We start from the raw sequence: 57,097 nt of genomic DNA on the forward strand, positions 1-57,097 counted from the left end.
CCCAGGGTGGCCAGCACGGCGTCGATCTTGTTGCCCCGCTCGGCCTGCTGGGCCAGGACCTTCTCCACGAACGCCGCGGTGATCGGCTCGACGTAGGTGTGGTCGGCGTACTCCGGATCCGTCATGATCGTCGCCGGATTCGAGTTGATCAGGCTGACCTGCAGGCCCTCGGCGCGCAGCACGCGGCAGGCCTGAGTGCCCGAATAGTCGAACTCACAGGCCTGGCCGATGACGATCGGGCCGGACCCGATCACCAGCACGTGCTTGAGATCTGAGCGACGTGGCATTTACTTCTCTCCTGCCATCAGGTCGACGAACTGGTCGAACAGGTATTCCGCGTCGTGTGGTCCGGCCGCGGCTTCCGGGTGGTACTGGACCGAGAACGCTCGCCCGTCGGCCAGTCGGATGCCTTCCACCACACCGTCGTTGGCGCAGGTATGGCTGACCTCGGCGGTGCCGAAGGGCGTGTCGAACTGCTCCCCCGCTTCACCTTCCAGGGCGAAACCGTGGTTCTGGGCGGTGATCGCGACCCGCCCGGTGATGTGGTCGATCACCGGGATGTTGATGCCACGGTGGCCGAACACCATCTTGTAGGTGGACCGACCCAGGGCGCGGCCCAGGATCTGGTTACCGAAGCAGATGCCGAACAACGGGATTCCGGCGCCAAGGACCTCACGGGTCACCGCCACGATCTGGTCGGCGGTCGCCGGATCACCGGGGCCGTTGGACAGGAACACCCCGTCCGGCTTGAGGTCGGCGATCTGATCGAAGGTCGCCGATGACGGCAGCACGTGGCTGCGGATCCCGCGCCGGGCGAAGTTGCGCGGCGTGTTCGTCTTGATGCCCAGGTCGATCGCTGCGACGGTGAACCGGTGGCCGCCTTCGGGTTCCACAACGTACGGGCTCCCCGTGCTGACCTGCCCGGCCAGGTCGGCGCCCAGCATCGAAGGCTGGTCGAGAACTCGGGCCACCAGCTCGTCTGTCGCGGCTAACGCGTCGCCGGAGAACACCCCGGCCTTCATCGACCCGCGGGTACGCAGGTGGCGCACCACCGCCCGGGTGTCGATTCCCGCGATGCCCACGATGCCCTGGCGGATCAACTCGTCGTCGAGCGTCCCACTGGCACGCCAGTTCGATGCCCGCGGCGAGGGGTCACGCACGGCGTACCCGGCCACCCAGATCTTGTCGTCGCGGCTTTCGCCGTCCTCGGTGTTCCAGCCGGTGTTGCCGATCTGCGGTGCCGTGGCGACCACGATCTGGCCGTGGTAGCTGGGGTCGGTGAGCGTTTCCTGGTAGCCCGACATGCCGGTGGAGAACACCGCTTCACCGAGGGTCTGCCCGACCGCTCCGAAGGTGGTGCCGGTGAAGACGCGTCCGTCCTCAAGTACCAGGACCGCCTTCTCATTGCTCTTGTTGCTCGTCATTCGTCTTCCTCCAGCCAGCGGTCGTACTCTGCGCGATTGTCGGCGCGGAACCCGGTGTCGATCTCGGTGCCCGAAGGCAGCCGCCACCTGATGGCCAGAATTCCGTCGTAAGTCAGTGCCTTGCCTGCGATTCCGCGCTCGGTCCTGATCGCGGTGACCGACTCGGCGGGAATCCAGACCGGGCCGGCCCCGCTGCGCTGCAACATGATTCCCTCGGGGTAGCGGGTCAGCACGGCCTTGGCCCGGAAGCCCAGGCTGCCCGCGGCCACCTTGTCGTTCCAGTGCGGCACCACCGTGCTGCCGACGTACATGCCCTTCATCGGCGGGATGATCGACGCGCTGACGGTGTCGGGCAGGGCCGGTAGGTTGCCGATCAGTTCGGCCTGGCGCTGGGCCCGATGCAACCAGCCGCGCATCATCTGGCGGATCAGGAACGCGATCAGCACGGCCAGCAGGCCGGCCAGTATCAGCGATGCGATCAGGGTGGGGGTGTTCACAGCGCTGACCCCCGGGTCGCTGTGCTCCTGCCCGCCGAAGCGGATCCCGACTTCCCGTGCAGCGCGGTGATCTTGCCGCGCAGCAGCGTGGCGGTGACCGTCGCCGGCAGAGTCATCGACTCGAAGGGCGTGTTGTCCGACCGGCTTGCCAGCCCGTCACCTTCGACCGTCCAGCTCGCGTCGGGATCGATCACCGTGAGGTTGGCGGGCTCGCCCACCTCCAGCGGCCGGCCCTGATCGGGCAGGCCGACGATGGCGGCCGGTGCCTCGCTCATCACCTTGGCCACGCCGCGCCAGGTCAGCAGACCGGGACGCACCATGGTCTCGGCTACCACCGACAGCGCGGTCTGCAGGCCGAGCATGCCCGGGCGGGCGACCGAGAATTCGCAGCACTTCTCGTGCTCGGCATGCGGTGCGTGATCGGTGGCGACACAGTCGATCACCCCGTCGGCCAAGGCCTGACGCAGGGCCTCGGCGTCGCTGGATTCCCGCAGCGGCGGGTTGACCCGGTTACGTCCGTCGTAGCTGGCCAACCGGCCGTCATCGAGCAGCAGGTGGTGCGGGGTCACCTCGGCGGTGATCGAAATACCCTGCGCTTTGGCCCATTTCAGCAATTCCACGGTGCCGGCGGTTGACGCGTGGCAGATGTGCACCCGAGCACCGGCATCGCGGGCCAGGATCGCGTCGCGCGCGACGATCGACTCCTCGGCCGCGCGAGGCCAACCTGCCAAGCCCAGCCGGGCGGCGGTGGGCCCTTCATGGGCAACCGCGCCGACGGTCAGCCGCGGCTCTTCGGCGTGCTGGGCGATGAGCACGCCGAGTCCGGTGGCGTATTCCAGCGCCCGCCGCATCACCAGCGGGTCATCGACGCACAGACCGTCGTCGGAGAACATCCGCACCTGGCCGACACCATCGGCCATCAAGCCCATCTCGGTGAGCTGCTTACCTTCCAGGCCCACCGTGACCGCACCGACCGGATGCACGTCGACCAGGCCCACCTGCTGGCCACGGTTCCAGACGTGGTCGGTGACCACGGCGGAATCGGCGACAGGATCGGTGTTGGCCATCGCGAACACGGCGGTGTAGCCACCGAGGGCCGCTGCCGCCGAACCGGTTTCGATGTCCTCGGCGTACTCGCGGCCCGGCTCGCGCAGATGGGTGTGCAGGTCGACGAAGCCCGGCAGCAGCACGTGGCCGGCGGCGTCGATCACCTCGGCATCATCGGGAAGACCAAGGGCGGAACCGATCTCGGCAATCTGCCCGTCGGCGATCAACACGTCGAGCGCGTCGCCCTCACCGTAGAGGCGCACACCGCGAATGAGCACCGGCGGATTCGAGTCTGCGATGTGTTTCGTCATACGCTGATCGCCTCCCGGTCCGCGCCAACCAGCAGATGGAACAGCACCGCCATCCGCACGTGGACACCATTTGAAACCTGTTGCAGAACAGCTGATTGCGAAGAATCAGCAACCGGAAACGCGATCTCCATGCCGCGCAGCATCGGGCCCGGGTGCAGCACCACGGCGTTGCCGGGCAGCATGGCCTGACGCTTCTCGGACAATCCGTACCGCACCGAGTACTCGCGGGCCGACGGGAAGAAGGCACCGTTCATCCGCTCGGCCTGCACGCGCAGCATCAACACCGCATCGGCCGCGGGCAACTCCGCATCCAGGTCATGCGACACCGTGACCGGCCATCCGGACACCCCTACCGGCAGCAGCGTCGGCGGCGCCACCAGGACCACCTCGGCACCGAGGGTGGTCAGCAGCGACACATTCGACCGGGCCACGCGGCTGTGCAGCACGTCGCCGACGATCACCACGCGCCTGCCCTCGATGGAGCCCAGCCGTTGACGGATGGTCAACGCGTCGAGCAGGGCCTGGGTCGGATGCTCATGAGTGCCGTCACCTGCGTTGATCACGCTGGGCCCCCCGCCCCCGTCCTCGGCGGTCCACTCGGCGAGCTGTTGCGCGGCGCCCGACGCGGGGTGGCGGATGATCAGGGCGTCGGCGCCGGCGGCGCGCAGGGTCAGCGCGGTATCGCGCAGCGATTCCCCTTTGACCACCGAGGATCCCGACGCGCTGACGTTGATCACGTCGGCGCTCATCCACTTGCCCGCGACCTCGAACGACACCCTGGTCCGGGTGGAGTTCTCATAGAACATGGTGATGACGGTGCGGCCGCGCAGCGTGGGCAGCTTCTTGACCTCACGGCCCAGCAGCGCCTCGCGGAAACGATCGGCGTCGTCGAGGATCGCCGTCGCGTCGTCACGGCTGAGGTCCGCCGCCGCCAGGAGATGACGCGTCGTCATTTCGAGATCACCACCCCATCACGGTCGTCGTCCTCGGCCAGCAGCACATGGACACTCTCGCTACGCGAGGTCGGCACGTTCTTGCCGACGTAATCGGCGCGGACCGGCAGTTCCCGGTGACCGCGGTCGACCAGCACCGCGAGCTGCACCACCCGTGGACGGCCGATGTCGCGGAGCGCATCCAGCGCCGAGCGCACCGAGCGCCCGGAATACAGGACGTCGTCGACGAGGATCACCACTGCGTCATCGATGCCGCCGGGCGGGATCGAGGTGGACGCCAGTGGTCGCGGTGGCTTGAAGTTGAGGTCGTCGCGGTAGAGCGTGATATCCAGGGCGCCGACCGGCAAGGCCACATCGGCGAACTCGTTGATCTTTTCCGCCAGGCGGGTGGCTAACGTCACACCGCGCGTGGGGATACCCAGGAGAACGACCCGCTGACGTTCGGCGGGATCATCGAGAGCGGTCTTCTCGATGATCTGGTGAGCGATCCGGGAAATGGTGCGGCCGACGTCCGACGCAGACAACAATTCCCGGTCGGTACCTGAAGAGCCCATGAGGTGACCCTGACCTCCTTCTCCGCCTCTCGGGACGGATCGTTAAAGGACGTCGAACTGCAGGGCAGCTTAGCAGGCCGCACACCTGCGGCCCGCCTCGGTCACCTCGCAGAGTCGCTCATGACGGCGTCCAATTCGGTTCCCTTTGTCTCGGGCAAAAGCACGGTCGAGAGGATGCTGACGACGACGAAAGCCGCCATCATCGCCCCAACAGCCCAGCTACCCAGCGTGGCCACCAGAACTCCGGCGACCAGCGGCGGAATCGCCCCGCCCACGATGCCGGCCAGATTGAACGAGAGGCCGGCGCCGGTATAGCGGTAACGGGTGGCGAAGATCTCAGGCAGGAACGAGGCGATCGGCAGTCGCCCGCTAACGTGACGCGGGTGAACCTCGACGGCAATCAATCGTCCATCCGTGAGGCCATCGACGCCGGCCTGCTGGCCGGAGCGGTGACCCTCGTGTGGCAGGCGGGCCGGATCCTCCAGGTCAATGCCCTGGGCCACCGCGACGTCGACGCAGGGCTGCCGATGCAGCCCGACACCATCTTCCGGATCGCCTCCATGACGAAGCCCGTCACGGTGGCCGCGGCGATGATGCTGGCCGAGGAGGGCAAGTTCGCACTGAACGAACCGGTGACGAAATGGCTGCCGGAACTGGCCGACATGCGGGTGTTGCGCGAGGCCCGCGGCCCATTGGACCGCACCGAGCCCGCACGGCGGCCAATCACATTCGATGACCTGATGACCCATCGCAGCGGCCTGGCCTATGTGTTCTCGGTCCTGGGCCCGCTGGCATCGGCCTACGGCAAGCTGTCGCTGCGCCAGGATCAGGACCGCTGGCTCGGCGAGGTGGCCACACTACCGTTGGCCCATCAGCCGGGTGAACGCCTCACCTACAGCCACTCCACCGATGTACTGGGGATCGCACTGTCCCGGATCGAGGGCAAGCCGCTGGCACAGGTGCTGTCCGAACGGATCTTCGAGCCGCTGGGCATGGTCGACACGGGGTTCTCGGTCGATGCGGCCGGCCGGCGACGGGCGGCGACGATGTACAAACTCACCGCCGACAACACCTTGACCCACGATGTGATGGGGCCGGCGCCGATCACCGATCCCCCGTTCTGCACAGGCGGGGCAGGGTTGTTCTCCACCGCCGACGACTATTTGAGGTTCGCCAGGATGTTGTTGGCCGGCGGCACGGTCGACGGGGTACGCGTGCTGTCCGAGGAGTCGGTACGGGTGATGCGTACCGACCGACTCACCGCCGAACAGAAGCAGCACCCGTTCCTCGGGGCACCGTTCTGGGTCGGCCGGGGCTTCGGCCTGAACCTGTCGGTGGTGACCGACCCGGCGAAGTCACGCCAGTTGTTCGGCCCCGGCGGATTGGGCGCATTCAGTTGGCCCGGCGCCTACGGCACCTGGTGGCAGGCCGACCCGTCGGCGGATCTGATCCTCATCTATCTGGTCCAGAACCATCCGAATCTCTCGGTGGACGCGGCCGCTGTCAGCGGCAACACCTCGACCGCGAAACTTCAGATGGCACAACCCCGATTCGTCCGGCGCACGTATCAGGCGCTGGATCTGTAGTCCTGCCGGCCGAGACAGTGCCGGCGACTCAGGATTTCGCGGTTGAACCCAGTGCCGCGGCCAATTTGGCTTCGGCGATCCGGTAGATGCCATCGAGCGCGGATTCCTCGACACCGAGGTACTCGCACACCCACTCGCGCGTCACGCCGGCGTCACGCAACCGCAGTGCCAGGGAGTACGGCAACGGCAGCTGCCGCAGCGCCCGTTCGTGACAGTCGCCCTCGTCGGCCATCGATCCAGGATGAGACGGTTCGGCCGAACCAGAGCGAGTATCCCACTACCCGAATCAGCGGCGGCGCCGTCGAGGTAGCAGCGCGATCAGTTCGGCCCTGGTAGACACGCCGGTTTTCGCCATGGCGCGGTAGATGTGTCCTTCGACGGTGCGAACCGAGAGGCGCAACCGGTCGGCGATGGCCCGGCTGGACAACCCGGCGCCGATCAGCATCGCGATCTCGCGTTCCCGGTCGGTCAACGGCAGACGTTCGGCGGCGGCGAGCAACGCCGGCGTGACCGCGCCACCGCAGGCTTCGGCCAGTGCGGTGGCCCGCGTAGCCGCCGCCAGGGCCGACCCGCGCATGTCCTTGCGTCGATACGCCACCGCCGCCCGGGCGGCGGCGTCGGCCGCCGCCACCATATCGCCGAATACCTCGAATTGTGTTGATGCCGTTGCCAACCCGTCGCCGTCTTCGCGGCCCAGGGCTCGGCACAGCAGGGCAGCGGCCCGGACCCGCGGCCCCTCCACGAGACCGGTCAGCTCGTCGAGCCGTTGGGTACCGGAATGGTTGCCGAACTGTGCCGCGGTCTGCAGGCACAGCACTTCGGCCGCCAATTGTCCGTTGGCGCGGGCGGTGTGGGCGGCATCCAATGCGACGTCGATGGCCTCCGACACCGCCCCTTGGCTCGCCGCGACCCAGGCCCGCACCAAGGCGTGCTCGTAGCCGAGGTAATGCCAACTGGGATGCCGGCATTCGTCGAGTTCGACCATCGTCGTGTCGTCGGCCAGACCGCTGATCGCCAGTGCTGCGGCCCTGGGCAACTGGAAGCGATAGGCGAATCCGTTCGTCTCCCCCGCCGCGCGCATCATCTCGACCGCCGGATCCAGCAGGTCGGCCGCGTCGCCGAGTTGTCCGGCCCCCGCCGCGACACGACCCGTCAGCGCCATGCCGAACAGCTGTGCCGCACCGGGTAGCTCGGCGGCCTGCCGGCGGAGCTGCTCGGCTTCCTCACGCGCCTCACGGATCCGCCCGGCCAGCAGCAGCGCCCCGATATGTGCGTCGGCGATGACGAACCGCGTGTGCGCCGCGTCGAAGGAACCGTCGGTGATGCGGTAACCGACCCGGGCGGCCATTACGGCCTCCTCGGCGCGGCCCCCATCACCGCACGATGCCCCCACGGCCCACGCGGTCACCGCACCCACGATGGCAGGCAGTGCCTCGAGGTCCAGGTGGCTGGATGCTGTCGCGGCGCGCTCCGGATCGCCCATCGCAGCCCAGTACACCGTGTAGAAGGCGTCGATGCAGCCCCGGGCGGCCGCCGGGATGGTTGTCGCCGCATCGTCGACATGCCGCTTGGCGCCGGCTGGGTCGCCGAGCGACCACAACATGTTGGAGGCGCGCAGGAAGGCCAGCCGGGCCCGCCCGTCGTCGGTGAGGTCGGCGGTCTCGATGGCGGCGAGCACCGCATCCGAATCCTCACCCCGGCTCAGCCACGACAGGGCATGGGCCCGAATGAAATTCGCCTCGACATCGCCACCGGCCTCGATCGCCCCCCGGGCCAACCGGTCGGCCAGCGTCAGATCGGACAACCACACCGCACCCTGCGCCGCCCGGGTCAACAACTCGGGATCGGGCGGCAGATCCGAATCGAGCATCAGCGTGGCCCGCCGTACCACCACCCGCATGGAATCACAGTCATCCCGGTCAGCGAGCGCGGTGGCCACCAGCCCGCGCAACCGGCGCAGCCGGGAACCCGGCACCCGGTTGCGTCGCACCTCGGCGTACAGCGGGTGGGCGACCCGGACCTCTCCGTCGGCGGGATCGATCGTGATCAGACCGCGGGTTTCGGCCGCAGCCACCGAATCGGCGTCGGTGATCGCGGCCAGCCGCTCCAGCTGGATGGGCTCGGCCACCGCGAGGACGTCGATGACCTCGCTCACCGACGGCGGCAAGGCACCGATGCGGCTCTCGATCAGTTCGACCAGGCCCGGCGGCATCACCGGGTCTCCGGTCCACCGCCAGCACCCGTCCTCGCAAGCGAGCCGGCCCTGGGTGACTTCCTGTTCGACGATGTTGCGCAGGTACAGCACATTGCCGCGGGCCAGCCGCCACAATCGTTGCGCTGCTTGCCCATCGATCGGTCCTCCGAGCGCGGCGGTCAGCAGTTGGGTCGACTCGTCCCGGGACAACGGCTGCAGGTCCAACCGCTCGAACCGGCCGCGGTCGCACGCGGTCAGAACCTCCGCAGGCACGGGTGCACCGGTGCGCACGGTCAGCAGCAGCTTGGCCGCGCCGCCTTGCACGATCTGCTGCAACACGAAGCCTGACAACCCGTCGAGCAGGTGGGCGTCATCGATGCACACCAAGACCGGCCGGCCGTCGGATGTCCCGGTGAGACCGTCGATCACCCGGCCGACCAGTGTCGCGCTGTCCACATCCGAGGTCCCCACCCACCGTGCGAACGTCCCCAATGGCAGCGCCCGGGCGGCTGATGTCCCTACCGCCCAACGGGTTTCATGACCATTGACGCTCACGGTCGAGAGCGCTTCACGGGCGATACGGCTCTTGCCAACCCCGGCAGCCCCATAGATCACTATCCCGGACAGTTCGGCGGAGGCCAGCGCGGCGTCGATCAGCTGGGTCTCCTCCAACCGCCCCGTCAGCGGCCAGGCGAGTCGCACGCATCGAGATTAAGCCGACACCCGGTCGTTAGGACCGGTAACGACAAATTTCGACGCTGCCAGAATTCCGGGCCAAACCGAAATTGAAGTAGTGCGGTACGCGCGTCAGCTCTGAGCCGGCCCTGGAACGGTGAGTATCTGTCGATCCAAGGGGGATCTGGCGCGAGTGGAGAGGTTCGTAGAGATGACTGACATCGAGATTCCGGCCAATCGCGGCCGCAACGATATCGACCTTGCGGACGGCGATCTCACCGAAGGCTTTGACGAGCTCGAAGCCCCGATACTTCCCATTCCTCCGTGGCTCATCCCAGCCGCAAGCGGGCTGTACACATGGCGACTCGTGGATGTCCTGAGAGGAACCGGTCGAGAGGTTGCGCTTCCTCCGATTCTGTTGCGGCGTGAGGAATTACGTCTTGATGTCGATCGACGGTACCCGCAGATGACCGCGAGTGGTACCTCGTTCGCCGTGACCGAGCGCTACCACTGGGTCGCGTCGCTGGCGAAGATCGGAGCCAACCATTGGGCTGGTCCGATCTGGTTCAAGGATGGCAATGCCGCAGCCTTCGGATACACCAATATCGATGTCACCGTTGTGAAGAGCCCGTTTGTCGATCAACGGTCGGCAAAGGTCACTTTCAGTGGCGGCGGACAGAGATCCCTCACTCGGATCTATCGCTGGACATCGTCAGCGTTTCATCCTGTCGAGTTCGAGTTCGACCACACGCCTGACGCCAACCCGGTGTATGCCATCGATACCCATGCGCACCCGAACCGGCCGGCGTCATTGCCGTCGGAGAACTTGTCGATCGAGGATGTGTTCGCCCGCGCGGGATTCAACGTGACCAAGTCGAGCGGCGACAGTGTCGTTCCCATCGGTGGCGCCGGCGCCAACGGAACGTGGAGCGATGCCGAGATGCACGATGCCATGCAGACCTACTGGTCGCGTTTCAAGAACGCGCCGCAATGGTCGATGTGGACCTTCTGGGCAGCGCTGCATGACCAGGGAACGTCGCTGGGCGGGATCATGTTCGACGATATCGGGCCCAACCACCGCCAGGGCACGGCAATGTTCACCGAAGCTTTCATCAAGAACCCGCCCGCAGGTGACGCGGCGCCCGATGCCTGGGTGGCACGTATGCGGTTCTGGACTGCAGTGCACGAGATGGGTCACGCTTTCAACTTGGCCCACTCCTGGCAGAAGGCGCTCGGTACACCGTGGATTCCGCTTTCCAATGAGCCTGAGGCACGTTCGTTCATGAATTACCCGTACAACGTCCAGGGCGGTCAGGGGGCGTTCTTTGCCGACTTCCCGTTCCGTTTCAGCGATCCCGAGTTGCTGTTCATGCGCCACGCCCCCTCTCGTTTCGTTCAGATGGGGAACGCCGACTGGTTCGACCACCACGGCCTTGAACAAGCCGAACTTGATGGCCAGTCGACGTATCGCGTCGAGGTCCGGGCCAATCGGGACAAGCCGGTATTCGAGTTTCTTGAGCCCGTCATACTCGAAGTCAAGCTTACGAATACCGGCAGCCAGCCCAACCTTCTACCCTCGACTGCGGTCGACCCACAGGACGTCCTGGTGATCCTCAAACAGAAGGGTAAGCCGGCCCGCCAATGGATGCCGTACTCACGGCAGTGCCGCGAGCTCAACATGACTGTCCTACAACCGGGCGAATCGATGTACCAAGCGCTACCGGTTTTCGCCGGGCTGAACGGTTGGGACGTTTCTGATCCCGGGGTCTATCAGATTCAGGTTGCGGTCGACGTCGGCGGTTCGGTGGTCACGAGCAGCCCGTTGCAGCTGAGAATCGCACCACCCCGAAGCTGGGACGAGGAAGACGTTGCCCAGGAGTTCTTCTCCGAGGAGGTGGGCCGCACGCTGTCGTTCACGGGTACGGCAGTCCTGGCCTCAGCCAACGAAGTGCTGCGGGACACTGTCGAGCGGTTACCGCACACCCGGGCAGCGATCCATGCCGCGGCGGCTCTCGCGGCACCGCTCGCAAAGGATTACAAGATGCTGATGATTCCGGAAGCGTCGCCGATGGCGGCGAATCGCGTGGCCGATTCGGGCGGCATCGTCGAACAGCGGCCCGCTCGCGTCGATGATGTGGTGAAGTTGATCGGAGACAGTGTGACGACACTTGAAGCAGCAGAAACCTTTGGCCACATCACCTTCCGCCGCAACGTGGAGGCGATCAACCAGGCTCTGGCCACGAGTGGCGCAGTCCAGCCCGCTGCGGCCATCCAGCAGTCGTTGGGCGACATCCTCGGACAACGCGGCGTTCTGCCTTCCGTGGTCGAGGCGGTCGATGACAAAGCCAAGGCGCTCGCCGCCGCCGCGTCGACGGGGTCTGGGAAGAACCGGCGAACCAACGGCGGCAACGGGGACCTGCGGGTGCAGAAGCGTCGGAACTCGTGAAGCTGCACATCGAACTGCAGGAGGGGTGGGGCGGCGATCTCGTCGAGGTCAGCGTCGGCGGCAAGCGAGCATACGACGGCCGCCCCACCACCCGAATGCAGACGGGCTATGCCGCCGGCGTTGAAGTTGATCTACCCGACCCGGAAGAATCGGCGATCGTCGAGGTCCGGCTTCCTGATCGCGGCATCATCGCCCGCCACGAGGTGAGCATCAGACACGAGACCTGGATCGGCCTCAATCTCGAGGGCGACGAGGTGCGGGTACGCGAACAGCCCGAACAGTTCGGATACGTCTGAGCTGTGGGTGCGGGCCCGTTCAGTCGGTCAGCGCCTGACGCGCGTAGGCGCGTACGTCGGCATCGGTGTCGTCCAACGCCACGGTGAGCGCCTCGCGGGCCGTCGACTCCGAGCCCGCCCACCGGCTCAGGCTCAGCACAGCCGCCTTGCGGACATCGAGGTGCTGGTCATCCAGCGCCCGCGACAGAATGGGCACCGCGACCGCGGACGCCGCCCCGGCCAAGGCCCGCGCCGCGCCCTGGCGGATCTGCCAGGCCGGTTCGGTGAATGCCTTCTCGACACTGACCAGGTCATCGTCAGCGCAACCGACGGCGCCGAGGGACGTCAGGGCTGCCGCCCGCACCAGCGGGTCGGGGTCGTCGAGTGCCTTGCGCACCGCGGCGGCGCCGGCCCGCAGGGTCGCGAGGCCGCCCACCGCGGCGATCCGCACTTCCCGGTTGCCGTCGGTGGTGGCGGCCGCCACGCCCGCGTGATCGTCGACCGACACCAGGGCCCGCACCGCTTCGATCCGTACCCGGTGGTCGGGATCGGACGACGCGGCTCGGTACGCCTGGGCGCTGCCGACGCGGCGGGAGCTCAGCAGGTACACCGTCACTGCACGGACCACCGGGTCCGCGGAGGCCAGTCGGTCGGCGAAGGCGCCCGGATTCGGCAGGACTTCGACGAGTTCCCGGACCGCGTCGGCGGTTTCCCGTCGCACCCCGGCGTCACTATCGGCCAGTGCAGCCACCAGTGCGGGCTGGTACCCGTCGGGCAGATGCTCGACGAGGGTGGCGACCGCGGTGCGACGCACGCCGGCATCCGGATCCGCCAGGAAGGTGCTCAGATCGTCCAGTGTGGGCTCCTCCAAGGCCAGGACCGCAGCGATCCGTGGTGACGGCGGCTGCGCGGATTCCGGGCGGACCCGGGAGTGCTCGGCCGCCGGAGCCCTGCCCCCGTGCAGATGGGGCTGCTCGACTCTCGCCACCGGATCCTGCGAAGTAAGGTGGTCCAGCTCGGGCACCGCGACGAAATACGGTGCCACCGGCCGTTTCACGAACTGCATGGCGCCGTCGACGTCCTTGTAGAGGTTGAGGTGGTAACGCCACTCCTGATCGTCCCGCTGAGGCAGATCGGCACGTTCGTGGTAGAGGCCCCAACGTGATTCGGTCCGGGTCAACGAGGACCGGGCCGCCATCTCCGCGCAATCACGGATGAAGGACACCTCGGCGGCGCGCATCAACTCGTGTGGGGTGCGGGCCCCGATGCCCTCGACCTCGGCTGCCATGCGCTCGAAGGTCTGCACCGCGATCGACAGCTTGGTGGCGGTCTTCGGCGGTGCCACATAGTCGTTGACGAACCGTCGCAGTTTGAACTCGACCTGTGGTTGTGGCGGACCGTCCGGATGCCGCAGTGGACGGTAGATGAGCTCGTGGGCCTGCGCCACCTGCTCGGCCGGAAGTTCGGCCGGCGCCGCCACCTCCGACAGCGTCGAGGCCGCGTGCTCACCGGCGAGGTCCCCGTACACGAAGGCGCCGATCATGTAGTTGTGCGGGACGCACGCCAGGTCCCCGGCCGCGTACAGGCCTGGCACCGTGGTGCGGGCATGCTCGTCCACCCACACACCCGAGGCGGAATGCCCTGAGCACAGACCGATCTCGGAGATGTGCATCTCGATGTCGTGGGTGCGGTAGTCATGCCCACGGTTGGCGTGGAACGTGCCCCGGGTGGGCCGTTCGGTGGTGTGCAGGATGTTCTCCAGCGTGGTCAGCGTCTCATCAGGCAGGTGGCTGACCTTGAGGTAGATCGGGCCTCGGGCCGATTCGATCTCCTCCTTGACCTCGGCCATCATCTGGCCCGACCAGTAGTCGGAGTCGACGAACCGCTCCCCCAGCGCATTGACCTGGTAACCGCCGAACGGGTTGGCCACGTACGCGCACGCCGGGCCGTTGTAGTCCTTGATCAGCGGATTGACCTGGAAGCACTCGATTCCGGAGAGTTCGGCACCGGCGTGGTAGGCCATGGCGTACCCGTCACCGGCGTTGGTGGGGTTCTCATAGGTTCCGTACAGATACCCGGACGCAGGAAGCCCGAGACGGCCGCACGCCCCGGTGGACAGGATCACGGCCTTGGCCGCGACCGTGACGAATTCGCCTGTACGGGTGTTGAATGCCGCGGCGCCGACCGCGCGGCCCTGATCGGTGAGCACGCGCACCGGCATGAGCCGGTTCTCGATCCGGATCTTCTCTCGCATCGATTTCTGGCGCAGCACCCGGTACAGCGCCTTCTTGACGTCCTTGCCTTCGGGCATCGGCAACACGTAGGCGCCGGAGCGGTGCACACGCCGCACGGCGTATTCACCGTGCTCGTCCTTCTCGAACTTCACCCCGTACCGCTCCAGCCGCTGCACCATGGCGAATCCACGGGTCGCGGTCTGATAGACGGTGCGCTGGTTGACGATTCCGTCGTTGGCCCGGGTGATCTCGGCGACGTAGTCCTCAGGTTCGGCCTTGCCCGGGATGACGGCATTGTTGACGCCGTCCATCCCCATGGCCAGCGCCCCGGAGTGCCGCACGTGCGCCTTCTCGAGCAGCAGTACCTGGGCACCGTTCTCGGCTGCGGTCAACGCGGCCATGGTGCCCGCGGTGCCGCCGCCGATCACCAGGACGTCGCAGTCGATCCGGACCGCCTGCGAAATATCCGGGGCGACGTGCGAATGTTCAGTCAGTTCTGTCATGGTTGCTCCAGGGCGGCGATGATCTCGGCACGCAGCGCGGATCGTTCGGGATGGTCGGTTCGGGGCCGGCCCACTTCGATGAGGGCGCGCAACGGCTCCCCGGCACGGCCCAGCACCGCAACACGGTCACCGAGGGTGAGGGCCTCGTCGACGTCGTGGGTGACGAACACGATCGTCGTCGGATGGGCCTTCCAAGTGTCGATCAGCAACCGCTGCATGGCCGCCCGGGTCTGGGTGTCCAGCGCGGCGAACGGTTCGTCCATCATGACCGCGCGGGGCGCACCGGCCAGGCCGCGGGCGAGCTGGACCCGCTGCCGCATACCGCCGGAGAGATTCTTCGGCAGGAAGTCGGCGAACCCGGACAGGCCCACCTCATCGATCCAGCGGTCGGCCCGTTCACGCCGGGTCGCTTTCGGTTCGCCCCGCAACTGCAGGGCCAGCTCGACATTCGATCGCACCGTCCGCCACGGCAGCAACGCGCTGTCCTGGAACACCATGCCGCGGTCGCGTGAGGTGGTGGTGACGGGTTCGCCATCGGCCAGTACCCGGCCGCCGTCGGGCCGCAGTAGTCCGGTCAGCGCGCGCAGCAGCGTGGACTTGCCGCAGCCCGACGGGCCGGTGAGCACCAGGATCTCGCCGGGCTGCACGGTAATGCTCAGATCATCGATCACCGGAGCACCGGTGTAGGACAACGTGATTCCGTCGATTTCCAGCCTCATTCCCCGGCTGGTCAATGTTGTCGTCATCGCACATTCTCCTCTGCGCGCGGGAGCCAGCGGGTGGCCCGGCGCCCGATCACCTCGACCGCCGCGGCGGTGAGGAAACCGAGCACACCGATCGTGATGATTCCGACGAACACGTCGGGATAGTTCAGCACCGTGTACGCCTGCCAGGTGCGGTAACCCACACCCAGTCGGCCCGAGATCATCTCGGCCGAGATCACGCAGATCCAGGCCACGCCCATGCCGACCGAGAGCCCGCCGAACAGTCCGGGCAGGACGCCGGGCAACACCACCTGGCGCAGCACGTCGAGACGACCACCGCCCAGGGTGCGCACCGAGTCCTCCCAGATGGTCGGAAGGGCACGCACCGCATGCCGGACGCTGACCATGATCGGGAAGTAGGCCGCCAGGAATGTGATGAACACGATTCCCGCCTCATCGCTCGGGAACAACAGGATCGCCACCGGCACGATGGCGATCGCCGGGATCGGCCGGGCCAATTCGGTGAGCGGGCCGAAGATATCGGCGAACCATGCGGTGCGTCCCAACAGCACTCCGGTGATCACGCCAACCACCGCGGCGAGACCGAATCCGGTGAGGATCCGAATCAGGGACTGACCCAGATCCAACCAGTACTCCGGTGTCCCCAGCCGGTTCACCAGGGCCGCAGTGATTTCGGTGACGGTGGGCAGGGTGTCGAACCGCAGACCGAACCGCACGTCGTTGGTGGTCAACACCTGCCACAGGACGATCGCGCTGACCACCGACGCCAGGCGCACCAGGCGGTGAGGCCAGGCCGAGGGCGTCCGGCGGATAGGGCCGGCCCCCGGCCCGGCCGGAACGTCGACCGCGGCCGGAGCGGTGTCGGTGGCGGTCACACCGCACCTGCCAGCGCTTGCCGGTAGCCGACGATCGCCGCGCCGGGATGCACCGTGGTGTAGCGCTCGGCACCGGCCTGGGTTCCGAACGGCAGGTAGCCCTCGGTGCCCGGAGCGGGCAAGCGCACCCACACCGCCTTGTCGGCGAACCACCGGGTTCCCAGTTCGGCATCGGAGATATAGGCGGCGCGGACTTTCTTGCCCTCGCCTTCAGCCTGCCGGATCGCCTTGAGCAGGCAGACCGGCGTCGCGGCCACCGTGGTGGTATCCGAACCGTCGAGCCAGAGTTCGCCCGCGGTGGCCGGATTGTCGACGGCGCCGCCGCAGACCGGGTCGGTGCCGCTCAACGCCGACGGGTTGGTGTTGGAACCCAGCGCCTTGTCGTAGTCCTGGCCGCGCGCGGAGAACGCCGCGCGCAGCGGCCCGTCCTGCACGAAACCGGGCACCTCGAGGTCGGCGAAGTTGTCGATCGACTTCAGGTATGGCACATCGCCTTTGAGGGCGTCGATCAGCGACGGTTTGAGCGTGGTGTCGAACGAGGTGCCGCCCGGCCCGTTGTACAGGTAGACCACCTCCTGCGGCAGCCCGCTACCGTCGGCGACCAGACGGGCTGCCTCCAACGGCTTGGTGTTGAGAAAGTCGGTGGCATCCAGTTGGGCCTGCAGGAAGGCGTCGAGGACCTCCGGATGGTCCGCCGCGTACGCCCGGCGCACCACCACACCGTGCAGCGTCGGATAGTTCAGCTCGGCCCCGTCGTAGAGCAGCTTGGCCTTGCCCTGCTGGACCAACAGCCCGGGCCACGCGACGAACTGTGAAAGCGCCTGAATCTGGCCGGATTCCAGCGCTGATGCGCCCACCTGCGGCTGCTGGTTGAGCACTTCGACACCTGTCTTGGCATCGATACCGGCCTTTCCGAGCGCTTGCACCAGCATGCCGTGGCCCGCCGAACCGACGCTGGCCGAGATCTTCTCGCCGGCCAGATCGGTCAACGACTTGGCCGGCGAATCCGGTGCCACCACAACCATGTTCAGCGCACCCTTGGGGTTGTACCCGGTGACCGAGACGATCTCGGTCCTGGCGCGTTCGTTGGCCTGCGTCTTGGACCCGTTGATGAGCATCGGGTAGTCACCCATCGAACCGATATCGATCTTCTCGGCGACCATCTGCGCGGTGATCGGTGCGCCGGTGTCGTAGTCCTGCCACGTCACGTTGTACTTCGTGCCGGTGCGGGTGGTGATGTCGGCCAGTCGGCGTTCCAAATACCCCTGGGCGCGCAACAGCGTTCCGGCGGTGACGGTGTTGATGGTCTTGGACTGGTAGCCGATGACGACATCGACGGTGCCGGCCGCTTTCGTCGCCGAGTCCAGGGAGCAACCGGCGGTCACGAACGTGAGACCGGCGGTGAGGGCGATCAGGGCTGTTTTCACTTCAGGTCCTCTAGCGGATGAGGTAGGGCATGTTGACGGTGACGGCTCCGGTGGGACAGCGAGCCGCGCAGGGCCCGCAGTACCAGCACTCGTCGACGTGCATGAAGGCCTTACCGTTCTCGGGATTGATGGCCAGCGAATCCAACGGGCAAATATCGACACACAATGTGCAACCCTTGATGCACAGGGACTCGTCGATCGTCACCGGGACATCGGCGCGTTGGTTGACCAGCGTCATGCGTCTCTCCTAATAAGGTTGCCGCGCATGGTGATTCGGTCACCACGCATCCTGATGTATTCCAGGTCGACGGGCGTGCCGTCATCCAGGCTGGTCAGCCGTTCGGCCATCAGCAGCGCCGATCCGGCCGGCACCTGCAACGTCGCCGCCGAATGCGGGTCGGCCGAAACCGCTTCCAGGGCAAGGCTCGCTCCGCCTAGACGCCGCCCACTGACCCGTTCGATGAGCGCGAATATGTCATTGCTCTCCAGCGGGTGGCCGATCACCTGTTCCCCGATTGCGGGCGCCAGGTAGGTCAGATCCAGCGACAGTGGAAGGTCGGCGAGATAGCGCAGGCGCTCGATGAACACCACCTGTGTACCCGGCTCGAGTGCCAGCTTGCGCGCCACCGCGGGCGGGGCCGAGAGCCGCTGCACGGCACGGACTTCGTTACGCACGTCGCCGTAATCCTTGAAGGTCTCCCTCAGGCCCACCAGCGCGTCGAGTCCGTGATCGTATTTGCGGGCCGCCACGTGCGTACCCACCTTGGTGCCGCGGTCGATCAAGCCCTCGGCCTTGAGTACGGCGAGGGCTTCGCGGATGGTGTTGCGGGAGACGAAGAATTCGGCGGCCAGCTCCGCCTCGGCCGGCAGGGCGCCGTCGTAGGCGCCGTCATAGATCTGGTGCCGCAATACGTCGGCCACCTGGCGGGCCTGATCTGCGCGCGCACGGCGGTTCGGCAGGAATGCGGGATGGGCTTCGGGCTGCGACGACACGCCATCAACGTAAGGGGCGATTCGGGGGCCTCGCAGCGCGACGATTTCCCCGTCGGCGCAGGTTAACGGATTGCGCCGCCGACCGACGTAGAAGTACCTGGCGAAACCGTCCGTCGGGCTCGCATTGCGCCACCTCGGCGGTGACAAGAATTTACAAATCCCGATGATCGAAACGTCGCCAAAAAACTTTGGCAACTTTGGCCACATCAGTCCCGATCAGCGGTTTCTTGTCGGACGATCGAACTAGTGTTCGAGACATGATGGTCGGGTTTGTTCAGAACCGGAACGCGGTGCACACCGCGCTGGCCGGCTACCGGGCTGCGACCGCGTCGCTGGTCGATGCGGATTTCACGGGATTCGACACCGCAGAGTTGTTGGCGATGCAGTCCGAGCGCGAACAGCACGCCCGCACCGAAGCCATGATCGAACACCGCATCCAGTCCGCGCTGATGGCCCGCACCACCCCAGCAGAGATCGGTGCCAAGTCATGGACCGACGTCCTTGCCACCCGGATGAGGATCAGCCGCAAGGAAGCCTCACGCAGAGTGGCCGCAGCTGAGAACCTGGGCCCGCGATACGGCCTCACCGGCGAGGTGCTGGAACCAGCGCTGCCCGCGTGCGCCCAGGCGCTGCTGTCCGGGTCGATCAACACCGAACACATCACGATCATCGGCGACACAGTGGCGAAAACCGAAAAGTACGTCAGCCCTGCTGAACTCGCCCAGATCGAAACGGACCTGGTGATCGCAGCTACCCGCGACACCCCCGAAACACTGAAGGCCGCCGCCGACAAACTGTTGTATCTGCTCAACCAAGATGGCGACTCACCCGATGTCGCCGCCCACCTACGTGGCCTGCGTATCGGTAAGCAAGATCCCGACGGACTGGTTCATGTCCAGGGCTGGCTGGACCCCGAGGCAGCGGCATATCTGTCCACCGTCACCGGAGTGTGGGGCGCGCCAGGCATCAACAACCCCGACGATCCTGAGCCGCTACACAACCCGACACCCAACCCGCCCGAACCCGACGCCTCCCCCGACCATCAAGCGCAGAAGGAAGCGGCGGCCCGCGACACCCGGACCCAGTCTCAGCGCAACCACGACGCACTCAAAGTGGCGCTGCGCGAACTACTGATGTCCAAACGACTCGGCCGCCACGGCGGCCTGCCGGTCACCGTGGTCGTCTCCACCACCCTGGCCGAACTCGAAGCCGGGGCCGGGATTGCGGTCACCGGCTCGGGGATACGGATGCCGATGAAAGACCTGATCCGGTTGGCGTCCCACAGCTTTCAGTACCTCATCGTGTACGAGCACCACACTGCAGAGCCGCTCTACATGGCCCGCACCACGCGGCTGGCCACCAAAGCCCAACGACTCCTGCTCTACAACCGCGACCGCGGCTGCACCCGCCCCGGCTGCACCGCACCAGCCGACCACTGCCAGGCCCACCACGCCAAGGCCGATTGGCAACACGGCGGCCACACCGACGCCCCCGACCTCGCACTGAGCTGCGGACCCGACAACCGCCTGGTCGGACTCGGCTGGACCACCAGCGTCGACCCCGACACCGGCCGCATCCACTGGCACCCACCACCCCTGATGGATACCGCGCAAGACACCCTCAACCACCACTTCCGCCCCGAGGAACTCCTGATCCCCCCGGAGCCAGCTGGTTGACGGATCGAAACACCGAGCTCCAGCCGCGCTTACGAGCCTGCCGCGCTGACCGTGACCGGGATGCCGTTGAGTGCACCGTTTCCGGACGGCTCGTCGATGAAGTCGGGCAGCGACAGGACGTTGGTGTTCACCCCGGGTGCCGCGTTGGCGACACCCAGCCGGGTGCCCGGCCGGCCGTGTCCCCAGCCGTGCGGCATGGACACCACGCCGGGTTTGATCGCGTCGGTCACCTCGACGGGCACCACGATCTTGCCGGCAGTCGACGCCACTTCCGCGTTGTCGCCGTGGGCGATACCGCGCTCGGCGGCGTCGCGGCTGTGCATGAGCAGTGTGCACCGGTCGCGGCCCTTCATCAGCGAGCCCACGTTGTGTAGCCAGGAGTTGTTGGACCGCAGATGCCGCCGGCTGACCAGCACCAGATCATCGGAGGCACGATCGAGTCGCTCGGCCAATCGGGGCAGGTCGTCGAGCAGATACTGCGGTGCCACCCGGATCTTCTGGTCGGAGGTCCCGAGCACCTCGGGTACCCGGGGCACCATCGGACCGTAGTTGATCCCGTCCGGATGAGCCTTGAGCTTCTCCAAGGTCAGGCCGTCCGGGTTGTCGCCATACCGGTCGCCGAACGGGGCGGTCCGCAGCGTGAGATCGAGCATGCGTTCCGGGCCGCCATGGTCGTAGCGCTTGCGGATCTCGGCGCCGTCGAGCCCCTGGGTGAAGCACAGGTAATCGAACCAGCCGTCGTCGAGCGCGGCGATGTCGACGTCCTCGGCCGGAGTGCCGGTGCACAGCCCGGTCAACCGGATCAGAATCTCCCACTCCTCTGGCGCATCGGGATCCTCGCGATGGAAGACCGGCGGCGAGTAACGGGCGAAGCTGTTGATCGCCGCACCCAGCAGCAGATCGGCGGAATGCGGCTGCTCGAGCGCCGAGGCGCCGGGCAGGATGACATCGGCGTGCCTGGTGGTCTCGTTGAGCCACAGATCCACCGCGATCATCGCGTCGAGTAGCGGCAGCGCCTCGTCGAGTTTGTCGCCACCCGGAGTCGACAACACCGGGTTCCCGGCCACCGTGATCAGCGCCTTCAGCTGCCCCTCTCCGGGAGTGACGATCTCTTCGAGCATGCACGACACCGGAACCTGGCCCATCACCTCTTTGGCCCCGCGGACCCGGGTGCGGTAGCGGCCGAAGTTGGGCGCCCCGTCCTCCAGTCCCGGGATCGGCTGGCTGGTGACGGTCCAGGCGGTCGGAGTAGCGAACATTGCGCCGCCGGGGGTGTCGAAATGGCCTGTGACGATGTTGACCACGTCGACCAGCCAGCTGGCCAGGCTGCCGAACTCCTGATTGCAGGTGCCGATCCGGCCGTAAACCACCGCCCGGGGTGTGCCGGCCAGCTCGCGGGCCAGGCCGCGAATCCGCTCCGCATCGATACCCGTTACGGCAGAGACTCTTTCGGGCGACCAGTCGGCCACCACCTGTTGCAGCGCCGACACCCCGTCGAGGTGGCGCTCCAACTCGCCGAGGTTGGCCAGCCCTTCATCGAACACGGTGTGAACGATCCCGAGCAGCAGCGCCGCATCGGTGCCGGGCGTGATCGGCAACCACTCGTCGGCCTTGGCGGCGGTGGTGGTGCGCACCGGGTCGATGACGATCACCCTGCCGCGCTTACGGATACCATCGATGATGCCCATCACGTCCGGCGCAGCCAGCAGCGAGCCCTGTGACGCCGCGGGGTTGGCGCCCATGATCACCAACAGGTCGGTGCGCTGGATGTCCGGGGTCGGGAACGCCCACCAGCTGCCGTACATCAGGTGCGACGACAAGTTCTTCGGCCACTGGTCGATGGTCCCGGGCGAGTAGGTGATCGGCATACCGGACAGGCCCAGCAGGACCGCCGCGTAGCGCGACAACGAAAACGAGTGCGCCAGTGGGTTTCCGGTGTACGCCGCGACGGCACCGATGCCGTACTTCTCGATGACCGGCGCAAGCAGTTCGGTGCAGCGGCGGAATGCGGTGTCCCAGTCGACCTCGGACCACTGACCGTCGATCTTGATCATCGGCCGGCGGATCCGGTCGGGGTCGTCGTGCAGCCCGGCCAGTGACGCGCCCTTCGGGCAGATGTGCCCCGCACTCCACTGGTCGGCCTTGTTCGGCCGAACGCTGGCAACCTTGCCGCCCGAGACCTGGACCTCCAAGCCGCACATGGCTTCACACAGCGGACAGGCGTGCAGATGGAGGCCGTCCTCGCCGACGTTGGCGATTCTTCTCGGCGCATTACCCATCAGCGACCTCCGGACGTTGTTACGGGTGACAACACACGTAACAACATCCTGGCACCGAACGGCGCCGAGGTTCCCGATGTCCGGGACGTGCCCTACTGCTCGGGGTTGTCCTGGACCGAGCCCTGAACGGCCGCGGCGGCGGCGCGGATCTGCGGGGTTACCAGCATCACCTGGCCCAGCACCCCGTTGACGAACCCGGGCGAGTCGTCGGTGGACAGCTCTTTGGCAAGCTCGACGGCCTCGTCCACGGCCACGGGCTCCGGGACGTCGTCGGCGTGCAGCAGTTCCCAGACCGCCACACGCAGGATGGCGCGGTCCACGGCGGGCAGCCGTTCCAGCGTCCACCCCTGCAGGTGGGCGGAGATGAGATCGTCGATGTGGGCGGCGTGCTCGGTCACACCACGTGCCACCGACACCGTGTAGGGATTGAGCGGACTGACGTCCTCCTGGTCCTCGGCAAGCGCGGCACGGCCATCGGCCACCGCCTCCGCCGTCAGACCGCGGGCCTCAGCCTCGAACAGCAGATCGACGGCCCGCTTGCGGGCCTGGTGACGGCCCCGGTCACCGCGGCGGTCAGGCATGGTCAGCCATTCACGCGGCCGAGGTAGTTGCCGTCACGGGTGTCTACCTTGAGCTTGTCACCGGTGTTGATGAACAGCGGAACCTGGATCTCGGCGCCGGACTCCATGGTGGCCGGCTTGGTGCCGGCGCTGGAGCGGTCGCCCTGCAGGCCCGGTTCGGTGTGGGCGACCAGGAGTTCGACGGACACCGGCAGTTCCAGGTACAGCGGCGCGGACTCGTGGAAGGCGATCTGCACAGGCAGGCCTTCCAGCAGGAAATCGGCCAAGCGGCCGACGAGCGCCTCGGACAACGGATGCTGGTTGAAGTCTTCGGAATCCATGAAGACGAAGTCGCTGCCGTCGCGGTACAGGTAGGTGGCGTCGCGGCGGTCCACGGTGGCGGTCTCCACCTTCACGCCGGCGTTGTAGGTCTTGTCGACGACCTTGCCGGACACCACGTTCTTCAGCTTCGTGCGGACGAAGGCCGGGCCTTTGCCGGGTTTGACGTGCTGAAACTCCACGATCTGCCACAGCTGGCCGTCGATCTGCAGGACAAGCCCGTTCTTGAAGTCGGCAGTCGATGCCATGAGGGTGCTGCTCCTAAGTTTCTGTCACAAGATGGCCAGTTCTTTGGGGAACCGGGTAAGCAGGTCGGGCGCCGCCTCGCCCACGACCAGGGTGTCCTCGATCCGGACACCGCCGCGATCGGGCAAGTAGACACCGGGCTCAACGGTGACCGCAGAGCCAGCAAGCAGTGTACCGGCGGCCGTGGCGTTGATTCCCGGCGCTTCGTGGATCTGCAGTCCGACGCCGTGGCCGAGTCCGTGGCCGAAGTGGTCGCCGTAACCGGCATCGGCGATGACCTGGCGCGATGCGGTGTCCACGGCGCTGAGCGAAACGCCGGGGGCCAGCGCGTCGCACCCGGCCTGCTGCGCGGTCGCGACCAGGCCATAGATATCACGCTGCCACTGCGCCGCCGGGCCCAGCACGAACGTGCGCGTCATGTCGGAGTGATAGCCCTCCACCAGGGCGCCGAAGTCGATCTTCACGAAATCCCCGGCGGCCAGCACGGCATCAGTGGGCCGATGGTGCGGGATGGCGGAGTTCGCGCCCGTCGCCACGATCGTCTCGAAGGACGGTCCGTCGGCGCCGTGGTCGAGCATCAGAGCTTCGAGTTCGTTGCGGACCTCCCGCTCGGTGCGGCCGGGCCGCAGACCGCTGCGTTCCAGGAGATCCATGAGCGCCGCGTCGGCGGCCTCACAGGCCAACCGCAGCATCGCGATCTCCCCGGCATCCTTGACCTCCCGCAGGGCCTCCACCGTGCCGGCCGCACGTACCCACTCGACCGAATCACCGGCCGCCTTTCTCAGGGCCGTGTAGGCGTCCACGGTCACCACATGGCTCTCGAAGCCCAACCGCAGGGCGCCGACTCGGGCGGCGCGCCCGGCCAGATGCGACCCGCAGGCCCGCTCGATGACCACTTCGGCGTCCGGTGACTGATGCGCGGCTTGCGTGCGGTAGCGCCCATCGGTGGCCAGCACCGGCACGACATCCTCGGCGAGAATCAGCAGGGCCGCGTTCGAACCGGTGAATCCGGACAGATAACGCACGTTGACCAGGTCAGTTACCAGCATCGCGTCCAGGCCGGATTCGGCCAGCCGACGGCGCAGCCGGTCTCTGCGCTGGGAAATAGTCACGGTCGGTGACGCTACTCGCTACAGTGTGCCCCCATGAGCAAGTGGTTACTGCGCGGAGTGGTGTTCGCAACAGCGATGGTCATAGTGCGCTTATTGCAAGGAGCACTGATCAACGCCTCGCCGGGTAACGCCACCTGGTTCAGCCTGGGCCTGGTCACGTTGTTCGGAATAGGCGTGTTGATCTGGGGTCTACTGGACGGCCAGACCGACGCACGCAACAATCCGGACCCGGATCGTCGCGCCGACATGGCGATGACCTGGCTGGTCGCCGGCCTGTTCGCCGGTGTCGTCAGCGGCCTGGTGGCGTGGTTCATCGGGCTCTTCTACAAGAGCCTCTACACCGATGCGCTCGTCAACGAGGTCACCACGTTCGCGGCTTTCACCGCGCTGCTGGTGTTCCTGCTGGGTGTGGCCGGTGTGACGGTGGGCCGCTGGCTGGTGGACCGTAAGGCCCCGCCGCAGCCCCGCCAACGCCACCATGGCCTGGCCGCCGACGATCGCGCCGACACCGACGTGTTCGCCGCTGTGAGCGCGAACGGCGCCACGGAAACCCCAGACACCACGCAACCCGTCGACTACCCCGACCAGCCCAAGCAGTAGCGATCCCCTGCCCGCGAGGGCAGAGCAGAATTCTCCGCGCAGGTGGCGCAGGCGATCAGGCCCGCGCCACTTCTGCGTATGCGGCCACCAACAGTGACGGGTCCGGCCCTTCCAGCCGGCCCGGCTTGGCCAGCCCGTCCAGCACCACGAACCGCAGTACGCCCGAGCGGTTCTTCTTGTCGCCTGCCATGTAGTCCATCAACTGGGGCAGAGCGTCGCCGTCGTAGCTGACCGGCAACCCGAGCGCGGTCAGCACCGAGCGGTGCCGGTCGGCGGTCTTGTCGTCGAGACGCCCCGCCAGGCGGCCCAACTCGGCCGCGAACACCAGGCCCACCGACACGGCGGCGCCGTGGCGCCACTTGTACCGCTCGCGGCGCTCGATGGCGTGCGCGAGGGTATGGCCGTAGTTGAGGATCTCGCGCAACTGCGATTCGCGTTCGTCGGCAGCAACCACCTCGGCCTTGACGGTGATCGCGCGCCGGATGAGTTCGGGCAGGACGGTCCCGGTGGGATCCAGGGCCGCCTCCGGATCGGCCTCGATCAGATCGAGGATCACCGGGTCGGCGATGAAGCCGGCCTTCACGATCTCGGCCATTCCGGCGATGATCTCGTTGCGCGGCAAGGTTTCCAGTGTCGCGAGATCTACCAGCACAGCGGCCGGCTGATGGAACGCGCCGACGAGGTTCTTGCCGGCTTCGGTGTTGATCCCGGTCTTGCCGCCCACCGCCGCGTCGACCATGCCCAGCAGGGTGGTCGGCACGTGCACGATGTCGACGCCCCGCAGCCAGGTGGCCGCAGCAAAGCCCGCGACATCGGTGGCCGCTCCCCCACCCAGGCTGACGACGGCGTCCTTACGACCAATGCCGATGCGCCCCAGCACTTCCCAGATGAATCCGACGACGGGCAGTTCCTTGCCCGCCTCGGCATCCGGAATTTCGATACGGTGGGCTTCAATTCCCTTGTCGGCCAAGTGTTGCCGGATGGCTTCAGCGGTCTGGGTGAGGACCGGCTGATTCAGGATCGCCACCTTGTGACGGCCCTCGAGCGTGTTTCCCAGCTCGCCGAGCAGGCCGGTTCCGATGATGACCGGGTAAGGCCGGTCCACCAGTACCTCGACGATTACCGGGTCAGTCATTGTTGTCGCTCCGCGTTGCGCGCGGCCAGGGCCGCTGGGGTGGGTATGGCTTTCGATTCAGGTTCGGATGCGGTCGTGCCGCCGGCGGACTCGGAACCGGACGGGGATCCGGAGGCCGCGCCACGCCGCCACGGCGGACGCCGCCGGCGCCGCCTCGTCGTTTTCGGCTGCTCGTCCTGCTTCTGGGGCTGCTTCTGGATCGGGTGGTTCTCCAGTCGCGTGACGATCGTGCGGACCACCGCACCGGGGTTGCGCCGGTTGGTGTTGATCCGCATGGTCGCGACCCGACGGTAGAGCGGCACCCGTTCGGACATCAGGGCACGGTACTTCTCGGCGCGGTCAGGCCCGGCCAGCAGCGGCCGGACCGTGGAACCACCGGTGCGGCGCACCCCCTCGGCCGCACTGATCTCCAGGTACACGACGGTGTGCCCGGCCAACGCCTCACGCACTCCAGGGGTGGTGACCGCGCCGCCCCCAAGGGACAGCACGCCGTCGTGGTCGGCCAGTGCCGAGCGGATGACCTCTTCCTCGATACGGCGGAACTCCGCCTCGCCGTCGGTGGCGAAGATGTCGGCGATCTTGCGGCCGGTGGTCTCCTCGATCGCGGCGTCGGTATCCAGCATGGTGAGGTTCAGCGCCTTGGCCAACCGGCGGCCGATGGTCGACTTGCCCGAGCCCGGCAGGCCGATCAGTACCGCCTTGGGGGCCATCAGCCCAGGGCCTGCGCCGCCGGCTCGCGCTCGGCGACGGCCCGCAGGTAGGCGTCGATGTTGGCGCGGGTCTCGGTCAAGGAGTCCCCACCGAACTTCTCCAACACGGCGCGGGCCACCACCAGCGCGACCATGGTCTCCACCACCACACCGGCGGCCGGTACCGCGCAGACGTCGGAACGCTGGTGAATGGCAACGGCTTCTTCACCGGTCGCCATGTCGACGGTGGCCAGTGCCCGCGGGACGGTCGAGATCGGCTTCATCGCGGCCCGGACCCGCAGCGCCTGGCCGTTGGTCATGCCGCCTTCCAGTCCGCCGGCCCGATTCGTCGAGCGCAGGATGCCGTCGGGGCCGGGGTACATCTCATCGTGCGCGACGCTGCCGCGGCGGCGTGCGGTCTCGAAACCGTCGCCGATCTCCACGCCCTTGATCGCCTGGATGCCCATCACCGCGGCGGCCAGCTGGCTGTCGAGGCGGTTGTCGCCGCTGGTGAACGAGCCCAATCCGATCGGCAGACCCGCGACCACAACCTCGACCACACCGCCGAGGGTGTCGCCGTCCTTCTTGGCATCTTCGATCTCGGCGATCATCGAGGACTCGGCGTCCTTGTCGAACGCCCGGACCGGGCTGTCGTCGATCGCCTCCAGATCGGAGAACTGCGGCGGCGGGCCGTCGTAGGGCTTGGACGCACCGATGGAGATGACGTGGGAGACGACCTCGACACCGAGGGCCGCCCGCAGGAACGCCCGGGCCACGGTGCCTGCCGCCACCCGCGCAGCGGTCTCGCGGGCACTGGCACGTTCCAGCACCGGGCGGGCATCGTCGAATCCGTACTTGAGCATGCCTGCGTAATCGGCATGCCCGGGGCGGGGACGGGTCAGCGGGGCGTTGCGCGCTGAATCTTTTTCGGCAAGCAGGCTCTGGTCGACCGGGTCCGGAGACATCACCGTCTCCCACTTGGGCCACTCGGTGTTGCCGATCTCGATGGCGATCGGCCCGCCCAGGGTGGCGCCGTGCCGCACCCCGGCCAGCATCGTGACCTGGTCCTGTTCGAACTTCATCCGGGCGCCCCGGCCGTAGCCGAGGCGACGACGCTTCAGCTGTGCCCCGATCTCCTCGGAGGTGATGGGCACACCTGCAACCATGCCTTCGACCATCGCCACCAGGGCACGGCCATGAGATTCACCTGCGGTAGTCCATCGCAACACGGCTGTCATTCTCCCACGTGGGGTTTGCCTCCCCGAAATCCGTGGTTGTCGGCGACGAAGCTAGGCCAGAACCAGGGCAACCGCTACCGCGCTGGCGGCACACATCGAGGGTCCGTGCGGCACGGTCCGGATACCGCGCGCGGCCGCACCGAGTGCCAGGACTGCGGTGAACATCGGGGCGGCCAACGCCGCCAGTAGCCACACATCGATTCCGAACGCACCCGTCATCGCACCCAACCCGACCGCGAGTTTGACGTCGCCGCCGCCCATGGCCCGTGGCGATACCAGGTGCACCAGCAGGTACAGCACCGACAATGTCGCCGCGCCGGCCAGTGCGGCGAGACCGCGTCCACCCAGTGTCGCCGCGCCGAGAACCAGCACCGCGCCGGGAAACGTCAACCAGTTCGGCAACCTGCGTTCGGCAATGTCATATCCGCTCAACGCCAGTAGCCAGGCACCTGCGATGGCGGCTGCCCCCACCCCCATCTACCGAGGCTAAGCCCCAATCAGCGCGTCTCTCATCGCCTGTTTGGGAGCCGCCCGGCCGGTGAACTGCTCCACCTGGGCGAACGCCTGATTCAGCAGCATCTGCAGCCCGTTGATCGCCTCACCGCCTGCGGCCTCGACCGCCTCGGCCAGCGGGGTGGGCCATGGGTCGTAGATGGCGTCGAGCAGTCGCGGCACCGCTGCCAGGGTGCCCGCGTAGGCGGCCGCTGCGTCGGCCGGGATGGTGCTGACGGCGGTGTCCGCGGTGGCCACCGCGTCGCTCAGCGCTGAGCTGCCGATGTCGCACCAGCTGCTGTGCGCCCCACAGCGACCGGCCAACTCCACCAACCGTGCAGCTTTGCCCTCGTCGCGCGCCACGATGGTGATCCGCTGCACGCCGAGTTCGGCCAGGGCCACGACGGCCGCCGGGGCCGTGCCGCCGGATCCGATGACCAGCGCCGAATCGCCTGCCGTGCCGAGCGCGCCGATCACTCCGTCGACATCTGTGTTGTCGGCGCGCCAACCGCCCGTGGGCATCCGGACCAGGGTGTTGGCTGAGCCCACCAATTCGGCGCGTTCGGTGCGCTGATCGGCGAACTCCAGTGCGGCGAACTTGCCGGGCATGGTGACCGAAAGGCCGACCCATTCCGGGCCCATGGCGCTGACGAGTCCGGGCAGTTGTTCGGCCGTGCACTCGATGCGCTCATAGGTCCACGACGACAGCCCCAGCGCCTGGTAGGCAGCCAGATGTAGCTGCGGCGACCGCGAATGGGTGATCGGGGAGCCTAGAACAGCCGCGCTGCGGCTTCCGCTATCGGGCACGGCGGCGGGCCGCCTATCGGGCACTGTCGAGGACACCGTTGTTCTGCGCCAGTTCGATGTTGGCCAGGTGTTGGTCGTAGTCGCGGGTGAACAACGTGGTGCCCTGCAGATCGATGGTCACGAAGTACAACCAGTCCCCTGCCGCCGGATGCTCGGCCGCGGCCAGCGCCTCGATGCCGGGCGAGCAGATCGGTGTCTGCGGAAGGCCTTGACTCATATAGGTATTCCACGGCGTGGTCTTGGCCCGGTCGCCATCGGTGGTCGCCACTTCCTGGCGGTCCAGCGGATAGTTCACGGTCGAGTCGAACTCCAGCTTGCGGTGTTCGGCCAGACGGTTGTAGATCACCCGGGCGACCTTGTCGAAGTCCTGCGGCTTCGCCTCGCGTTGCACCAGGGAACCGACCGTGAGGATCTGGTACGGCGACATCTGCATTGCGGCGGCCGTGTCGAGCAGACCGCTCTCGGTGTAGACGGTCGCGCTGGCGCCGATCAGGGTGGACAGGATGTCCTGTGCCGACCCCGCCGGATCCACGTTCCAGGTGCCGGGTGCGATCAGCCCCTCCAGCCGCCGGTGATCGTTGGGCATCGCCGCGACCGGAGCCGCCGCCCATTCCGGTACCGCCAACGCGGCAGCGGGTGCCGATTGCGCGGCGGCGCGCAGCTGATCGACCGGCACGCAGCGCTGTGTGCCGTCGAGTTCGACGCAGGAGGCCTGCGAGATCAGGGCGAAGATGCCTTGTGTGACGGCCTTGGTCTTGACATCCGCGGTGTCGTCGAGCTGGCGTCCCTCCGGGATGGTCAGCTTGCCCACCCGGCTTTCCGGATCGGCCAGGCGCGCAACGGCACTGGCCGCCGGGATCTCGGTGCGCAGCTTGTAGAAGCCGGGTTGAATCGCCGAGATCGCCTCGTTCTGGTGGGCCGCGTCGACAAACGACTTGACCGTGGCGACCACCTTCTGGTCTTGCAGGGTTTTGGCGATGGCCGTCGTGGAGTCGCCGTCGTGGACCTGGATGACGACATCGGCGAGGCCGTCACCGGCGTAGTCGCCGGTGGTCCCGGACATGCCGTGCCACAGTTTGGAACCCAGGAACACCGCGCCGATCACCACCATGATGAGTGCGGCGAGTGAGAGGCCGCGGGTGGCGCGTCGCTTCCGGTCGCTACGGGCTTTGCGGGCCCGCTCGGCCTTGCTCATCCCGCGGCGCGGTGGTCCGATCGCCTCGGGCTCGGCCTTGTCGGCACCCCACTTCTCAGCCATCCATGCCCTCTCCGCGCGCGGACAGAGCCGCACGCCGCTGATCCAGCCAGCTTTGCAGAATGCCCACGGCTGCGGCCTGGTCGATCATCGCCTTCTGCCCCTTTGCCCGGACCCCCGCTTCGCGCAACGATCGCTGCGCCGACACAGTAGTCAGCCGTTCGTCAGCCAACCGCACCGGTATGGGGGCGATCCGACGGGCCAGCAGTTCGGCGAGTGCGACGGCGTCGACGGCGGAGGTGCCGGCCCGGTCCGCGAGGGTGCGTGGCAGCCCGACGACGACCTCGACGGCCTCGTACTCGCCGATCAGGGTCACCAGCCGGCGCAGGTGCTTGCCCGACCGGTCCCGCTTGTCCCGCTGCACGGTCTCGACCGGGGTGGCCAATATCCCGTCGGGATCGCAACTGGCCACGCCGATCCGCACGGTGCCGACGTCGATGCCGATGCGCCGCCCACGTCCGGGGTCATCGTCCCCTGGGCGGTCCGGTAACCGATCGTCGATCGTGCCGGGCACGACGGCTAGCCCCGGCCGATCTCGGCGCGCAGCGCGGCCAATGCCGCGTCGATACCCGCCGCCCCCTTACCGGAACCTTGTGCCATGTCCGCCTTGCCGCCCCCGCGGCCGTTGACCGCCGCGCCGAACTGCTTGACCAGTTCGTTGGCGCGCAGGCCCAGATCCTGTGCCGCTGGGTTGACCGCCACCACGAAGGGCACCGAGTCGTCCTCGCCCTCGGCGATCAGGGCGACCACCCCGGGGTCGGAGCCGAGCTTGCCCTTGATGTCGCCGACGAGGCTGCGCAGATCACCGGCCGACATGCCGCCGGCCATGCGTTGTGCGACCACGCGCACCTTGCCGATGGTCTCCGCACCTGCGGCCGCGTTGGCCGCGGCGGCCCGGGCGTTGGCCAGACGGGCCTTGTCGAGTTCCTTCTCGGCCGCCTTGAGTCGTTCCACCAGGTTCGCCACCCGGGCGGGCACCTCTTCAGACGGCACCTTCAGCGACGAGGCCAGTCCTGCCATCAGGGCACGTTCCTTGGCCAGATGGCGGAAGGACTCCAGCCCGACGTAGGCCTCGACGCGGCGCACCCCGGACCCGACCGAGGATTCGCCGAGGATGGTGACCGGTCCGATCTGGGCCGAGTTGTGTACGTGGGTGCCGCCGCAGAGTTCCAGCGAGAACGGCCCACCGATATCGACCACCCGCACCTCGTCGGGGTAGTTCTCCCCGAACATCGCCATCGCGCCCATCGCCTTGGCCTTATCCAGGGCGGTGAGGAACGTGTTCACCTGGTAGTCGGCCTCGACGGCCTCGTTGGTGACCACTTCGATCTGCGAGCGCTGGTCTTCGGTCAACGCGCCCTGCCAGTTGAAGTCGAACCGCAGATAACCGGGACGGTTCAGCGAACCCGCCTGAACGGCGGTGGGGCCCAGCACCTGTCGCAATGCGGCGTGCACCATGTGGGTACCGGAGTGCCCCTGCGTGGCACCGCGACGCCACTTCGGATCCACTGCGGCGGTGACGGTGTCGCCCTCGACGAATTCTCCGGACTCCACGTTGATCCGGTGCGCCCACAGGGTTTTGGCGATCTTCTGCACATCGGTGACCGCAGCCTTGGCGGTGGCCGACGAGCCCGTGCCGGAAATCGCACCCTCATCGGCGATCTGGCCGCCCGACTCGGCGTAGAACGGGGTGCGGTCCAAGATCAGTTCGACGCGCTCGGCGTCGACGTCCTCGTGGGTCACCACCGGCACCCGCTTGCCGTCCACAAAGATTCCGAGAATGCGTGCCTCAGTGGACAATTCATCGAAGCCGGTGAACTCGGTGGGTCCGGCGTCGACCAGCTCGCGGTACGCCGAAAGATCGGTGTGGGCCTGCTTGCGCGCGGCGGCATCGGCCTTCGCGCGCTGACGTTGCTCGGCCATCAACGAGCGGAAGCCCTGCTCATCGACGGACAGGCCGGCCTCGGCTGCCATCTCAAGGGTGAGGTCGATCGGGAAACCGTAGGTGTCGTGCAAGGTAAATGCGTCGGCGCCGGAGAGCCTGGAGATTCCCGCGTGCTTCGTCTTCGCGGCGGCGTCGTCGAACAGCCTCGAGCCTGCGACCAGGGTGCGGTTGAACGCCGTCTCCTCGGCCACCGCGATGCGGTGGATCCGTTCGAAGTCGGTGACCAGTTCCGGATACGACGGGCCCATCTCGTCGCGCACGGTGGTCATCAGCCGACTCATGATCGGCTCGTCGACACCGAGCAGCTTGGCGGCGCGGATGATGCGGCGCAGCAACCGCCGCAGCACGTAACCGCGGCCCTCGTTTCCGGGGCTGACACCGTCGCCGATGATGATCGCCGCGGTACGACTGTGATCGCCGATGATGCGGTAGCGGACATCGTCCTCGTGACTGCCCTTGCCGTAACCGCGGGGGGCGATCCCGGCGACCACGTCGATGACCGGCTTGACCAGATCGGTCTCGTAGACGTTGTCCACGTCCTGAAGCAGGCAGGCGATCCGCTCGACACCCATGCCGGTGTCGATGTTCTTGCGCGGCAGCGGGCCGAGGATCTCGTAGCCCTCCTTGGCGGGGCCCTCCCCGCGCTCGTTCTGCATGAACACGAGATTCCAGATCTCGATATAGCGGTCTTCGTTGGCCTCGGGGCCGCCCTCGATGCCGTACTCCGGGCCGCGGTCGTAGTAGATCTCCGAACACGGTCCGCACGGCCCGGGGATGCCCATCGACCAGTAGTTGTCGACCATGCCGCGGCGCTGGATGCGCTCGAGCGGCAGCCCGGCGACCTCCTGCCACAGCGAGATCGCCTCGTCGTCATCCAGATAGACCGTCGCCCACAGTCTTTCCGGGTCGAATCCGTAGCCGCCGTCGCTGACCGGGTTGGTCAGCAGGGTCCAGGCCAGCTCGATGGCGCGCTTCTTGAAATAGTCGCCGAACGAGAAGTTGCCGGCCATCTGGAAGAAGGTGTTGTGCCGGGTGGTGATACCGACTTCTTCGATGTCGGGGGTGCGGATGCACTTCTGCACGCTGGTGGCGGTGTTGTACGGCGGGGTGCGCGCACCGAGGAAATAGGGCACGAACTGCACCATGCCGGCGTTGACGAACAACAGGTTGGGGTCGTCGAGGACCACCGAGGCGCTGGGCACCTCGGTGTGGCCCGCCTTCACGAAATGATCGAGGAAGCGCTTCCTGATCTCGTGTGTCTGCACGTTGTTCGTGTCCTCGTGTTCGTGGGTGGCTGGGGTTGCGCAGGCAACCACCAGTGAGATCGCTTTACATTACCGTTCTGCGCGTTCACCCCGAAAAGGCGACGAGGCGCACACCGCTGAGCCCGCCGGTCACGCCCCCAGAAAGCTCAGCCGCACGTGGCGCTGCGGGTTGTCGCGGTTCAGATCGACCAGCACCACGCTCTGCCAGGTTCCCAGCAGCGGGCGGCCTGCCTGGACCGGCAACGTCACCGACGGTGACACCAGCGCAGGCAGCACGTGATCTGCGCCATGGCCGAACGCTCCGTGGCTGTGCCGGTAGCGGTCATCGCGCGGCAACAACCGTTCCAGGGTATCGAGAAGGTCGTCGTCCGAACCGGCGCCGGTCTCGATGATGGCCACCCCGGCGGTCGCGTGCGGGACGAACACGTTGCACAGGCCGTCGCGGTGCGCGCCACAGAACGCGCGCACGGAGTCGGTGAGATCGACGATGCGGCGCCGCGAGGTGTCCACCTCGATCACGTCGGTGTCCATCCGCCCAGCCTACGAGGGCACCCGCCGGCCCATTGCCACCTGCGGCGCACCGGAGGAAGGTGGGAGTGGAACCGGTGGCGCCACCGGGGTGCCGCCCTGGCAGGAAGGGGTGGACCGTGTTCGCACGTTCAACCACGATCGCAGCGCGCACCCAGGCCATCAACGCCGGCATCGCCCATGTCCGCGACGAGGTCATGCCCGCCCTCGACACCATTCATGGCTGCGTCGGGCTGTCCCTGATGGTGGATCGGCAATCGGGCGACGGTGTCCTCACGACGGCCTGGCGGTCCGAAGAGGCCATGCATGCCAGCGCCGCCGCGGTGGCACCGATGCGCCATCGCGTGGTGGAGGTGTTCGCCGCCACCGCCACCGTCGACGAGTGGGAGATCGCGGCGGTGCACCGCGAGCAGTACTCCGGACCCGGCGCCTGTGTTCGGGCGACCTGGCTGCGAGCCCGCCCCGAGCTGTTCGACCGGGCCGTGGACTTCTACCGCACCTCTGTGCTGCCGGCGATGGAGGACCTCGAGGGGTTCTGCAGCGCCAGCCTCATGCTCGACCGCGGGTCGGGCCGGGCCGTGTCCTCGGCCACTTTCGACAGCGCCGAGGCGATGGACCACAACCGCGATCAGGCCAGGGCGCTGCGCACCGCCCGGCTACGTGATCTGGGCGCCGATCAGATCGCTGTCGGCGAATTCGAACTCGTGCTGGCGCACCTTCGCGTACCCGAGATGGCCTGAGGCGCACACCGATCGGAATTGACGACCCCGTTTACGCCGGTCCGGGGCGGGGTACTCCTCGTTCTGCCATGACAAGCCCTGGAGGAGAAAAATGACCATCACCGGCATCATCAGCGCGATTCTCATCGGCATTGCCGTCGGCGTGATAGGCCGCTTGATCGTTCCCGGCAGACAACCCATCGGCGTTCTCGTGACGATCCTGGTCGGCATCGTCTCCGCGTTCATCGGGACCGCGCTGGCCCGCAGCATGGGTATCCCGACGGCCACCAGCGGTGTCGACTGGCTCGAACTACTCGTCCAGGTCATCGTCGCCGCGCTCGGTGTGGCCCTGATCTCGGCGCTGATGGGACGCCGAAGGACCGGCATCCTGGGAACGCGACGGTCCGGACTGCTGCGCTGATTTCAGTCCGACCGCAAACGGTCCCGCCCCGCTTCTCGCGGGCGGGACCGTTTGCGCTGGGGACCGGTCCGTTCAGCGGCCCCCGAGCAGACCGTCGAGGCGTTCGTACCCCTCGGCCATTCCGCCCTCCATCCCGGAGGACAGCACGGCATCACGGGCCTCGATGTTGGGACAGATGGATCGCCCGCGCAGCTGACTGCGACCGTCGCCCAGGTCGTCGAACCAGACGTACTCGATGTTCACCATGTCTGGGGCGCCTTCGAATTCGAAGGTCTGGATGATGAGCTCGTTCGGGCGCACCACGTGATAGACGCCGTTGAACCCATAGTTACCGGACGCGTCCGAGTGCTGATAGCGATAGCCTCCGCCGGTACGGAAATCCCAGTGCTCGATCCGCATCTCCAGTCCGTGCGGCCCCAGCCACCGTGTGACCAGTTCGGGCTCGGCGTGGGCGCGGAACAGCGCATCGACCGGCGCGTCGAAGGGCCGGGTGAACTCCATCGCGAGAGTGTCGACGGGGGCAGTGAGATTGAGCGCGTTCGTCATTCCGGTTTCTCCTCGGGTTTGTCGTTTGATTTCGGTGTCATTCGGGCCAGCAGGTCATCGAGCCTGCGGTAATTGCGTTCGGCGTCGAGCCGATATCGGTCGATCCATGCGGTCAGTCCTTCCAGTGCGGCCGCGTCGAGATGGACCGGCCGACGCTGTGCATCTCGGGTCCTGGTGACCAGACCCGCCTGCTCGAGTACTTGAATATGTTTGGAGACAGCCTGTTTCGTGATGGCGAAAGGTTCGGCCAGTTCGTTGACGGTGGCCGGGCCGCGGGACAGACGTGCCACCATCGCTCGCCGGACCGGATCGGCGAGGGCCAGGAAGGCCCGATCCAAGTTCCCATCGACATCCCCATCGTGCTCCAATGGTCAACCTCTCCGTTGATCAACCAATTGATTGAATACCAAGGTAGAGCGATCCCTGGAGCCTTGTCAAGGGTTCGGACGGATGGAACTCAGCGACGGATGCGGCGAATGATGGCGCGCAGCTTGTCGACCCGGGTGACCAGCTCGCGTTCGAAACCACGCCCGGTCGGCTGGTAATAGTCCGTCCCCACCAGCTCATCGGGTGGATACTGTTGCGGCACAACACCATCGGGATGATCGTGGGCGTACTTGTAGCCCACGGCGTTGCCGAGCTTCTGCGCCCCCGAATAATGGCCGTCCCGCAGGTGCGAAGGCACCAACCCGGCCTTACCGGCCCGGATGTCGTTCATGGCCGCACCGAGCGCCGTGGTGACCGCGTTGGACTTGGGTGCGGTGGCCAGGTGCACGGTCGCATGCGCCAGCGTGAGCTGCGCCTCGGGCATGCCGATCAGTTGCACGGTCTGGGCGGCGGCGACGGCGGTCTGCAGCGCGGTCGGATCGGCCATGCCGATGTCCTCGCTGGCCAGGATCATCAGGCGGCGCGCCACGAAGCGTGGATCCTCCCCCGCCACCAGCATCCGGGCCAGGTAGTGCAGTGCCGCATCGACGTCCGATCCGCGCACCGATTTGATGAAGGCGCTGACGACGTCGTAGTGCTGATCACCGTCACGGTCGTAGCGCACCGCGGCTTTGTCCAACGACTGCTCGATGGTCTCGAAAGAAATGACACCACCCGGCCCTCCGGCTGTTTCCGAAGCCACCTCCAACGCGGTGAGAGCCCGCCGCGCATCGCCGGCGGAGAGCTGCACCATGAGGTCGACGGCCTCGTCAGTGACCTCGACCGCACCGCCGAGCCCTCGCGGGTCGGTGATCGCGCGGCGTAGCACCGTCTCGACGTCCTGCGGGGTGAGCGGCTGCAACTGCAGGATCAACGAGCGTGACAGCAGCGGCGCCACCACCGAGAACGACGGGTTTTCCGTGGTGGCTGCGACCAACAGCACGATCCGGTTCTCCACCGCCGCCAGCAGCGCATCCTGCTGGGTCTTGGAGAAGCGGTGCACCTCATCGATGAACAGCACGGTCTGTTCGCCGTGCACCGCGGCCCGCCGCGCAACATCGATCACCGCGCGGACTTCCTTGACGCCCGCGCTCAGGGCCGAGAGCGCCTCGAACCGGCGGCCGGTGGCCTGCGAGATCAGCGAGGCCAGCGTGGTCTTACCCGTGCCGGGAGGGCCGTACAGGATTACCGACGCCGCGCCCGATCCCTCCACCAGGCGGCGCAAGGGCGATCCAGCCTGCAACAAGTGCGACTGGCCGACGACCTCGTCGAGGCCGGCCGGGCGCATCCGCACGGCCATCGGCGCCGAAGCGGGGGCCGCCGAAGCGGGGGCCGCCGCACCGGGGCCCGCCTGGGCGGGCTCACCGGGCACGTCGAACAAACTGTCGGACACGCCTTCTGCTTACCACGCCGACACGACGGCCTACGCAGGTGCGGTCACGAAATCGATGAGTTCCTCGACCCGGCCGATCAGCGCGGGCTCCAGGTCGTTCCAGTCCCGCACCCGCCCGCGGATCCGTTGCCACGCCCGGGCAATGTCGGCCTGCTCCTGATGCGGCCAGCCCAGCGCGTCACAGATGCCGTGCTTCCACTCCACGGTGCGCGGGATCGTCGGCCAGGCCTTGATTCCGAGCCGGGCCGGTTTGACCGACTGCCAGATGTCGACGAACGGGTGACCGACCACGAGGGTGTGCTCACCGCCGGGGCCCCTGCGCACCGCCTCGGCGATACGCGCCTCCTTGGACCCGGTGACCAGATGATCGACCAGCACGCCGAGCCGACGACCCGGTTCGGGCGCGAATTCCGCCACGATGTCGGCCAGATCATCGACGCCGCCCAGATACTCGACGACGACACCTTCGATCCGCAGGTCGGCGCCCCAGACCTGTTCGACCAACTCGGCGTCGTGACGGCCCTCGACGTAGATCCGGCTGGCCAGCGCCACGCGGGCCTTGGCGTTCGGTACCGCAACGGAGCCGGACGCGGTACGTGCCGGCGCCGCCGAACGTTTGGGCACGCTCAGGCTGACCGGCTTGCCGTCGATCAGGAATCCCGGGCCCATCGGGAAAGCCCGGACCTTGCCCCGGCGGTCTTCTAGTTCGACCCGGCCGCCCTCGATCCGTACCACCGCACCCACGAAACCACTCTGGGCGTCCTCGACGACCAGGCCCTTCTCCGCGGGCTGGTCTTTCGATCGAGTCAGCTTCGGGGTGTGCGGGTTTCGGGACAGGATGTCGGAACCGTAGCGATCAGTCACGCGGCGATCCTAGAAACGCCTGCGGCGGCAGCGGGGTCGCGACATGCCATCGTGATCGTGCTGTTAACTCAGCCGCCGGTGACCTCGTCGATCACGGTGCGGACGAACCGTAACGTCTCCGGCACGCTGTACGCACGATCACGCCGCCAAGATTCGGCCGGATTCGCCCGACGCTGGTTGAATTCAGCGGTGAGGTAACCGAGGCGAAGGGATGTGGCCGCCCACGATGTGGAGCACCGTGCTGGTGATGGCCGTCGTGGCGGCAGTCGATCCCCTGCGGATCGGGGTTGTCGCCTTCATGCTGTCGAGGTCCCGGCCGGTGCGGTTGCTGCTCCCCTTCTTTCTGCTCGCCTTCATCGCGAACGTCGCGGTCGGCGTTGCGGTGGTGTCGGTGTTCAAGAACGTCACCGGTGACGGCGGTCGCACCATGCCGCCGGGCCTGGAGATCGGCATCGGGGTGGTGGCGCTGACTATCGCCGTCCTGTCCCTCACGGGGGCGCTCGAACGCCTGGTCAATCGAGTGCGGGCGCGCCGAACGGTGCCGGCTGAACCCACCGCGGACTCGGTGCCGGGCCTGTCGAATCTGCCGGCCGGGATGCAGGCCGCGTTGCGCGGCGAGGCGCCGTGGGCGGCCGGACTGCTGGGCCTGATCAACGGTTTTCCCACTCCGTACTACCTGGCCGCGATGGCTGCCGCCCTGACATCGGGCACCGCGGTCGCCGAGCAGATGGCCGCGATGGTCGTGTTCAATCTGGTGGGTTTCCTGGCGGCCATCATTCCGCTCATCAGTTTCTGGGTCGCTCCGGCGGCCACCAGGTCCGGCGTTGAACGGATCTACGAGTGGATGGGAACCCACCATCGGCTCGTGGTCGCCGTGATCGCCGGCGCGGTGGGCGGGTACTTCCTGGCCACCGGCATCAGCCACCTGTGACGACGCGGTCGCGTCAGCGGGTCGCGAACCTGCGATAGATCGCGAGCATCAGGACGCCCGCCAACGTGATGCCCACCAGGTTCACGCCCAACTGCAGTACCGACCGGGCCGCGATGTCCCATTCGCCGACCGTCGCGGCGACTACCGCGAATCCGGCCGCGGGAACCGTCGTCACCGAGATGAAGACACCCACGAGTGCCGCGGATTTCGCCGACACGAGCGACAACATCCCGGCTGCGCCGGCAAGCAGCGCCACCACCAACGAGAAGGGGCCCACCTGGAAGATGAAATCCACCTGCTGGAGTTCGCGGAAGCTGGTCAACGACACCCATCCCAGGGCTTCGAAACCCAAGGTGGCGAGGGCGGTGACGGCCATCGCGACGGGGAAGCCGATCAACAGCGCCGCGCCCGCCCGGCGGGCCAACGACATCCGCCGTTGCACCAGCGCGACTGCGAGGGCGGCCAGCGGCCCGAATTCGGGTCCGACGACCATGGCGCCGACCACGGTGACCGCGGAATCGTTGATGACGCCGATCGCGGCGAGCAGGCACGCGATGCACAGGAACATCAGGTACGTCGCGTTGAGGCTGGACTCTTCACGGGTACGCGACACCAGCTCGTCCCAGATCACCGCATCGGCACCGTCTCCCTCGGTGGCGTCCTCGGCATGAAAAGCCGACGAAGACAGGACGGTGTCGAGTGGCTCCAGGGTGATGGCCCCCAGGTGGGGCACATCAAGGGATTTCAGCCGCTCCACCACATCGTTGGCTGCCTCCCGGACCAGGATGGCCGTGATCTCGTCACCGGCCGGATCCCTCGCATCCCCGGCGTGCACCACGACATTCGTGACGCCGGGTTCCCGGTCGAGGACGTTCAGGATCGGCTGTCGCAGATCGGTCGGCGCGATGACGCGTAAGTGCAGCACGGGCCGAGAGTAGCGTTCTCAATCCCACCAGAAGACCCACAGCGGACGCGTCAGATCGCGCGCCAGCGCATCGAGTGAGCCGGCCTGGGTGTTGACCGAGTCGTCGCAGTACAGATAGGCCTCCAGGGCCGCGGTGAGCGCCGCCTGCTGGGTGCGCGGCGGCTGATCGGCCACCAGCACCAGAAACTCGTCGTCGAGCGCCAACAGCTCGGTCCGGTAATGGGCGGACCAGCGCCGCAGGATGGCCGCATGTTCAGCGCCGCAGACGTCCGAATTGATCGCGCCCGACCATTGCAGCAGTCCGGGAACCAGCCAATCGGCGGGAGTGGGAATCAGAGCCAGCCGTGAGTACTTGCCGCGAGAGTCGAAGTCGGTGAACGATTGCCGCCAGTCCCCCGGGTCGTCGACGTCGAACCCGGACGGATAGCGCGGGATGTCGTACTCCGACGTGCGTTTGTCGAACTCGCGTTCCAGCCAACGGGCGCCGTCGAGTTCGGTTGCCCACACCGGTGTTTCGTCGGCTATACCGTCACCCCCGATCCGTTGCCACGTCCTGTCCGTGAGCAGTACCGGCCACAGCCCGGTCACCGAAAACTGTGCCCGGACGGCGAGCCACGCCTCGGTGGCAGGAACACCCGGCGACACCGGTACCGACCACATCGGCGCCCGGTGGGCCAGCACATCGTCGTGGCGTTGCAGTTCGCCAAGCACTACCCCGGCCCCGGCGAGGACGGCGGCCGGATCGCGCGGCGGGGCAACGGCCGCAGGCGGTGCCAGGATCGGATCGGGCGCGAAAGGTGGCGCGTCCAGTGCCGGAGCCGCCGGCGCTGCTGCCGGTGCGGGAAGGTACGGCGGGTCACCGGCAAATGCGGGGGACGTCACGGGCCGTCCGGTCAGCAATTGGGCCAACCCGGTCAGGTCTGCGGCGACGGCGGTCACGGTGACTCCCCCGCCACCGTCCTGGATCGCCCACACCGTGGGGTCGCCCGGCCCCTGCTTCAGAAATGCCAACCCGTAAACCGGTACCACCCTGGGTTCTTCGGCGAGTTTCGCACCGGCCAGCTTCAGCGCCGCATCGCCGGCGGGGCGATCGCCCCAGGCGGGATGCCACAGCCCACCCGCGCGCACCGCCTGCAGTAATTCACGCACCGGCCGACCGATGTGCGCCCGTAGCGTCACCTCGTCGGCGTTGCGCCAGTCCGGCCAGCCGGGCCCCACCGGTAACCCTGCCGACAGAAAGTCACGGTGATCATCGTTGAGCCACAGCGAAAACCGTGATTCGAGGGCGTTCAGTTCGGCCTCGGTAAGTCCGGGCTCGATACGCCATTGGCCATGTTCGGCCAGGATCGTCAGCGCGTGGGCGGCGCGGCTCACGACGTCGGACGTTCGAAGCGGACGACGAGTTCGTCGGCCGGAACGTAGTGCCCTTCATCGCAACGGATTTCGACTCCGGCCACGGCACCGCACCCGTCGTGCGCGAGCCGCAGCCCGGTGTCGCCGAGATGTTTGCGACCCCACTCGAACATCGCCCACACCACCGGCATGAAGTCGGTTCCCGATTCGGTGAGCACGTACTCGTCGCGTTCCCGCTGACCGGGCTCGCGATAGGGCCGCTTCGCCAGCAGGCCGGCGGCCACGAGGTCGGACAGGCGTGCCGAGGTCGCCGCCTTGGTGATCCCGACCCGACGGGCGAAGTCGTCGAACCGGGTGGTGCCGTAGAAGGCCTCGCGCATGATCAACATCGCCGACTTGGTGCCGGCGAATGCCATGGTTCTCTCGATCGGACAGTGCCCCACCGCCGACCAACTGTCGCGGTCGGCCAGCTTGCCCTGCAGCATTCCCACGGAATCAAACCCCATCCCTGAGTTGTTCTCACTATACCCAGGTGCTATATCTGGGTAGCCATCACAATACTCAGCGCGGAGCATCAGGAGGCCAAGATGACCGGATATGCAGACCGGGACGCAGTCATCGTCGGAGCGGTCCGGACCCCGATCGGCAAAGGCAAGGCCAACGGGGCGCTGCACGGCGTCCTGCCGGCGGACCTGCTGGCACACAGCCTGCGGGAGCTGACCGCCCGCACCGGCGTCGACCCGGCCCTGGTCGACGACGTCATTGCCGGGGCCGTCACAGCGGTCGGCGACCAGGCCGTCAACATCGCCCGTAACGCGTTGCTGGGCGCGGGCTTCCCGGAGACCGTTCCCGGGACCACCGTCGACCGCCAGTGCGGCAGCAGCCAGCAGGCGATCAGCTTCGCCGCCCAGGGCGTACTGGCCGGCGCCTACGACATCGTCATCGCCGCGGGCGTGGAGTCCATGTCCCGGGTGCCGATGGGCAGCTCGGTATTGCCGGGCAGCGACCCGTTCGGCGTGGCCTTTGCCGAGCGCTACTCCGACGGCCTTGTGCCGCAAGGGATCAGCGCCGAGTTGATCGCTGCGAAATGGGGATTCTCCCGCGCCCAGCTCGACGAGTTCTCCGCGGGCAGCCACGAAAAGGCCGCCCGGGCCACCAAGGACGGGCTGTTCGAGGCCGAACTCGCGCCCATCGCCGGGCTGAGCACCGACGAGATCATCCGACCCGGAACCACCGTGGACACCCTGTCCGGGCTGCAGCCGGCGTTCTACAACGAGGCCTATGGCGCACGTTTCCCCCAGATCAACTGGGAGATCACCCCGGGTAACTCGTCACCGCTGTCCGACGGCAGTGCGGCGGTGATGATCACCAGCGGGGCGACGGCGCGCAGGCTCGGCCTGAACCCGGTCGCGCGTATTCATACCACCACCGTCGTGGGATCGGACCCGCTGTACATGCTGACCGGTGTCATCCCGGCTACCGAAAAGGTCTTGGCGCGTGCAGGTTTGACGCTGGCGGACATCGACCTGTTCGAGGTCAACGAGGCATTCGCGCCGGTGGTGCTGGCCTGGGCCGCCGATACCGGCGCGGACCTGGCGCGCACGAACGTCAACGGTGGAGCGATCGCGATCGGGCACCCGCTCGGCGCCAGCGGCGCACGCATCATGACCACCCTGGTCAATGCCCTCGAACAGCGCGGCGGACGGTACGGCCTGCAGACGATGTGTGAGGGCGGCGGCATGGCCAACGCCACCATCATCGAGCGGCTGTAACCCCGACCTACGGCATTGTCACGCTGGAGTGGCACTCGAATTCCTGTGCCACTCCAGCGTGACAATGGGCGCGTGACAAGTGCGACTAGGCGCGGACGATTTCGAACAGCGGAATAGCCCGGGTGGTGTTGGCCTGGTATTGGGCGAACACCGGGGCGACTGCAGTGATCTTGGGGTAGGCGGCATCTCGCTCGGCATCGGGCAGTTCCCGGGCCGTCGCGTCATAGGCGTCGGTGCCCACCTCGATACGCACCTTCGGATCCGCCCGCAGGTTGTGCACCCACGCCGGGTCCTTGGGTGCGCCCGCGTACGAGCCCACGATGAGCATCCTGCCGTCCACGCTCAGATAGGCCAGCGGCGAGAGCCGCGGCTTGCCAGACTTGGCACCGGTCGTGTGCAGCAACAGCAGGGTGGCACCTTCGAACGGCCCGCCTACCTTGCCGCCGTTGGCGCGGAACTCCTCGACCACGTTGCGGTTGAACCCGTCGAGAGCCGCTACGTCGGCCACCAGTTGACTCTTGTCGAAGTCAGGATCGATATCGCTCATGCCTTCTTGAGCTCCTCGGGCTTGGCGTCTATTCCCGATTCCTTGCGCTGCTGCGCGGTGATCGGTGCCGGCGCATCGGTCAGCGGGTCGACGCCGCCGCCGGACTTGGGGAACGCGATCACCTCGCGGATCGAATCCACCCCGGCCAGCAACGCGGTGATACGGTCCCAGCCGAACGCGAGGCCGCCATGTGGCGGTGCACCAAAGGCGAAGGCGTCCAACAGGAATCCGAACTTGTCCTGGGCCTCGGCATGGTCGATTCCCATCATCGCGAACACCCGCTCCTGGATGTCGCGCCGGTGGATACGGATCGAGCCGCCGCCGATCTCGTTGCCGTTGCAGACGATGTCGTAGGCATCGGACAGCGCGTTGCCGGGATCGGTGTCGAAGATGCCCTCCGATTCGGGCTTCGGCGCGGTGAAGGCGTGGTGCACGGCCGTCCAGGCACCCGAACCGACTGCGACATCGCCGGAATCCACCGCTTCGGAGGCGGGTTCGAACATCGGGAAGTCCACGACCCAGGTGAACGCCCAGGCGGCCGGGTCGATCAGATCGAGACGCTTGGCGATCTCGATGCGGGTGGCGCCCAGCAGCGAACGCGCCGACTTGACCGGGCCGGCCGCGAAGAACACGCAGTCACCGGGCTTGGCGCCGACATGGGCGGCCAGGCCATCGCGCTCGGCGTCGGTGAGGTTCTTGGCCACCGGTCCGCCGAGCGTGCCGTCCTCGGCCACCAGCACATAGGCCAGCCCCTTGTGCCCACGCTGCTTGGCGAACTCCTGCCAGCCGTCGAGGGTGCGGCGCGGCTGCGATGCCCCGCCGGGCATGACGACGGCGCCCACGTACGGCGCCTGGAACACCCGGAACGGGGTGTCCTTGAAGTACTCGGTGCATTCGATCAGTTCGACGCCGAACCGCAGATCGGGCTTGTCCGAGCCGAACCGGCGCATCGCGTCGGCGTAGCTGATCCGCGGCAGCGGCAGCGGCAGCTCGTATCCGATCGTCGACCAGACCGCCTTCAGCACCTGCTCGGCGATCGCCATCACGTCGTCGGCGTCGACGAAGCTGAGCTCCATGTCCAGCTGGGTGAACTCCGGCTGGCGGTCGGCACGGAAATCCTCGTCGCGGTAGCACCGCGCGATCTGGTAGTAGCGCTCCATGCCCGCCACCATGAGCAGCTGTTTGAACAGCTGCGGGCTCTGCGGCAGCGCGTAGAACGAGCCGGGCTGCAGACGCGCAGGCACCAGGAAGTCGCGGGCGCCCTCCGGGGTCGAGCGGGTCAACGTCGGGGTCTCGATCTCGACGAAGTCGTGGTCGGCCAGCACATTGCGGGCGGCGGCATTCACCTTGGAGCGCAACCGGATTGCGTTACCGGGGCCCTCGCGGCGCAGATCCAGGTACCGGTACTTGAGCCGGGCTTCCTCGCCTGCGGTCTCGTCGAGCTGGAACGGCAGCGGGGCACTCTCCCCCAGCACCGTGAGCGACGTCGTGTTGACCTCGATCTGTCCGGTCGGGATCTCGGCGTTCTCGTTGCCTTCGGGACGTACCTCGACCGTGCCGGTGACGGCGATGCAGAATTCGGCGCGCAACCGGTGGGCGGCGGCGAGCACGTCACCTTCGCGGAACACCACCTGAGACACACCCGAGGCATCCCGCAGATCGATGAAGATGACGCCGCCGTGGTCACGGCGACGTGCGACCCAACCCGCCAGTGTCACCGTCTGACCGGCATCGGTGGCCCGCAACGAACCGGCGGCATGACTGCGCAGCACGAAAACTCCTGAGTGTTGAGTCGAGAAAGACTGGTGGTGACGACTGACCAGTCTAGAGACTCGACCCGCGGCGGTAACTTTGCGAGGTGGATGAGCGCTCGCGCGAAGAACCGGCAGCACCGAACTCCCCCGTCGCCGTCATCGGTCCGGGCGCCATCGGATCGACCATCGCGGCACTGTTGCATGCTGCCGGACGGCCGGTCCTGCTGTGCGGACGTACCCCGCGCGACGGCATCGAACTCCGGCCCGACGACGGGCCGCCCATCCGGGTGCCCGGGCCGGTGCACACCGATCCGGCCACCGTCGATGGACCGCTTGACGTGGTGTTTCTCGCGGTCAAGGACACGCAGAACGCCCAGGCGGCGCCGTGGCTGGACCGGCTGTGCGATGAGAACACCGTGGTGTGCGCGCTGCAGAACGGCGTCGAACAGGTCCAGCGGGTGAGCGGTGTCAGCTTGCGGACCGACGAAGCCCACGTCGTGCCCGCGGCGGTGTGGATCTCGGCGGAGACGCAGCCCGGCGGTTGGGTGCGGATGCGCAGCGAAGCGCGACTGGTGCTGCCGGACACCCCGGCGGCAGCGGCCATCGCCGAGGCGGTGAACGGCTCCGCGATCGCTGTCGAGCGGGATCCCGATTTCCGCAGCGCGGCGTGGCGCAAACTGCTGGTCAACGCTGTGGTCGGGTTCATGGTGCTGGCCGACCGGCGCGCGGGGATGTTCCGCCGTGACGACGTGGCCGCGCTGGCGCGACGCTATCTGACCGAGTGTCTGGCCGTGGCCCGGGCCGACGGAGCCACGCTCGACGATCAGGTCGCCGACGAGATCGTCACGATGCTGGCGTCGGCACCCGAGGACCTCACCACCTCGATGCTGACCGATCATCAGGCCGGCCGGCCGCTGGAGTGGGATGTCCGCAACGGGGTCATCGCCCGCAAGGCTGCCGCACACGGGCTGCTCACCCCGATCAGCGACGTGGTGATCCCCCTGTTGGCGGCGGCCGGCGACGGGCCGGGCTGACCCACCACTAGACACTCTCACCTAGGGTGTCTAGCCATGGCCCGGACCTATGAGTGTGAACGCGTCGAGTTGGATTTCATCGACCGTGCCCCGTTCCGCTTCGTCAGCACCGTCGACCTGGCGATCACGCCCGAGCAGCTGTTCGAGGTACTCGCCGACGAGACCTCCTGGCCACATTGGGCGACAGTCATCACCAAGGTGGAATGGACCAGCCCCGAGCCCCGCGGCGTGGGAACCACCCGCACCGTCACGATGCGCGGGCACATCACCGGCGATGAGGAATTCCTGGCCTGGGAACCCTTCACCCACATGGCTTTCCGCTTCAACACCAGTACCTCGAATGCGATCTCGGCGTTCGCCGAGGACTATCGCGTGGTGGAGACCCCCGAGGGTTGCCACCTGACCTGGGTGATGGCGCTGCAGCCCAGCGGTCTGTCGGGCCGTCTCGGGATGACGTTGGGTCAGCCGGTGATGGCGTGGATGTTCCAGCGGTTCCTGCACAATCTCCGCCGCTATAGCAACGAGCGGTACGGCAAGTAGGGCGCTAACCCAGCGTCTCCCACACCGCCCGCCGGACCGCATCGGGATCGGCGACGGTCTCGTCACGCGTGGACCGGATCACCCGGGTCAGCCGCTGGTCCACGTCGTAACAGGGCCAGTCGGCGACCTCGGACCGGGCGAAATCGAGCCAGGTGCGTTGCATCCGCCGTCCCACCGACGGCTGCACCCGGCGGCCCAGCGGGTGCAGTTTGCGCCCCAGATACGACGCATAACTGTGCTGGATGTGCACGATCTCGCTGCCGTGGGTGGCACCCAGGCCCAGCACCTTGAGCGTCCAGGTGGTGTGATCGAACCGGTACGCATGTGTCGGCGCATGTGCGCTGTAGGCATCGGCGAACGCCCACGTCGGTGCGCCGAACATAACGTCCGAACCGAAGGCGATGCGCGCGCGGCGACGCGGAAATCCGGGATAGGCGGCGAGTACTTGTTCCCTGGCGCTCAGGTCGTGGCGTCGGAGATAGTCGTCGACGCCGTCCGAGGTGGTCGGCAGCATCGGAGGTTTCCCCCAGGCGAACATCGACGCCTCGTGGCTGTTGGTGCCGATGATCAGCGGTACCGCTGACACCGCACCCGCGCGCGCGGCCTCAATCGGGTGCGACGGCAGCAGCTCGACGCCATGGGTCAACCCGTAGGCCAATGTCGGTGTCTGCTGCGCGCTTTCCAGTTGCAGTTGACCGGCGGCACGCCGTAATTGGCGCTGCGGCAGCACTTTGAGTTGGTCGGCCCCGACACCGAGCAGTTGCATGAAGCGGCGCGCTTGGCGGGCCCGTGCTTCGCGGTCGGCGATCAGCGGCAACGCCGGGCTCTGCGCGATCGCCCTGGCGAACAGCCCTTCTGCCGCCGGGCTGGCGAGCAGGGCCAACACCGATGTGGCACCGGCCGATTCACCGAACACTGTCACCTGTTCGGGATCACCGCCGAAGGCGGCTATGTTGTCGCGCACCCACTCCAGGGCGGCGATCTGGTCCCGCAGGCACAGGTTGTCGTCGAATCCCTCACCGAGGTCACCGAGTTCGAAACCGCCGAACACGCCGAGCCGATAGGTGACGTTGACGACCACCACGTTGCCGTTGGCGGCCAGTCGGGAACCGTTGTAGAGCTGCAACTGGCCGGCACCGTAGACGAAGGCACCGCCGGGGATCCACACCATCACCGGCAACGCCCCGCCGGTATCGGGAGACCAGACGGTGACGGTCAGGCACGCCTCGTCACGCACCTTGGGGTCATCGCGGCCTCCCCCGACGAATGAACGGCCTTGCGGCGGCAACGGGCCGTGCTCGACGGCGTCGCGCACCCCGGCCCAGGGCACCACAGGCTGCGGCGACAGGAAGCGCAACGCGCCGATGGGCTGCTGCGCGTACTCCACACCGCGCCACACGCTGACCCCGCCTTCGGGGACACCGCGTAGCCGCCCCAGCGAGGTGTGGGCGATGGTCGAATGTTCCGCAACGACGGACACGCCTGAATCTTAGTGTGGCAAGCTGAACGGGCTGTTGAGCACGCACGTACCGGCGAATGCGATGGAGTGACGCGATGACCTTCAACGAGGGTATGCAGATCGATACGAGCACCACTTCCAGTTCCGGTGGTGGCCGCGGCCCCGGCCGTGGCATCGCGATCGGCGGAGGTCTCGGCGGTCTGTTGATCGTTGTGCTCGCGATGTTCCTGGGCGTCGACCCCGGCACGGTCATGCCGCAGCAACAGCAGCAGCAAATCGACACCAGCGGCGCCGGGGGTGAGGGTTTCGACCTGAGCCAGTGCAAGACCGGCGCCGACGCCAACGACAAGGTCGAATGCCGGGTGGTCGCCACCGGCAACTCGGTCGACGGCGTGTGGCAGCAGCTGCTCAAGGGATATAGCCGTCCCCAGGTCCGGTTGTTCAAGGGACAGGTCCAGACCGGGTGCGGTCCGGCCACCAGCGACGTCGGGCCGTTCTACTGCCCGGTGGACAAGACGGCGTACTTCGACACCGACTTCTTCCAGGTGCTCGTCGACCGGTTCGGTTCCAGCGGCGGCCCGCTCGCGCAGGAGTACGTCGTCGCCCATGAGTTCGGCCACCATGTGCAGAACCTGCTCGGTGTTCTCGGCCGGGCCCAGCGCGACCCCGAAGGTGCAACCGGCGGCGGAGTCCGCACCGAACTGCAGGCCGACTGCTTCGCCGGTGTCTGGGCGCATTACGCGTCGATCACCCGGCAGGAGGGCACTGACGTGACGTTCCTGGAACCGCTGAGCGACAAGGACATCGCCGACGCCCTGTCGGCGGCATCCTCGGTCGGCGACGACCGCATCCAGAAGCAGGCCACCGGCCGGGTCAACCCGGAAGCCTGGACCCACGGATCCTCTGAGCAGCGGCAGAAGTGGTTCACCATCGGTTACCAGACCGGCGATCCGAACAAGTGCGACACCTTCGCCACAAATGCCCTTGGCTAGGGCCGCCACTGCGGTCGACGCGGTAGCCGAGCGCTACCTCGAGACCTATGCCCGGCTGGATCCGTGCGCGGCAACAGAACTAGGCATCACCGGCCACGACGATGACGTGACCGACTACTCCCCGCAGGGAGTGACCGCCCGCGCCGAAGCCGCCCGCGCGACCTTGCGGGAGCTCGACGGGCTCGCGCCCGCCGACGAGGTCGACGTGGTCACCGTGGCCGCGCTGCGCGAACGCCTCGGCGCAGCCGTCGACGTGCACGATGCCGGCCTGGATCTGGGTGAGATCAACGTCATCGCCTCACCACTGCAATCCATGCGCGATGTATTCGACCTGATGCCCACCGACACCGAGGACGATTGGGCACTGATCGCCGCGCGATTGGCGAAGGTGCCCCAACGCGCCGCGGGCTATGCGCGCGCACTGCGCGAGGCCACCCACAGCACCCACCCGCCGGCGCTGCGTCAGGTGACCCGCGGCGTCACGCAGGCCCGGCAGATCGCCCAGTTGTTCGCCGAGATGGCTTCCGGCGCCGTACCGGGGAACCGACGACTCCGGGCGGAGTTACAGCAGCGCACCGAAGCCGCGGCCGACGCCTACCGCCAGTTGGGCGACGTGTTGCGTGAGGATATCGCCCCGGCTGCCCGCCGGTCCGACGCCTGTGGGCGCGACGCCTACCGCCTGATGTCGCGGTTGTTCCTGGGCAGTGCCGTCGACCTCGACGAGGCCTACGACTGGGGTCTAGGGCTCCTCGATGCCGTTGTGACCGAACAGGAATCGATCGCCCAGCAGCTTTATCCGGGTGCCACCGTGGCCGAGACTCTGCGTCGGCTGGACGACGAACCGCGGTACCTCATCACCGGCACCGGTGCGCTGCAGGCCTGGATGCAGGACCTTTCCGATCGCGCGGTGGACGCGCTGGCCGGCACCCACTTCGATATCGACGGGCCACTTCGCACCCTGCAGTGCCGGATCGCGCCGACCCAGACCGGCGGCATCTACTACACCGGGCCGTCCGAGGACTGGTCCCGCCCGGGACGCATGTGGTGGTCGGTTCCGCCGGGCGTCGAACGGTTCCACACCTGGCAGGAAACCACCACGGTGTTCCACGAAGGTGTTCCCGGCCATCATCTGCAGATCGGTCGCGCGGTGGCCCTGTCCGACCAGCTCAACCGGTGGCGCCGGCTGGGCTGCTGGGTATCTGGCCACGGCGAGGGCTGGGCCCTGTACGCCGAACGGTTGATGGCCGAGCTGGGCTGGCTCGACGATGCCGGCGACCGCATGGGAATGCTTGATGCACAACGGTTCCGCGCGGCCCGTGTGGTGATCGACATCGGCGTGCACTGCGGCCTGACCGCACCCGACGGGGACGTCTGGGATGCCGAGCGGGCGTGGAACTTCCTGACCTCGCATTCGGCCATGGCCGAGGAGAACCTGCGCTTCGAGCTGGATCGCTATCTGGGCTGGCCGGGCCAGGCGCCGTCGTACGCCATCGGCCAACGGATCTGGCACGAGCTCCGTGACGAGTCCCTGCGCCGTGGCTCGTCATTACGGGAGTTCCACAGCCGTGCACTCGATCTGGGCGGGCTGCCACTCGATGTGCTCAGATCGGCATTGTCAGCCGACTGATCGGCAACGACACTGGCGATATGGACGATCTCGCGCCCGACACCAAGGACTGGACCTGGGTGTGCTCACGAGCGTGCGCCGAGTGCGGGTTCGACCCCACGACGGTGCGGAGCGCTGAGGTTGCCGGCCTGATCCGGGACGATTCCGGACAGTGGGTGCCCCGGCTGCACGCCACCGCGGTCGAGGTCAGGACCCGTCCGGACCGGTGGTCGGTCCTGGAGTACGGCTGCCATGTCCGCGATGTGCACCGGATCTTCGAGCACCGGCTGCAGTTGATGCTGACCGAGGAGGCCCCGCAGTTCCCGAACTGGGATCAGGACGCCACCGCGGTCGCCGACGACTACGGGTCTCAGGATCCGAGAACTGTCGCGACCGAACTGTTCGAGGCGGCGAGCATCGTCGCCGACACCTATGACCACGTTCCGGCCGACGCCTGGTCGCGACGGGGGCTGCGCAGCAACGGCAGCGCGTTCACGGTCGCGACGATCGCGATCTATCACCTGCACGACATCGTCCACCATGCGCACGACGTCGCCCCGCGGCGAATCTGACCAAACGCTGACCAGATTGAACACATTTCGTTAATGTGTTCAAATGCCCAATGCGGACCGCACGGTACCACCCGCGTTGCTCGCCGCCACCGCTGAGACGCTCAGGCGTTTGGGCCCAAGACAATTCAGCCTCACCGCGGTCGCCGAACACGCCGCGGTCTCCCGCGGCACCGTCCACAACGCGATGCGCAGCCGTGACAATGCCATCAAGATCGCACTCGACCACCTGGCCGGCGCGTTCATCGAGACCATCGCGGCCGAGGCCGGCCGGCACGACACCCTGACCGATCAGGTGGCGGCGGCCGCCGTCGTCATCTGCGCGCACCGCCAGCAGTCGGAATCCGTGGCAATGCACGGCATCAACGAGAGCATCCTGGTACTGCTGTTGCGCAATACCGGCGACGATCTGATGCGCCGGTCGATCGAGCTGTGGAAGCCGTTCGTGCGATCGGCCCGGGAACGCGGGGAGGTCGGGCCCGGTGTCGAACCGGCGCGGGCCAGCGAATGGATCGTGCGCATGCTGTTGAGTTTCGAGCTTCTCCCACCCATCGGCGTGAACCTCGACAGTCCACGTGCGGTGAAACGATTTGTGTCCGACCACATCGTCGTCGGCCTGACCGGAAGGCAGCAATGACCGAGCCAGATTACGAGGTGGCGATCATCGGCGCCGGCCCCGGCGGTATCGCGAGCGCTCACCTGTTGCGCGAGAAGGGTATCCACGACTTCGTCATCATCGAACGCGGCAACGACTTCGGTGGCACATGGCGCGACAATCACTATCCGGGCCTGGCCGTCGACATCCCCACTCTGTGGTACCAGCTGTCGTTCGCCCCCAACCCGAACTGGAGCAGGTTCTTCGCGCCCGGCCCGGAGATCCATCGCTACCTGCAGGACACCGCCACCGATCTCGGACTCTACGAGCACTTGCGTCCCGACTCCGAGGTCATCCGCCAGCAGTGGGACGACGAACACAGCCTGTGGCGACTGGAGATCCGCGACGGCACACCGGTGACAGCACGTTTCGTGGTGAGTTCGGTGGGCGGGTATGTCAACGCCAAGAACTCCGTCGACATCGACGGCGTCGAGGACTTCACCGGAACCATCCTGCGCCCCAACGCGTGGGACGACAGCTACGACGCCAAGGGGAAGCGCATCGCGGTGATCGGGACGGGATCCTCCGGTGTCCAGATCACCGGCGCCCTGTCCGCCGACGCGGCCAATCTCGATGTCTACCAACGCACCCCAGCGTGGGTGCTGCCGAAAGTCGACTTCGACATCTCACCCAGGCTGCGCCGGATGTTCCGGCTGCCCGGCGTCGTCCCGCTCGTCAACGCGGCGGGCCGGCTGACGATGGACATCTTCATGGTGGCCCCCATCATCCACGTCCTCTCCCGACTGCCGGACAAGTGGCTGCGCCGCTTGATGCCGCTCTACGACGGCTGGTCTCGGCTGCTGTACCGGCTGCTGCTGCGCGCCGTTGTCGACGACCCGGCGACCCGGCGAAAGCTGGTGCCGCGCTACGGGATCATGGCGAAACGACCGGTGATCTCCAGCGCGTTCCTACCGGCGCTGAACAATCCCAACACCCACCTGATCACCACCCCGATCGAGCGCATCACCGCGACCGGGATTCGCACCACCGACGGTGTCGAGCACCCCGCCGACCTGTTGGTGCTGGCCACCGGTTACGAACTGTGGATCGATGCGGAAACGTACCGCCCGGACACCATCCTGGGTCCCAGCGGTTTCGACCTGGCTCAGTACTACCGGGCACACGGTCTGCACAGCTACGCCGGGACGGCACACCCACGACTACCCAACCGCTGGGAGATCGTCGGCCCGCTCGGCTTCGTCGGATTCGCCTGGCTCGATTACGTCGAGACCGTGGCCGCGCACGCCGTGCGGATCATCGCCGAGACCCGCCACCGCGGCGCCCAGATCGCCACCGTCAGCCAGGACGCGTTCAACCTCTGGAACGACCGGATGCGCCGCGACGGTCGGGTCGCGCACCTCTACTACACCGCGGCGTCCAGTCTCAACACCTATTTCGTCAACTCCCAGAACGAAACTCCGTACTACCGGCCGCAGACGATCACCGGATCCCGGCAGTTCGCCCGCCACTCCCCGCTGTCCGATTACCAGTTCACCAATGTCCACGTCGCCGCACTATCTGAGGAGCAACCCGCATGACTGATCTTCCACTGGCCGGGCGGGTTGCCTACGTCACCGGAGCCGCGCGCGGGCAGGGCCGCTCGCATTGTGTACGTCTGGCCCGCGCCGGAGCCGACATCGTCGCGCTCGATGCCTGTGCACCTGTCGCCGAGCACAACGGATATGCCGCTGCCACCCCGGAGGATCTCGCCGAGACCGTGGCATTGGTCGAGGGTGAGGGGCGCAAGATCGTGGCCCGCGAGGTCGACGTGCGCGACGCCGAAGGCCAACGACGGCTGGTCGCCGATGCGGTCGAACAGTTCGGCCGCCTCGACATCGTCGTAGCCAATGCCGGTGTACTCAACTGGGGCCGGTTGTGGGAGATTTCGGCGCAACAGTGGCAGGACATCATCGACGTCAACCTCACCGGCCTGTTCCACACCGTGCAGGCGACGGTGCCGGCGATGATCGAAGCCGGCAACGGCGGTTCGATCATCACGATCAGTTCGGCGGCCGGCATCAAGGCGGTGCCCGGCTGTGCGCACTACTGCGCCAGCAAGTTCGGCGTTGTGGGGCTCACCAATTCACTGGCCGTCGAGTTGGGCGAGTTCGGTATCCGGGTGAACTCGGTCCACCCCTACGGCACCGACACCCCGATGGGCAACGACCTGTCGATGTACAAGGTTCTGCAGGACCATCCGAACTACATCCACAGCTTCTCCCCCGGTGCCCTGCCGACGGATTCGCTCATCGCACCCGACACCATCTCCGACATCGTGGTGTGGTTGGCCGGCGATGCGTCGTCATTGGTCACCGCCGCCCAGATCCCAGCAGACAAGGGGTATCTGAAGATCTGAGCGGCGGCGCCGTCTTCTCGCGCGGAAAAGCTACAGCCGCGAGTGCGCGGAGATGTTGGTATCGGTGGTGCGCAGCGGGCGGATCAACGCGTCCTGGCTGAACGATGCGATGAGCTCGCCCTCCTCGGTGTGTACGGCACCGCGCACATAGGACATGCCCGAGCCGACCTGGGTGCTCTCGTGGCTGTAGAGCAGCCAACCATCCCACCGCACCGGCTCGTGGAAGCTCACCGTCACGGTCATCGGCGCGGTCGAGACGGTGAGGTGGGCTTGCGCGGTGCCAATCCCCTCGTGTGCCCGCATGGTGGTCGAAATACCCAGGTGTCCGGTGAAATACGCGATCAGCGCCTTGGCCAGATCGTCACGGGCCGGGACGGGGTCGTAGTGCAGCCAGGCGTACAACTCGGGCGGGCCGACCTCGTCGGGGCTGTTGACGTCGACGACGTCCACCAGTCGCAATTCGCCCCCGATCATCGGCATGTGCGAAACGTGGGAGTCGGCCGGGGCGGCAACCTCGGGCCGCGGCAGATGATGACGGATCACGTCACCGGAAGGCACATCGGTGAACACCGTGATGGTGATGCAGCGCTTGCCGTTCTGCGAGGCGGCGATCACCGCGGTGGCCGTTGAGCGGCCCTCGCTGATCACATCGATGTCGAGCTCCACCGGCGGACCCACCATGACCGCCCTGGCGAATACCGCGGTTGCCGAGCGAACCGACTTGTCCGGGAAGCGCTTTGCCGCCGCGACGATGGCCGCACCGACGATCTGGGTTCCCTCCACCACCTGGCGCTCGTCAACACCGGCGATGCCGGTCGGGACGGTGAAGCGGTTCTCCCCCGCGGGTTCTGCATCGAACAGGTCGAGCAGCATCTGCAGTGTCCACTGCGTCGGTTCTGCCTCTCTCGGTGCCTCAGCTTCTGCGGTCATGGTGTCCTCTCTTTTCACGCGTTGATGACTGTCTCGGCGAATTCTGAAATGGTCTGGGGTGCGGCGAAATCGGCGAACCACACGTAGAAGCGTTCAACCCCCTGTGCGGACAAGCCGGCGAAATGGGCGGTGAGCTCGGCCGCGTCGCCGCATACCAAGCCGTCACCGAGATGCCCGAACAGCCGGGTGCTGCGCTCGGTCACCGAGGCGCGGTCGGCATCGCGGCCCACGAATCCGACCATCTGCTGCAGGGAGACCCGTGCGGTACCGACCGTCGGCAGCAGCGCGGGCAGGCGATCCAGCTGATGCGACGGGACGTTCCACCACTCGGCGTGGGCACGCACCAGGTCCATCATGCGCTTGCCGGTTCCGCCCAGTACCAACGGAATCGGATGGGATGGACGCGGCACCTGCCCGCGC

56 protein-coding genes and 1 pseudogene (2 of these 57 running past the window's edge) are annotated in these 57,097 nt (G+C 67.2%); 17 read left to right on the plus strand and 40 right to left on the minus strand.

Features of this window, described 5'->3' with window-relative positions:
- The 7 genes and pseudogenes from carB to JOF57_RS13100 form a co-directional block, all read right to left on the minus strand.
- A protein-coding gene (carB, locus tag JOF57_RS13070; protein WP_209917035.1) for a carbamoyl-phosphate synthase large subunit crosses the window boundary here: on the minus strand, nt 1–287 show its 5' portion. The gene continues 3,073 nt to the left of window position 1, outside the view; only the first 287 of its 3,360 coding nucleotides appear in the window; it begins with the start codon at nt 285–287; its stop codon lies off the left edge, out of view.
- Complete coding sequence (gene carA / locus JOF57_RS13075; protein ID WP_209917036.1) at nt 288–1,424, minus strand: glutamine-hydrolyzing carbamoyl-phosphate synthase small subunit; 1,137 nt, start codon at nt 1,422–1,424, stop codon at nt 288–290.
- Entirely contained in the window at nt 1,421–1,921 is a 501-nt protein-coding gene (locus JOF57_RS13080) for a PH-like domain-containing protein (protein WP_209917037.1), read from the minus strand. Before JOF57_RS13080 ends, carA begins: the two co-directional genes overlap by 4 nt.
- Nucleotides 1,918–3,279: a dihydroorotase gene (locus tag JOF57_RS13085; protein WP_209917038.1), complete on the minus strand. Its 1,362-nt coding sequence runs from the start codon at nt 3,277–3,279 to the stop codon at nt 1,918–1,920. The genes JOF57_RS13080 and JOF57_RS13085 overlap by 4 nt, the downstream gene beginning before the upstream one ends.
- Nucleotides 3,276–4,232: an aspartate carbamoyltransferase catalytic subunit gene (locus JOF57_RS13090; protein WP_209917042.1), complete on the minus strand. Its 957-nt coding sequence runs from the start codon at nt 4,230–4,232 to the stop codon at nt 3,276–3,278. The genes JOF57_RS13085 and JOF57_RS13090 overlap by 4 nt, the downstream gene beginning before the upstream one ends.
- Nucleotides 4,229–4,786, minus strand: a complete 558-nt coding sequence (gene pyrR, locus JOF57_RS13095; protein ID WP_209917045.1) for a bifunctional pyr operon transcriptional regulator/uracil phosphoribosyltransferase PyrR — start codon at nt 4,784–4,786, stop codon at nt 4,229–4,231. Before pyrR ends, JOF57_RS13090 begins: the two co-directional genes overlap by 4 nt.
- Before the next feature lie 101 nt (nt 4,787–4,887).
- A pseudogene (locus tag JOF57_RS13100) lies at nt 4,888–5,145 on the minus strand (MFS transporter); the annotation flags it as partial.
- A gap of 24 nt (nt 5,146–5,169) precedes the next feature.
- Here JOF57_RS13100 and JOF57_RS13105 point away from each other — a divergent pair.
- Complete coding sequence (locus JOF57_RS13105; RefSeq protein ID WP_209917046.1) at nt 5,170–6,372, plus strand: serine hydrolase domain-containing protein; 1,203 nt, start codon at nt 5,170–5,172, stop codon at nt 6,370–6,372.
- Nucleotides 6,373–6,400: 28 nt separating this feature from the next.
- Here JOF57_RS13105 and JOF57_RS13110 read toward each other — a convergent pair whose 3' ends face one another.
- Together JOF57_RS13110 and JOF57_RS13115 are read right to left on the minus strand one after the other, a co-directional pair.
- Nucleotides 6,401–6,604: a hypothetical protein gene (locus JOF57_RS13110; protein ID WP_209917050.1), complete on the minus strand. Its 204-nt coding sequence runs from the start codon at nt 6,602–6,604 to the stop codon at nt 6,401–6,403.
- Between the two features lie 54 nt (nt 6,605–6,658).
- The gene (locus JOF57_RS13115; protein WP_209917052.1) at nt 6,659–9,268 is read right to left on the minus strand and encodes a helix-turn-helix transcriptional regulator; all 2,610 of its coding nucleotides are present in this window, start codon (nt 9,266–9,268) and stop codon (nt 6,659–6,661) included.
- Nucleotides 9,269–9,452: 184 nt separating this feature from the next.
- On the opposite strand from JOF57_RS13115, the gene JOF57_RS13120 reads away from it, so the two are divergent.
- Nucleotides 9,453–11,687: a zinc metalloprotease gene (locus tag JOF57_RS13120; protein WP_209917054.1), complete on the plus strand. Its 2,235-nt coding sequence runs from the start codon at nt 9,453–9,455 to the stop codon at nt 11,685–11,687.
- Nucleotides 11,684–11,983, plus strand: coding sequence for a hypothetical protein (locus JOF57_RS13125; RefSeq protein WP_209917056.1), 300 nt, complete (start codon nt 11,684–11,686; stop codon nt 11,981–11,983). The genes JOF57_RS13120 and JOF57_RS13125 overlap by 4 nt, the downstream gene beginning before the upstream one ends.
- A 19-nt stretch (nt 11,984–12,002) precedes the next feature.
- Here JOF57_RS13125 and JOF57_RS13130 read toward each other — a convergent pair whose 3' ends face one another.
- The 6 genes from JOF57_RS13130 to JOF57_RS13155 are packed head-to-tail and all read right to left on the minus strand — an operon-like array spanning nt 12,003 to nt 18,719.
- Nucleotides 12,003–14,699, minus strand: a complete 2,697-nt coding sequence (locus tag JOF57_RS13130) for a fumarate reductase/succinate dehydrogenase flavoprotein subunit (protein WP_209917058.1) — start codon at nt 14,697–14,699, stop codon at nt 12,003–12,005.
- Entirely contained in the window at nt 14,696–15,445 is a 750-nt protein-coding gene (locus JOF57_RS13135; RefSeq protein ID WP_209917060.1) for an ABC transporter ATP-binding protein, read from the minus strand. The genes JOF57_RS13130 and JOF57_RS13135 overlap by 4 nt, the downstream gene beginning before the upstream one ends.
- A complete protein-coding gene (locus JOF57_RS13140; RefSeq protein WP_209917062.1) occupies nt 15,442–16,299 on the minus strand; it encodes an ABC transporter permease in 858 nt (285 codons plus the stop codon). Before JOF57_RS13140 ends, JOF57_RS13135 begins: the two co-directional genes overlap by 4 nt.
- Nucleotides 16,296–17,726, minus strand: coding sequence for an ABC transporter substrate-binding protein (locus JOF57_RS13145; protein ID WP_209917064.1), 1,431 nt, complete (start codon nt 17,724–17,726; stop codon nt 16,296–16,298). The genes JOF57_RS13140 and JOF57_RS13145 overlap by 4 nt, the downstream gene beginning before the upstream one ends.
- Before the next feature lie 10 nt (nt 17,727–17,736).
- Nucleotides 17,737–17,964 carry a 4Fe-4S dicluster domain-containing protein gene (locus JOF57_RS13150; RefSeq protein WP_209917067.1) on the minus strand — a complete coding sequence of 76 codons (228 nt, stop codon included), beginning with the start codon at nt 17,962–17,964 and terminating at the stop codon, nt 17,737–17,739.
- Nucleotides 17,961–18,719, minus strand: a complete 759-nt coding sequence (locus JOF57_RS13155; protein ID WP_209923327.1) for a GntR family transcriptional regulator — start codon at nt 18,717–18,719, stop codon at nt 17,961–17,963. The genes JOF57_RS13150 and JOF57_RS13155 overlap by 4 nt, the downstream gene beginning before the upstream one ends.
- A 257-nt stretch (nt 18,720–18,976) precedes the next feature.
- Between JOF57_RS13155 and JOF57_RS13160 the strand changes: the two genes are divergently transcribed.
- Nucleotides 18,977–20,395, plus strand: coding sequence for an HNH endonuclease signature motif containing protein (locus JOF57_RS13160; protein ID WP_209917069.1), 1,419 nt, complete (start codon nt 18,977–18,979; stop codon nt 20,393–20,395).
- Nucleotides 20,396–20,424: 29 nt separating this feature from the next.
- Here the strand turns inward: JOF57_RS13160 and JOF57_RS13165 are convergent, their stop codons facing one another.
- The 4 genes from JOF57_RS13165 to JOF57_RS13180 form a co-directional block, all read right to left on the minus strand.
- Nucleotides 20,425–22,674, minus strand: coding sequence for a molybdopterin-dependent oxidoreductase (locus tag JOF57_RS13165; RefSeq protein ID WP_209917071.1), 2,250 nt, complete (start codon nt 22,672–22,674; stop codon nt 20,425–20,427).
- Between the two features lie 92 nt (nt 22,675–22,766).
- Nucleotides 22,767–23,255: a transcription antitermination factor NusB gene (nusB, locus tag JOF57_RS13170; protein ID WP_209917073.1), complete on the minus strand. Its 489-nt coding sequence runs from the start codon at nt 23,253–23,255 to the stop codon at nt 22,767–22,769.
- A gap of 2 nt (nt 23,256–23,257) precedes the next feature.
- A complete protein-coding gene (gene efp, locus JOF57_RS13175; RefSeq protein ID WP_209917075.1) occupies nt 23,258–23,821 on the minus strand; it encodes an elongation factor P in 564 nt (187 codons plus the stop codon).
- Between the two features lie 24 nt (nt 23,822–23,845).
- Nucleotides 23,846–24,931, minus strand: a complete 1,086-nt coding sequence (locus tag JOF57_RS13180) for a M24 family metallopeptidase (protein ID WP_209917078.1) — start codon at nt 24,929–24,931, stop codon at nt 23,846–23,848.
- Nucleotides 24,932–24,964: 33 nt separating this feature from the next.
- Here JOF57_RS13180 and JOF57_RS13185 point away from each other — a divergent pair, with 33 nt between their 5' ends.
- Nucleotides 24,965–25,531 (plus strand): B-4DMT family transporter, encoded by a 567-nt coding sequence (locus JOF57_RS13185; protein ID WP_209917080.1) that lies wholly within the window; start codon nt 24,965–24,967, stop codon nt 25,529–25,531.
- 55 nt (nt 25,532–25,586) lie between these two features.
- Here JOF57_RS13185 and aroB read toward each other — a convergent pair whose 3' ends face one another.
- The 9 genes from aroB to JOF57_RS13230 all read right to left on the minus strand — a co-directional run bounded on the left by aroB (nt 25,587) and on the right by JOF57_RS13230 (nt 34,888).
- Nucleotides 25,587–26,666, minus strand: coding sequence for a 3-dehydroquinate synthase (aroB, locus tag JOF57_RS13190; protein WP_209917082.1), 1,080 nt, complete (start codon nt 26,664–26,666; stop codon nt 25,587–25,589).
- Nucleotides 26,663–27,376, minus strand: coding sequence for a shikimate kinase (locus JOF57_RS13195; RefSeq protein ID WP_209917084.1), 714 nt, complete (start codon nt 27,374–27,376; stop codon nt 26,663–26,665). Before JOF57_RS13195 ends, aroB begins: the two co-directional genes overlap by 4 nt.
- Entirely contained in the window at nt 27,376–28,584 is a 1,209-nt protein-coding gene (gene aroC, locus JOF57_RS13200) for a chorismate synthase (RefSeq protein ID WP_209917086.1), read from the minus strand. The genes JOF57_RS13195 and aroC overlap by 1 nt, the downstream gene beginning before the upstream one ends.
- 60 nt (nt 28,585–28,644) lie before the next feature.
- Nucleotides 28,645–29,070 (minus strand): prepilin peptidase, encoded by a 426-nt coding sequence (locus tag JOF57_RS13205; RefSeq protein ID WP_209917089.1) that lies wholly within the window; start codon nt 29,068–29,070, stop codon nt 28,645–28,647.
- 9 nt (nt 29,071–29,079) lie between these two features.
- A complete protein-coding gene (locus JOF57_RS13210; RefSeq protein WP_209917091.1) occupies nt 29,080–29,916 on the minus strand; it encodes a shikimate dehydrogenase in 837 nt (278 codons plus the stop codon).
- Nucleotides 29,906–31,150 (minus strand): endolytic transglycosylase MltG, encoded by a 1,245-nt coding sequence (locus JOF57_RS13215; protein WP_209917092.1) that lies wholly within the window; start codon nt 31,148–31,150, stop codon nt 29,906–29,908. Before JOF57_RS13215 ends, JOF57_RS13210 begins: the two co-directional genes overlap by 11 nt.
- Nucleotides 31,143–31,661, minus strand: coding sequence for a Holliday junction resolvase RuvX (ruvX, locus tag JOF57_RS13220; protein ID WP_209917094.1), 519 nt, complete (start codon nt 31,659–31,661; stop codon nt 31,143–31,145). The genes JOF57_RS13215 and ruvX overlap by 8 nt, the downstream gene beginning before the upstream one ends.
- A 5-nt stretch (nt 31,662–31,666) precedes the next feature.
- Nucleotides 31,667–34,357, minus strand: a complete 2,691-nt coding sequence (gene alaS, locus JOF57_RS13225; RefSeq protein WP_209917096.1) for an alanine--tRNA ligase — start codon at nt 34,355–34,357, stop codon at nt 31,667–31,669.
- Nucleotides 34,358–34,486: 129 nt separating this feature from the next.
- Nucleotides 34,487–34,888: a secondary thiamine-phosphate synthase enzyme YjbQ gene (locus tag JOF57_RS13230; protein ID WP_209917099.1), complete on the minus strand. Its 402-nt coding sequence runs from the start codon at nt 34,886–34,888 to the stop codon at nt 34,487–34,489.
- Nucleotides 34,889–35,004: 116 nt separating this feature from the next.
- Between JOF57_RS13230 and JOF57_RS13235 the strand changes: the two genes are divergently transcribed.
- A complete protein-coding gene (locus JOF57_RS13235) occupies nt 35,005–35,625 on the plus strand; it encodes a hypothetical protein (RefSeq protein ID WP_209917101.1) in 621 nt (206 codons plus the stop codon).
- A 91-nt stretch (nt 35,626–35,716) separates the two neighbouring features.
- Nucleotides 35,717–36,025, plus strand: coding sequence for a GlsB/YeaQ/YmgE family stress response membrane protein (locus JOF57_RS13240; RefSeq protein ID WP_209917103.1), 309 nt, complete (start codon nt 35,717–35,719; stop codon nt 36,023–36,025).
- Nucleotides 36,026–36,097: 72 nt separating this feature from the next.
- On the opposite strand, the gene JOF57_RS13245 is transcribed toward JOF57_RS13240, so the two are convergent.
- The 4 genes from JOF57_RS13245 to JOF57_RS13260 all read right to left on the minus strand — a co-directional run bounded on the left by JOF57_RS13245 (nt 36,098) and on the right by JOF57_RS13260 (nt 39,254).
- Nucleotides 36,098–36,571 carry an SRPBCC family protein gene (locus tag JOF57_RS13245; protein ID WP_209917105.1) on the minus strand — a complete coding sequence of 158 codons (474 nt, stop codon included), beginning with the start codon at nt 36,569–36,571 and terminating at the stop codon, nt 36,098–36,100.
- Nucleotides 36,568–36,939: an ArsR/SmtB family transcription factor gene (locus JOF57_RS13250; RefSeq protein ID WP_209917107.1), complete on the minus strand. Its 372-nt coding sequence runs from the start codon at nt 36,937–36,939 to the stop codon at nt 36,568–36,570. Before JOF57_RS13250 ends, JOF57_RS13245 begins: the two co-directional genes overlap by 4 nt.
- Before the next feature lie 89 nt (nt 36,940–37,028).
- Nucleotides 37,029–38,390, minus strand: a complete 1,362-nt coding sequence (locus JOF57_RS13255; RefSeq protein ID WP_209917108.1) for a replication-associated recombination protein A — start codon at nt 38,388–38,390, stop codon at nt 37,029–37,031.
- 30 nt (nt 38,391–38,420) lie between these two features.
- On the minus strand, nt 38,421–39,254 hold the full coding sequence (locus tag JOF57_RS13260; RefSeq protein ID WP_209917110.1) for a DUF3097 domain-containing protein: 834 nt from the start codon (nt 39,252–39,254) through the stop codon (nt 38,421–38,423).
- Nucleotides 39,255–39,465: 211 nt separating this feature from the next.
- Here JOF57_RS13260 and JOF57_RS13265 point away from each other — a divergent pair, with 211 nt between their 5' ends.
- Nucleotides 39,466–40,185 carry a GAP family protein gene (locus JOF57_RS13265; protein ID WP_234938135.1) on the plus strand — a complete coding sequence of 240 codons (720 nt, stop codon included), beginning with the start codon at nt 39,466–39,468 and terminating at the stop codon, nt 40,183–40,185.
- A gap of 13 nt (nt 40,186–40,198) precedes the next feature.
- Here JOF57_RS13265 and JOF57_RS13270 read toward each other — a convergent pair whose 3' ends face one another.
- The 3 genes from JOF57_RS13270 to JOF57_RS13280 are packed head-to-tail and all read right to left on the minus strand — an operon-like array spanning nt 40,199 to nt 42,954.
- A complete protein-coding gene (locus JOF57_RS13270) occupies nt 40,199–41,110 on the minus strand; it encodes a DUF389 domain-containing protein (protein ID WP_209917112.1) in 912 nt (303 codons plus the stop codon).
- An 18-nt stretch (nt 41,111–41,128) separates the two neighbouring features.
- A complete protein-coding gene (locus JOF57_RS31350) occupies nt 41,129–42,484 on the minus strand; it encodes a DUF4253 domain-containing protein (protein ID WP_209917114.1) in 1,356 nt (451 codons plus the stop codon).
- Entirely contained in the window at nt 42,481–42,954 is a 474-nt protein-coding gene (locus JOF57_RS13280; RefSeq protein WP_209917116.1) for a winged helix-turn-helix transcriptional regulator, read from the minus strand. The genes JOF57_RS31350 and JOF57_RS13280 overlap by 4 nt, the downstream gene beginning before the upstream one ends.
- Before the next feature lie 96 nt (nt 42,955–43,050).
- Here JOF57_RS13280 and JOF57_RS13285 point away from each other — a divergent pair, with 96 nt between their 5' ends.
- Nucleotides 43,051–44,235, plus strand: coding sequence for a thiolase family protein (locus tag JOF57_RS13285; RefSeq protein WP_209917118.1), 1,185 nt, complete (start codon nt 43,051–43,053; stop codon nt 44,233–44,235).
- Between the two features lie 85 nt (nt 44,236–44,320).
- On the opposite strand, the gene JOF57_RS13290 is transcribed toward JOF57_RS13285, so the two are convergent.
- Together JOF57_RS13290 and aspS are read right to left on the minus strand one after the other, a co-directional pair.
- Nucleotides 44,321–44,782, minus strand: coding sequence for a nitroreductase family deazaflavin-dependent oxidoreductase (locus JOF57_RS13290; protein WP_209917120.1), 462 nt, complete (start codon nt 44,780–44,782; stop codon nt 44,321–44,323).
- On the minus strand, nt 44,779–46,554 hold the full coding sequence (gene aspS, locus JOF57_RS13295; protein WP_209917121.1) for an aspartate--tRNA ligase: 1,776 nt from the start codon (nt 46,552–46,554) through the stop codon (nt 44,779–44,781). The genes JOF57_RS13290 and aspS overlap by 4 nt, the downstream gene beginning before the upstream one ends.
- Nucleotides 46,555–46,640: 86 nt before the next feature.
- Here aspS and JOF57_RS13300 point away from each other — a divergent pair, with 86 nt between their 5' ends.
- Together JOF57_RS13300 and JOF57_RS13305 are read left to right on the plus strand one after the other, a co-directional pair.
- Nucleotides 46,641–47,570, plus strand: a complete 930-nt coding sequence (locus JOF57_RS13300; RefSeq protein ID WP_209917124.1) for an oxidoreductase — start codon at nt 46,641–46,643, stop codon at nt 47,568–47,570.
- A 36-nt stretch (nt 47,571–47,606) separates the two neighbouring features.
- On the plus strand, nt 47,607–48,110 hold the full coding sequence (locus tag JOF57_RS13305; protein WP_209917126.1) for an SRPBCC family protein: 504 nt from the start codon (nt 47,607–47,609) through the stop codon (nt 48,108–48,110).
- Nucleotides 48,111–48,114: 4 nt separating this feature from the next.
- Here the strand turns inward: JOF57_RS13305 and JOF57_RS13310 are convergent, their stop codons facing one another.
- Nucleotides 48,115–49,590, minus strand: coding sequence for a carboxylesterase/lipase family protein (locus JOF57_RS13310; protein WP_209917128.1), 1,476 nt, complete (start codon nt 49,588–49,590; stop codon nt 48,115–48,117).
- 74 nt (nt 49,591–49,664) lie between these two features.
- Here JOF57_RS13310 and ypfJ point away from each other — a divergent pair, with 74 nt between their 5' ends.
- Genes ypfJ through JOF57_RS13340 form a run of 6 tightly spaced genes read left to right on the plus strand, consistent with a single transcriptional unit; the run spans nt 49,665 to nt 55,747 of the window.
- Complete coding sequence (ypfJ, locus tag JOF57_RS13315; RefSeq protein WP_209917130.1) at nt 49,665–50,561, plus strand: KPN_02809 family neutral zinc metallopeptidase; 897 nt, start codon at nt 49,665–49,667, stop codon at nt 50,559–50,561.
- Complete coding sequence (locus tag JOF57_RS13320; protein WP_209923331.1) at nt 50,554–52,188, plus strand: DUF885 domain-containing protein; 1,635 nt, start codon at nt 50,554–50,556, stop codon at nt 52,186–52,188. The genes ypfJ and JOF57_RS13320 overlap by 8 nt, the downstream gene beginning before the upstream one ends.
- A gap of 20 nt (nt 52,189–52,208) precedes the next feature.
- Nucleotides 52,209–52,739 carry a DinB family protein gene (locus JOF57_RS13325; protein ID WP_209917132.1) on the plus strand — a complete coding sequence of 177 codons (531 nt, stop codon included), beginning with the start codon at nt 52,209–52,211 and terminating at the stop codon, nt 52,737–52,739.
- A 43-nt stretch (nt 52,740–52,782) separates the two neighbouring features.
- A complete protein-coding gene (locus JOF57_RS13330; RefSeq protein ID WP_209917135.1) occupies nt 52,783–53,373 on the plus strand; it encodes a TetR/AcrR family transcriptional regulator in 591 nt (196 codons plus the stop codon).
- Nucleotides 53,370–54,929 (plus strand): flavin-containing monooxygenase, encoded by a 1,560-nt coding sequence (locus tag JOF57_RS13335; RefSeq protein WP_209917137.1) that lies wholly within the window; start codon nt 53,370–53,372, stop codon nt 54,927–54,929. Before JOF57_RS13330 ends, JOF57_RS13335 begins: the two co-directional genes overlap by 4 nt.
- Complete coding sequence (locus JOF57_RS13340; protein ID WP_209917139.1) at nt 54,926–55,747, plus strand: mycofactocin-coupled SDR family oxidoreductase; 822 nt, start codon at nt 54,926–54,928, stop codon at nt 55,745–55,747. The genes JOF57_RS13335 and JOF57_RS13340 overlap by 4 nt, the downstream gene beginning before the upstream one ends.
- 30 nt (nt 55,748–55,777) lie before the next feature.
- On the opposite strand, the gene JOF57_RS13345 is transcribed toward JOF57_RS13340, so the two are convergent.
- Together JOF57_RS13345 and JOF57_RS13350 are read right to left on the minus strand one after the other, a co-directional pair.
- Entirely contained in the window at nt 55,778–56,677 is a 900-nt protein-coding gene (locus tag JOF57_RS13345) for an acyl-CoA thioesterase (RefSeq protein WP_209917141.1), read from the minus strand.
- Between the two features lie 14 nt (nt 56,678–56,691).
- A protein-coding gene (locus tag JOF57_RS13350) for an LLM class flavin-dependent oxidoreductase (protein ID WP_209917143.1) crosses the window boundary here: on the minus strand, nt 56,692–57,097 show its 3' end. The gene runs 428 nt beyond the window's last position; the window shows 406 of its 834 coding nt (coding positions 429–834); the start codon falls outside the window, past its right edge; the stop codon is at nt 56,692–56,694.

This window comes from Mycolicibacterium lutetiense (genome assembly GCF_017876775.1).
Taxonomy (GTDB): domain Bacteria; phylum Actinomycetota; class Actinomycetes; order Mycobacteriales; family Mycobacteriaceae; genus Mycobacterium; species Mycobacterium lutetiense.

Bases quoted from the DNA above. Each gene is read 5' to 3' on its own strand.
- carA (WP_209917036.1), bottom strand. From the start codon at position 1,424: ATGACGAGCAACAAGAGCAATGAGAAGGCGGTCCTGGTACTTGAGGAC.
- JOF57_RS13085 (WP_209917038.1), bottom strand. From the start codon at position 3,279: ATGACGAAACACATCGCAGACTCGAATCCGCCGGTGCTCATTCGCGGT.
- JOF57_RS13090 (WP_209917042.1), bottom strand. From the start codon at position 4,232: ATGACGACGCGTCATCTCCTGGCGGCGGCGGACCTCAGCCGTGACGAC.
- pyrR (WP_209917045.1), bottom strand. From the start codon at position 4,786: ATGGGCTCTTCAGGTACCGACCGGGAATTGTTGTCTGCGTCGGACGTC.
- JOF57_RS13110 (WP_209917050.1), bottom strand. From the start codon at position 6,604: ATGGCCGACGAGGGCGACTGTCACGAACGGGCGCTGCGGCAGCTGCCG.
- JOF57_RS13120 (WP_209917054.1), top strand. From the start codon at position 9,453: ATGACTGACATCGAGATTCCGGCCAATCGCGGCCGCAACGATATCGAC.
- JOF57_RS13130 (WP_209917058.1), bottom strand. From the start codon at position 14,699: ATGACAGAACTGACTGAACATTCGCACGTCGCCCCGGATATTTCGCAG.
- JOF57_RS13135 (WP_209917060.1), bottom strand. From the start codon at position 15,445: ATGACGACAACATTGACCAGCCGGGGAATGAGGCTGGAAATCGACGGA.
- JOF57_RS13150 (WP_209917067.1), bottom strand. From the start codon at position 17,964: ATGACGCTGGTCAACCAACGCGCCGATGTCCCGGTGACGATCGACGAG.
- JOF57_RS13160 (WP_209917069.1), top strand. From the start codon at position 18,977: ATGATGGTCGGGTTTGTTCAGAACCGGAACGCGGTGCACACCGCGCTG.
- JOF57_RS13165 (WP_209917071.1), bottom strand. From the start codon at position 22,674: ATGGGTAATGCGCCGAGAAGAATCGCCAACGTCGGCGAGGACGGCCTC.
- nusB (WP_209917073.1), bottom strand. From the start codon at position 23,255: ATGCCTGACCGCCGCGGTGACCGGGGCCGTCACCAGGCCCGCAAGCGG.
- efp (WP_209917075.1), bottom strand. From the start codon at position 23,821: ATGGCATCGACTGCCGACTTCAAGAACGGGCTTGTCCTGCAGATCGAC.
- JOF57_RS13185 (WP_209917080.1), top strand. From the start codon at position 24,965: ATGAGCAAGTGGTTACTGCGCGGAGTGGTGTTCGCAACAGCGATGGTC.
- aroB (WP_209917082.1), bottom strand. From the start codon at position 26,666: ATGACTGACCCGGTAATCGTCGAGGTACTGGTGGACCGGCCTTACCCG.
- JOF57_RS13195 (WP_209917084.1), bottom strand. From the start codon at position 27,376: ATGGCCCCCAAGGCGGTACTGATCGGCCTGCCGGGCTCGGGCAAGTCG.
- JOF57_RS13205 (WP_209917089.1), bottom strand. From the start codon at position 29,070: ATGGGGGTGGGGGCAGCCGCCATCGCAGGTGCCTGGCTACTGGCGTTG.
- JOF57_RS13215 (WP_209917092.1), bottom strand. From the start codon at position 31,150: ATGGCTGAGAAGTGGGGTGCCGACAAGGCCGAGCCCGAGGCGATCGGA.
- JOF57_RS13230 (WP_209917099.1), bottom strand. From the start codon at position 34,888: ATGGACACCGACGTGATCGAGGTGGACACCTCGCGGCGCCGCATCGTC.
- JOF57_RS13240 (WP_209917103.1), top strand. From the start codon at position 35,717: ATGACCATCACCGGCATCATCAGCGCGATTCTCATCGGCATTGCCGTC.
- JOF57_RS13245 (WP_209917105.1), bottom strand. From the start codon at position 36,571: ATGACGAACGCGCTCAATCTCACTGCCCCCGTCGACACTCTCGCGATG.
- JOF57_RS13265 (WP_234938135.1), top strand. From the start codon at position 39,466: ATGTGGCCGCCCACGATGTGGAGCACCGTGCTGGTGATGGCCGTCGTG.
- JOF57_RS13285 (WP_209917118.1), top strand. From the start codon at position 43,051: ATGACCGGATATGCAGACCGGGACGCAGTCATCGTCGGAGCGGTCCGG.
- JOF57_RS13290 (WP_209917120.1), bottom strand. From the start codon at position 44,782: ATGAGCGATATCGATCCTGACTTCGACAAGAGTCAACTGGTGGCCGAC.
- JOF57_RS13305 (WP_209917126.1), top strand. From the start codon at position 47,607: ATGGCCCGGACCTATGAGTGTGAACGCGTCGAGTTGGATTTCATCGAC.
- ypfJ (WP_209917130.1), top strand. From the start codon at position 49,665: ATGACCTTCAACGAGGGTATGCAGATCGATACGAGCACCACTTCCAGT.
- JOF57_RS13325 (WP_209917132.1), top strand. From the start codon at position 52,209: ATGGACGATCTCGCGCCCGACACCAAGGACTGGACCTGGGTGTGCTCA.
- JOF57_RS13330 (WP_209917135.1), top strand. From the start codon at position 52,783: ATGCCCAATGCGGACCGCACGGTACCACCCGCGTTGCTCGCCGCCACC.
- JOF57_RS13335 (WP_209917137.1), top strand. From the start codon at position 53,370: ATGACCGAGCCAGATTACGAGGTGGCGATCATCGGCGCCGGCCCCGGC.
- JOF57_RS13340 (WP_209917139.1), top strand. From the start codon at position 54,926: ATGACTGATCTTCCACTGGCCGGGCGGGTTGCCTACGTCACCGGAGCC.
- JOF57_RS13345 (WP_209917141.1), bottom strand. From the start codon at position 56,677: ATGACCGCAGAAGCTGAGGCACCGAGAGAGGCAGAACCGACGCAGTGG.